At 60.5% G+C, this 57,348-nt stretch carries 49 protein-coding genes, 4 tRNA genes and 2 pseudogenes (1 of these 55 cut by a window edge); 17 read left to right on the forward strand and 38 right to left on the reverse strand.

Annotated features, from left to right (window positions below; genetic code table 11):
• Window positions 1-74 precede the first annotated feature (74 nt).
• The 3 genes from ACNAOV_RS06570 to ACNAOV_RS06580 all read left to right on the forward strand — a co-directional run bounded on the left by ACNAOV_RS06570 (window position 75) and on the right by ACNAOV_RS06580 (window position 2,907).
• On the forward strand, window positions 75-1,400 hold the full coding sequence (locus ACNAOV_RS06570; RefSeq protein WP_416517095.1) for a hypothetical protein: 1,326 nt from the start codon (window positions 75-77) through the stop codon (window positions 1,398-1,400).
• Window positions 1,401-1,426: 26 nt separating this feature from the next.
• Window positions 1,427-2,179, forward strand: a complete 753-nt coding sequence (locus tag ACNAOV_RS06575; RefSeq protein WP_416517096.1) for a hypothetical protein — start codon at window positions 1,427-1,429, stop codon at window positions 2,177-2,179.
• Between the two features lie 245 nt (window positions 2,180-2,424).
• Entirely contained in the window at window positions 2,425-2,907 is a 483-nt protein-coding gene (locus tag ACNAOV_RS06580) for a GNAT family N-acetyltransferase (RefSeq protein WP_416517097.1), read from the forward strand.
• Between the two features lie 33 nt (window positions 2,908-2,940).
• On the opposite strand, the gene ACNAOV_RS06585 is transcribed toward ACNAOV_RS06580, so the two are convergent.
• From ACNAOV_RS06585 to rpmE, 8 genes are all read right to left on the reverse strand, one after another.
• Complete coding sequence (locus ACNAOV_RS06585) at window positions 2,941-4,347, reverse strand: PIF1 family DEAD/DEAH box helicase (RefSeq protein ID WP_416517098.1); 1,407 nt, start codon at window positions 4,345-4,347, stop codon at window positions 2,941-2,943.
• Between the two features lie 40 nt (window positions 4,348-4,387).
• Window positions 4,388-5,089 carry an oligoribonuclease gene (orn, locus tag ACNAOV_RS06590; RefSeq protein WP_045935639.1) on the reverse strand — a complete coding sequence of 234 codons (702 nt, stop codon included), beginning with the start codon at window positions 5,087-5,089 and terminating at the stop codon, window positions 4,388-4,390.
• Between the two features lie 194 nt (window positions 5,090-5,283).
• Window positions 5,284-6,831 carry an IMP dehydrogenase gene (gene guaB / locus ACNAOV_RS06595; RefSeq protein ID WP_110413254.1) on the reverse strand — a complete coding sequence of 516 codons (1,548 nt, stop codon included), beginning with the start codon at window positions 6,829-6,831 and terminating at the stop codon, window positions 5,284-5,286.
• A gap of 66 nt (window positions 6,832-6,897) precedes the next feature.
• Entirely contained in the window at window positions 6,898-8,088 is a 1,191-nt protein-coding gene (locus tag ACNAOV_RS06600; RefSeq protein ID WP_416517099.1) for an MraY family glycosyltransferase, read from the reverse strand.
• A complete protein-coding gene (locus ACNAOV_RS06605) occupies window positions 8,085-8,744 on the reverse strand; it encodes an L-threonylcarbamoyladenylate synthase (protein WP_416517100.1) in 660 nt (219 codons plus the stop codon). Before ACNAOV_RS06605 ends, ACNAOV_RS06600 begins: the two co-directional genes overlap by 4 nt.
• 76 nt (window positions 8,745-8,820) lie before the next feature.
• Window positions 8,821-9,780, reverse strand: a complete 960-nt coding sequence (prmC, locus tag ACNAOV_RS06610; protein WP_416517101.1) for a peptide chain release factor N(5)-glutamine methyltransferase — start codon at window positions 9,778-9,780, stop codon at window positions 8,821-8,823.
• Window positions 9,777-10,865, reverse strand: a complete 1,089-nt coding sequence (gene prfA / locus ACNAOV_RS06615; protein WP_416517102.1) for a peptide chain release factor 1 — start codon at window positions 10,863-10,865, stop codon at window positions 9,777-9,779. Before prfA ends, prmC begins: the two co-directional genes overlap by 4 nt.
• A 103-nt stretch (window positions 10,866-10,968) precedes the next feature.
• Complete coding sequence (rpmE, locus tag ACNAOV_RS06620; protein ID WP_015022244.1) at window positions 10,969-11,181, reverse strand: 50S ribosomal protein L31; 213 nt, start codon at window positions 11,179-11,181, stop codon at window positions 10,969-10,971.
• Between the two features lie 208 nt (window positions 11,182-11,389).
• On the opposite strand from rpmE, the gene ACNAOV_RS06625 reads away from it, so the two are divergent.
• On the forward strand, window positions 11,390-12,163 hold the full coding sequence (locus ACNAOV_RS06625; RefSeq protein ID WP_416517103.1) for a (S)-acetoin forming diacetyl reductase: 774 nt from the start codon (window positions 11,390-11,392) through the stop codon (window positions 12,161-12,163).
• Window positions 12,164-12,252: 89 nt separating this feature from the next.
• Here the strand turns inward: ACNAOV_RS06625 and ACNAOV_RS06630 are convergent, their stop codons facing one another.
• Window positions 12,253-13,464 (reverse strand): MalY/PatB family protein, encoded by a 1,212-nt coding sequence (locus ACNAOV_RS06630; protein ID WP_416517104.1) that lies wholly within the window; start codon window positions 13,462-13,464, stop codon window positions 12,253-12,255.
• Between the two features lie 140 nt (window positions 13,465-13,604).
• Here ACNAOV_RS06630 and ACNAOV_RS06635 point away from each other — a divergent pair, with 140 nt between their 5' ends.
• Window positions 13,605-14,381, forward strand: a complete 777-nt coding sequence (locus ACNAOV_RS06635) for a helix-turn-helix transcriptional regulator (RefSeq protein WP_416517105.1) — start codon at window positions 13,605-13,607, stop codon at window positions 14,379-14,381.
• Window positions 14,382-14,996: 615 nt separating this feature from the next.
• On the opposite strand, the gene ACNAOV_RS06640 is transcribed toward ACNAOV_RS06635, so the two are convergent.
• From ACNAOV_RS06640 to ACNAOV_RS06650, 3 genes are all read right to left on the reverse strand, one after another.
• Window positions 14,997-15,070: transfer RNA gene (locus ACNAOV_RS06640), tRNA-Ile, on the reverse strand.
• Window positions 15,071-15,140: 70 nt separating this feature from the next.
• Complete coding sequence (locus ACNAOV_RS06645; RefSeq protein WP_416517106.1) at window positions 15,141-16,769, reverse strand: peptide ABC transporter substrate-binding protein; 1,629 nt, start codon at window positions 16,767-16,769, stop codon at window positions 15,141-15,143.
• A gap of 103 nt (window positions 16,770-16,872) precedes the next feature.
• Window positions 16,873-17,499, reverse strand: a complete 627-nt coding sequence (locus ACNAOV_RS06650) for an ECF transporter S component (protein WP_416517107.1) — start codon at window positions 17,497-17,499, stop codon at window positions 16,873-16,875.
• 304 nt (window positions 17,500-17,803) lie between these two features.
• Here ACNAOV_RS06650 and ettA point away from each other — a divergent pair, with 304 nt between their 5' ends.
• Window positions 17,804-19,480 (forward strand): energy-dependent translational throttle protein EttA, encoded by a 1,677-nt coding sequence (gene ettA, locus ACNAOV_RS06655; RefSeq protein ID WP_024626701.1) that lies wholly within the window; start codon window positions 17,804-17,806, stop codon window positions 19,478-19,480.
• Between the two features lie 40 nt (window positions 19,481-19,520).
• Window positions 19,521-20,435 carry an acyl-CoA thioesterase gene (locus tag ACNAOV_RS06660; RefSeq protein ID WP_416517108.1) on the forward strand — a complete coding sequence of 305 codons (915 nt, stop codon included), beginning with the start codon at window positions 19,521-19,523 and terminating at the stop codon, window positions 20,433-20,435.
• A 108-nt stretch (window positions 20,436-20,543) separates the two neighbouring features.
• Here ACNAOV_RS06660 and ACNAOV_RS06665 read toward each other — a convergent pair whose 3' ends face one another.
• The 10 genes from ACNAOV_RS06665 to ACNAOV_RS06710 form a co-directional block, all read right to left on the reverse strand.
• Entirely contained in the window at window positions 20,544-21,101 is a 558-nt protein-coding gene (locus tag ACNAOV_RS06665; RefSeq protein ID WP_416517109.1) for a DUF3180 domain-containing protein, read from the reverse strand.
• Window positions 21,098-22,180, reverse strand: a complete 1,083-nt coding sequence (locus ACNAOV_RS06670; protein WP_416517110.1) for a dihydroneopterin aldolase — start codon at window positions 22,178-22,180, stop codon at window positions 21,098-21,100. The genes ACNAOV_RS06665 and ACNAOV_RS06670 overlap by 4 nt, the downstream gene beginning before the upstream one ends.
• A gap of 82 nt (window positions 22,181-22,262) precedes the next feature.
• Window positions 22,263-24,377 carry an ATP-dependent zinc metalloprotease FtsH gene (gene ftsH, locus ACNAOV_RS06675; RefSeq protein WP_416517111.1) on the reverse strand — a complete coding sequence of 705 codons (2,115 nt, stop codon included), beginning with the start codon at window positions 24,375-24,377 and terminating at the stop codon, window positions 22,263-22,265.
• The gene (gene hpt, locus ACNAOV_RS06680; RefSeq protein ID WP_339346011.1) at window positions 24,374-24,976 is read right to left on the reverse strand and encodes a hypoxanthine phosphoribosyltransferase; all 603 of its coding nucleotides are present in this window, start codon (window positions 24,974-24,976) and stop codon (window positions 24,374-24,376) included. The genes ftsH and hpt overlap by 4 nt, the downstream gene beginning before the upstream one ends.
• A complete protein-coding gene (gene tilS, locus ACNAOV_RS06685) occupies window positions 24,963-26,132 on the reverse strand; it encodes a tRNA lysidine(34) synthetase TilS (RefSeq protein ID WP_416517112.1) in 1,170 nt (389 codons plus the stop codon). The genes hpt and tilS overlap by 14 nt, the downstream gene beginning before the upstream one ends.
• On the reverse strand, window positions 26,092-27,543 hold the full coding sequence (gene dacB, locus ACNAOV_RS06690; protein ID WP_416517113.1) for a D-alanyl-D-alanine carboxypeptidase/D-alanyl-D-alanine-endopeptidase: 1,452 nt from the start codon (window positions 27,541-27,543) through the stop codon (window positions 26,092-26,094). Before dacB ends, tilS begins: the two co-directional genes overlap by 41 nt.
• 86 nt (window positions 27,544-27,629) lie before the next feature.
• Complete coding sequence (locus ACNAOV_RS06695; protein ID WP_416517114.1) at window positions 27,630-29,261, reverse strand: hypothetical protein; 1,632 nt, start codon at window positions 29,259-29,261, stop codon at window positions 27,630-27,632.
• Window positions 29,258-30,103 (reverse strand): ABC transporter ATP-binding protein, encoded by an 846-nt coding sequence (locus tag ACNAOV_RS06700; RefSeq protein WP_416517115.1) that lies wholly within the window; start codon window positions 30,101-30,103, stop codon window positions 29,258-29,260. The genes ACNAOV_RS06695 and ACNAOV_RS06700 overlap by 4 nt, the downstream gene beginning before the upstream one ends.
• A gap of 52 nt (window positions 30,104-30,155) precedes the next feature.
• Complete coding sequence (locus ACNAOV_RS06705; RefSeq protein WP_416517116.1) at window positions 30,156-31,382, reverse strand: glycosyltransferase family 2 protein; 1,227 nt, start codon at window positions 31,380-31,382, stop codon at window positions 30,156-30,158.
• Window positions 31,382-32,821 (reverse strand): AI-2E family transporter, encoded by a 1,440-nt coding sequence (locus ACNAOV_RS06710; RefSeq protein ID WP_416517117.1) that lies wholly within the window; start codon window positions 32,819-32,821, stop codon window positions 31,382-31,384. The genes ACNAOV_RS06705 and ACNAOV_RS06710 overlap by 1 nt, the downstream gene beginning before the upstream one ends.
• Window positions 32,822-32,911: 90 nt before the next feature.
• Between ACNAOV_RS06710 and ACNAOV_RS06715 the strand changes: the two genes are divergently transcribed.
• Entirely contained in the window at window positions 32,912-33,805 is an 894-nt protein-coding gene (locus ACNAOV_RS06715; RefSeq protein ID WP_029678731.1) for a glycosyltransferase, read from the forward strand.
• Between the two features lie 60 nt (window positions 33,806-33,865).
• A tRNA-Glu gene (locus ACNAOV_RS06720) sits at window positions 33,866-33,937 on the forward strand.
• A 300-nt stretch (window positions 33,938-34,237) separates the two neighbouring features.
• On the opposite strand, the gene ACNAOV_RS06725 is transcribed toward ACNAOV_RS06720, so the two are convergent.
• The 4 genes from ACNAOV_RS06725 to trmB form a co-directional block, all read right to left on the reverse strand.
• Window positions 34,238-35,770: a xylulokinase gene (locus ACNAOV_RS06725; protein WP_416517118.1), complete on the reverse strand. Its 1,533-nt coding sequence runs from the start codon at window positions 35,768-35,770 to the stop codon at window positions 34,238-34,240.
• A 57-nt stretch (window positions 35,771-35,827) separates the two neighbouring features.
• Window positions 35,828-36,214, reverse strand: a complete 387-nt coding sequence (locus tag ACNAOV_RS06730) for a VOC family protein (RefSeq protein ID WP_416517119.1) — start codon at window positions 36,212-36,214, stop codon at window positions 35,828-35,830.
• Window positions 36,215-36,326: 112 nt separating this feature from the next.
• A complete protein-coding gene (locus ACNAOV_RS06735) occupies window positions 36,327-38,348 on the reverse strand; it encodes a GTP-binding protein (protein WP_416517120.1) in 2,022 nt (673 codons plus the stop codon).
• A gap of 41 nt (window positions 38,349-38,389) precedes the next feature.
• Window positions 38,390-39,202, reverse strand: coding sequence for a tRNA (guanosine(46)-N7)-methyltransferase TrmB (gene trmB, locus ACNAOV_RS06740; RefSeq protein WP_416517121.1), 813 nt, complete (start codon window positions 39,200-39,202; stop codon window positions 38,390-38,392).
• A 149-nt stretch (window positions 39,203-39,351) separates the two neighbouring features.
• Here trmB and galE point away from each other — a divergent pair, with 149 nt between their 5' ends.
• The 4 genes and pseudogenes from galE to ACNAOV_RS06760 all read left to right on the forward strand — a co-directional run bounded on the left by galE (window position 39,352) and on the right by ACNAOV_RS06760 (window position 41,981).
• Window positions 39,352-40,362, forward strand: coding sequence for a UDP-glucose 4-epimerase GalE (galE, locus tag ACNAOV_RS06745; protein WP_416517122.1), 1,011 nt, complete (start codon window positions 39,352-39,354; stop codon window positions 40,360-40,362).
• 72 nt (window positions 40,363-40,434) lie between these two features.
• Window positions 40,435-40,508: transfer RNA gene (locus tag ACNAOV_RS06750), tRNA-Asp, on the forward strand.
• A 47-nt stretch (window positions 40,509-40,555) separates the two neighbouring features.
• A tRNA-Phe gene (locus ACNAOV_RS06755) sits at window positions 40,556-40,631 on the forward strand.
• A 187-nt stretch (window positions 40,632-40,818) separates the two neighbouring features.
• Window positions 40,819-41,981: pseudogene (locus tag ACNAOV_RS06760) on the forward strand (IS1249 family transposase).
• A gap of 51 nt (window positions 41,982-42,032) precedes the next feature.
• On the opposite strand, the gene ACNAOV_RS06765 reads toward ACNAOV_RS06760, so the two are convergent.
• Genes ACNAOV_RS06765 through ACNAOV_RS06775 form a run of 3 tightly spaced genes read right to left on the reverse strand, consistent with a single transcriptional unit; the run spans window position 42,033 to window position 45,249 of the window.
• The gene (locus ACNAOV_RS06765; protein ID WP_416517123.1) at window positions 42,033-42,464 is read right to left on the reverse strand and encodes an ABC transporter transmembrane domain-containing protein; all 432 of its coding nucleotides are present in this window, start codon (window positions 42,462-42,464) and stop codon (window positions 42,033-42,035) included.
• 14 nt (window positions 42,465-42,478) lie between these two features.
• The gene (locus ACNAOV_RS06770) at window positions 42,479-44,515 is read right to left on the reverse strand and encodes an FtsX-like permease family protein (RefSeq protein ID WP_416517124.1); all 2,037 of its coding nucleotides are present in this window, start codon (window positions 44,513-44,515) and stop codon (window positions 42,479-42,481) included.
• Entirely contained in the window at window positions 44,512-45,249 is a 738-nt protein-coding gene (locus ACNAOV_RS06775) for an ABC transporter ATP-binding protein (RefSeq protein ID WP_416518174.1), read from the reverse strand. Before ACNAOV_RS06775 ends, ACNAOV_RS06770 begins: the two co-directional genes overlap by 4 nt.
• 340 nt (window positions 45,250-45,589) lie before the next feature.
• Between ACNAOV_RS06775 and ACNAOV_RS06780 the strand changes: the two are divergent.
• Window positions 45,590-46,752, forward strand: a pseudogene (locus ACNAOV_RS06780) (IS1249 family transposase).
• A 79-nt stretch (window positions 46,753-46,831) separates the two neighbouring features.
• Here ACNAOV_RS06780 and ACNAOV_RS06785 read toward each other — a convergent pair.
• The 3 genes from ACNAOV_RS06785 to ACNAOV_RS06795 all read right to left on the reverse strand — a co-directional run bounded on the left by ACNAOV_RS06785 (window position 46,832) and on the right by ACNAOV_RS06795 (window position 49,004).
• Complete coding sequence (locus tag ACNAOV_RS06785) at window positions 46,832-47,371, reverse strand: low molecular weight protein-tyrosine-phosphatase (RefSeq protein ID WP_110413324.1); 540 nt, start codon at window positions 47,369-47,371, stop codon at window positions 46,832-46,834.
• Entirely contained in the window at window positions 47,371-48,039 is a 669-nt protein-coding gene (locus tag ACNAOV_RS06790; RefSeq protein ID WP_416517125.1) for a dihydrofolate reductase, read from the reverse strand. Before ACNAOV_RS06790 ends, ACNAOV_RS06785 begins: the two co-directional genes overlap by 1 nt.
• An 89-nt stretch (window positions 48,040-48,128) precedes the next feature.
• On the reverse strand, window positions 48,129-49,004 hold the full coding sequence (locus ACNAOV_RS06795) for a thymidylate synthase (RefSeq protein ID WP_416517126.1): 876 nt from the start codon (window positions 49,002-49,004) through the stop codon (window positions 48,129-48,131).
• A 143-nt stretch (window positions 49,005-49,147) separates the two neighbouring features.
• On the opposite strand from ACNAOV_RS06795, the gene ACNAOV_RS06800 reads away from it, so the two are divergent.
• The gene (locus ACNAOV_RS06800) at window positions 49,148-49,561 is read left to right on the forward strand and encodes an OsmC family protein (protein ID WP_024626723.1); all 414 of its coding nucleotides are present in this window, start codon (window positions 49,148-49,150) and stop codon (window positions 49,559-49,561) included.
• 71 nt (window positions 49,562-49,632) lie between these two features.
• Here ACNAOV_RS06800 and ACNAOV_RS06805 read toward each other — a convergent pair whose 3' ends face one another.
• From ACNAOV_RS06805 to manA, 4 genes are all read right to left on the reverse strand, one after another.
• Complete coding sequence (locus ACNAOV_RS06805; protein ID WP_045935667.1) at window positions 49,633-50,679, reverse strand: universal stress protein; 1,047 nt, start codon at window positions 50,677-50,679, stop codon at window positions 49,633-49,635.
• A 170-nt stretch (window positions 50,680-50,849) separates the two neighbouring features.
• Window positions 50,850-51,587, reverse strand: coding sequence for a C40 family peptidase (locus tag ACNAOV_RS06810; RefSeq protein ID WP_416517127.1), 738 nt, complete (start codon window positions 51,585-51,587; stop codon window positions 50,850-50,852).
• A gap of 49 nt (window positions 51,588-51,636) precedes the next feature.
• Complete coding sequence (locus tag ACNAOV_RS06815) at window positions 51,637-52,548, reverse strand: CHAP domain-containing protein (protein WP_416517128.1); 912 nt, start codon at window positions 52,546-52,548, stop codon at window positions 51,637-51,639.
• A gap of 293 nt (window positions 52,549-52,841) precedes the next feature.
• A complete protein-coding gene (manA, locus tag ACNAOV_RS06820) occupies window positions 52,842-54,227 on the reverse strand; it encodes a mannose-6-phosphate isomerase, class I (RefSeq protein WP_416517129.1) in 1,386 nt (461 codons plus the stop codon).
• Window positions 54,228-54,366: 139 nt separating this feature from the next.
• On the opposite strand from manA, the gene ACNAOV_RS06825 reads away from it, so the two are divergent.
• Window positions 54,367-54,654 carry a hypothetical protein gene (locus ACNAOV_RS06825; RefSeq protein ID WP_045935671.1) on the forward strand — a complete coding sequence of 96 codons (288 nt, stop codon included), beginning with the start codon at window positions 54,367-54,369 and terminating at the stop codon, window positions 54,652-54,654.
• On the opposite strand, the gene ACNAOV_RS06830 is transcribed toward ACNAOV_RS06825, so the two are convergent.
• Window positions 54,587-55,837 (reverse strand): sensor histidine kinase, encoded by a 1,251-nt coding sequence (locus tag ACNAOV_RS06830; RefSeq protein ID WP_416517130.1) that lies wholly within the window; start codon window positions 55,835-55,837, stop codon window positions 54,587-54,589. The two genes, ACNAOV_RS06825 and ACNAOV_RS06830, sit on opposite strands and share 68 nt — an antisense overlap.
• A gap of 200 nt (window positions 55,838-56,037) precedes the next feature.
• Here ACNAOV_RS06830 and phoU point away from each other — a divergent pair, with 200 nt between their 5' ends.
• Entirely contained in the window at window positions 56,038-56,715 is a 678-nt protein-coding gene (phoU, locus tag ACNAOV_RS06835) for a phosphate signaling complex protein PhoU (protein WP_416517131.1), read from the forward strand.
• 93 nt (window positions 56,716-56,808) lie between these two features.
• Here the strand turns inward: phoU and ACNAOV_RS06840 are convergent, their stop codons facing one another.
• Window positions 56,809-57,348 carry the 3' portion of a carbohydrate ABC transporter permease gene (locus ACNAOV_RS06840; RefSeq protein WP_416518175.1) on the reverse strand. It continues 315 nt past the right edge of the window, so only the last 540 of its 855 coding nucleotides appear in the window; the start codon falls outside the window, past its right edge; the stop codon is at window positions 56,809-56,811.

The following is a 57,348-nucleotide window of genomic DNA, read 5'->3' on the forward strand; positions in this document are numbered from 1 at the left end:
TCGGCCGATCAGACACGTCTCCGTGGGTACTGACAGATGCGGCCTTGCAGCTTGACCTGACCTGGATGCATCTAATGACGGATGTGATTGCCTGCATGTTTGGTGCGTGGAGTGCCTGGAAGGCATGCTCACCACGATCCATGGTCGCGCCGCCCTGGATCGGAGGCTCGGCTGTCCGCAGGTACGGCGTGCCTGTCCTCAAGGGCGCTGCATTGTGCTCGCTGGCCTATGCGACAGGCTGTCTTCCCGCCATTGTCCAAACTCTGCAATCCACGGGCGGATTGGTTCCCTTGGGAGCCTTGCTCATGGGCATGGCAGTGCCGGCAGCCATGTTCGCCCTGGGTTATGCACTCGGGGCCATCATGGGCAGCCGCTGGTCCCTGGTACCGGCCACGCTTTTGCCTGCCGCCCTGTGTTGGGGCAGTGTATTTCTGCTGATGCCACGCACACCCAAGGGTGACGTGTTCCCCCGAGCGTGGGGGTCACCACTGGCTGCGGCGATGCCGGTGATGGACACGGGCATCGGTGCCGAGCCGGGACTCAGCATTAACCCTTCAGCGGTGACAGTGCGCTGGGTCCTGGTCGCTGTAGTGCTGGCCACGTCCACAGCGGCATGCATTCTGACCGCGCACTGGTGGCGGCCTGGTCTGTCATGGATAGTCGCCCCCTTGGCGGTGCTTCTGCTTGTTCCGACTGCTACCGGGGGCCTGGTCGCCATGTCCGGTCCGGCAGAATGGCACCGGTCCGCTCCGTTCACCCCTGTCTGCAAAAGCATAGACGGTGTGCCACTGTCGGTGTGCGCCCATCCGGATGATGGCGCCCAGCTGAGACGCTACACACGGTATATGCATTCGGTCGCCTCATGGTTCACCAAAGACAGTTTGGAAGGCAGCTCGGGTCTTGTGCTTTTGCTGGGCAACGCTTTTACGCCCACAACCCATGGCCAGGCATGGAATCTCACCGACCAGGGCCTGACCGAATTGCAGCACCTGGGCGGCAAGAAGATACAGGTAATGACCGACACAGTCACTGAACGCACTGGACGATACAGCGACCTAGCTGATGTCACAGATGCCATCGTGAAGGAATTCGTCCATGCCGACTGCGCGGCTACGGCACTTGAAAACGTGTATAAACAACGGACACTGGATGACGGTGCCAGCGTGTCCGCCTTCGTGCTGGAGCAGTTGCCCCAGCGCATGAGAGAGACCGCCTACGAGTCGCCGGGCGGAGGAAATGGAAGCTCCGGGATGGGAAGCGCCCGAGGACCTGCCGTCGATCTGCTCAACGAGGCCACAAATGACGAGTTCCATGCTTATGTGCATCGCAACCTCTCTGGGCTCGAACGCTGCGCCGTCACGCCGTCCGATGTCATCGATGATCTGGGGAAGAACCACTGATGGGCGGTCGGCATCGATGTGGTTCCATGAGAGGCGGAATCCCGGTCGGATGGTTGGCTGGGCGCCACCCATGGGCGGCCTTGGCATTCATCGCGCTAGCTGCGGCCGTGCCCTTCCTGCTTGCCTCCGTCTCCGCTTCCGCTACCGGCGGGGGAATCTATGCTCGACCAGCCTATTACGGGTACGTCTGCCTTCCTGATCCACATGCGGTTGTATTCAACGACGCTGTGCACACCCAATGCCCACAAGGCAAAAGCGCCGTGCCAAGTGTCGTGCCCATGGCCGAGCTGGCCTACGCGGCGTTCAGCGCATGTGCCTTGGTCATGCTCGCCCCGCTTATGCCCACTTGGGAGCGCCTGAACCTGGCGCGCGTCCGTTGGCGAGCCCTGGCTGCCGGTACAGGCGTGCTGATGCTGCCGTTTCTTTTCAGCCTCCTCCTTACCATACCTAGCTCCCACGGTGACCCGACAACCGCACAGTCGCTGTTCAGACTGGCTGCCTGCAACGGCCTGGTCGACGCATCCTTGGTCATGCTCGGCATCGCATTACTGGGTCGTTTCTACGGGCTTGGGCTGGGCGTAGGGCTGGCAGTGATCAATATTGCCAGCCAAGGTATGCAGGTAGGCATGGGGCTGACGCTTCGTCTATACCCCGAGAACATCAAACCGCCCATTCCTGGGCAGGGGACCTGGCCGGCGATTGCAGCGGTCTTGACAGTCTTCGCCGTCTTACTCTGGACGCTCACCGGAGGCCGGGGAATGATCATGGACAAGAAATAAAAGCCAGCACAGCTGCTTGTGAGAGGTGTTAGACCCTGCCGGCCTTAGCAGCGCAGGAGTTTGTCCGAGTCCACCTGGCCGTCAACCAAACCCGAAACGAAACGGCATATACAGGAAAAGGTCGGTGAATCCCCAACCTAGCATCCGGCATCTGACCAGCTCTACCCTCGGCCATAAGGATAGCCAAGATATGATGGTTGTATATCGAATTAGTTTTCTGATTTACAAGGACAAGGCGGGCACCTATGTCATCAGAGCCGGGTGTGACCATCCAGACCTTCACCGACCTCGACGCAGAGCACATGACGCTTCTCCTGGAGGCAGATCCTTCGGAACGAATAATCCATGACGTTTTCACCAATTCCCGCGCCTATGAAATCCGAGTGGAACAAGCCCTGGCCGGTGTCATGCTACTTGTCAGACGAAACACGGATACCCTGGAAATCGCCAATATCAGCGTAGACCGTGCTTTTCGCAGACAGGGAGTTGGAAGCAGTTTAATAGACCGAGCCAAGACGGAGACCATCAGGCTGGGTCTGAGAAAGCTGGAAGTAGGCACCGGATCCACCAGTTTTGGCGCCCTTTGCTTCTATCAGACATGCGGGTTTCGCATGGACCGCATTGAACGGGATTATTTCGTAAATCGTTACCCGCGTCCCATTGTCGAGAACGGAATCACGCTTAAAGACATGGTCCGTCTGTCATGGTGTCTCCAGCAGCCCAAATGACCGCACCGGACCAAGAACGATAAAGGCGACCCTTCAGAAAAGCTGGTCCTGGCTGAATTCGTCTTCCGGTTCCTGACCGACGGCGCGCTTGGTGAAGGACTCAGGACCTTCATCCTTCAGACGGGCGCAGGCCGCCTTGGATTCGGCCCTCAAGCCAGCATCCAGAACGATGGCATCAGGAGAGACCAGGAAGGCGTGCTCATTGATGCCCGTCAAGTAGAGCCCATCCAGACTTTCCACACGGGAGAGGGCCACGTATCCCATCCCCGGTGCAAAGGTCCGTCTCAGGTCCATGACCGCCCTGTCCAAGGTCATCCCTTGGGACTTGTGAATGGTGATCCCCCAGGCACAGCGAAGAGGCACCTGGTTGACGGCGGCCAAGACCGTGTCCCCGTCCATGGTCTCCCAGGCGGCCGGCTTCATGGTGACCACGTTGCCGTTCTGGAAGGAGACGATCGGCCATCCCCCCTTGGCCGAGCTGGTGAATCCGCTGACTGTACCTATAGAGCCGTTGACATATTGATGATCCTGGTCGTTGCGCAGGGCCATGACTGCGGCTCCGGTCTTCAAAGCCAGATCCTCGGGAGCCAGCATATTCTTCTTCAGCCGCTCCACAAGCCTGGCCTCGCCCCGAGATGTGGCCTGGTAATGGTGGGCCTCTTCGTCGATGGAGGCCAGGCGCTGGTCGTTGAGCGTGTCGGCCTGCTTGTTGACCGGGAAGAGGTGGACCGCCACCTGGCCGGGAGCGGGCACAGCGCCCACACGGGTGGCCAGGACATCATGGTCCTCCTGGGTGACGCCACCCTCTCTGATGTCAGTCAGGACGGTCAACAGCTGGCCATCGTCCTGGCGGTGCTGCTCGGTCAGGTAACAGATGACCGGGTCCAGGTCCTGCCAGACCAGTGATTCTGTCACGAACCCGTCCGGGTCCTTGCCGGCTTGGGCGTAACGTTCCCGGGCAGCCTGGAATTCAGGGCTGGGCAGTATTCCCGCAGCCCGGTTGGACCGAGTCACCGGCGGCAGCTGGAAGAAGTCCCCGGAAAGGACCACCTGAATCCCTCCGAAGGGTTCGGGGCTGTGACGGACAGCCCGGCATGCCTGGTCCACCATGTCGAAGAGCCAGGCATGCATCATGGAGACCTCGTCGATGACCAGGATGTCGGTGCCCTCGATCTGCCTGCGACGGCGGGTCTTGATCCGCTTCAAGAGCGATTCGGTCATGCAGGTGGCGATTCCCACCCCGCTCCAGGAGTGGATGGTCTGGCCGTTGATGTGCGTGGCGGCGATGCCGGTCGAGGCTGTCACTGCCACGACCGCCCCGGCCTGACGAGCCTGCGCGACGAACTCATTGAGCACAAAGGTCTTGCCTGACCCGGGGGCACCTGTGATGAAGGCATTGGCCCCTGCACTCAATATGGTCAAGGCTTCGGATTGCTGCATGCCTCCATGGTGCCACGTCAGAGGTACATGGCCACGCCTGTCAGTAGTCAGTCTTCTCAGGCTTGTTGGCATCCTCGACAGGATTGCCGGACTCTTCGTAATGGCGCAGAAGACTGGTCTGCTCGATCTGTTCCGCACCAGCCTTGGACTGGGCCTGGTCGGGTCCGGGAGCCGGAAGGAAGAACATGGAGCGGTAGTAGCGCAGTTCGTCCATGGACTCGATGATGTCGGCCAGAGCCCTATGGCCGCCGTGCTTGGCCGGCTTGTTCTTGTAGACATCCGGGTACCAGCGGCGGGACAGCTCCTTGAGGGTGCTCACGTCGATGACCCGGTAGTGCAGAAGAGCCATCAGGTCAGGCATATACCGGTCGAGGAACTTCTTATCGGAGCCCACGGAGTTGCCTGCCAGATGGGCCTTGCCGTTCTTGGGCAGGAAGGGCTTGACGTACTCGATTACCTGACGCTGGGCCTCCTCAAGGTCCAGGCCGGTTTTCATCTCTTCTATCAGGCCGGAGGAGGTGTGCATCTTCCTGACGAAGTCCCCCATATGGTCCAGGGCTGCCTGGGAGGGCTTGATGACCAGGTCGATGCCCTTGTCCAGAACCTTCATGTTGAAGTCGGTGGGTACCACGGAGACCTCGCACAGCTCGTCATGGAAGATATCCAGACCGGTCATCTCGCAGTCTATCCAGATCATGCGGGATTCCTCCGCCGAGAAAGTCAGATCATTCTTATCGCTCATCTGTACGCCTTTCAGATCCGGGTTGCCTCCCGGATCGCTCCTTCCGCCGCCTTGGACGGAACATTACAAGATACCGCCAGCACGTGACCGGCAGAGGATTCGTCAGCCCGGCAGACCGGACCATGACTGACATGAGATATGCAATCGGCGCAGGTCCTGATGAGATCCTGCGCCGATCACCTGCCCATATAGGCTCAGTTGTGGAAGCCTGAATAGTTGGGAGCTTCCTTGGTCATGACGATGTCATGCGGATGCGATTCACGCAGACCGGCATCGGTGATCCGAATGAACCGGCCCTTGCGCTGCAGCTCGGGAATGGTGCGGGCACCGGTGTAGAACATGGTCTGATGCAGGCCGCCAACCAGCTCGTAGAGCACGTAGTTGAGCGGACCGCGGTAGGGCACCTCGCCCTCGACGCCCTCGGGTACCACCTTGTCGGAGCTGGTGACGTCGGCCTGGAAGTAGCGGTCCTTGGAATAGCTCTTCTTGCCGCGCGGGGCCATGGCACCCAGTGAGCCCATACCCCGATAGACCTTGTACTGCTTGCCGTGCAGGAGGACCTTCTCGCCAGGAGCCTCCTCAGTACCTGCCAGCAGACCGCCCAGCATGACCGAATCAGCACCGGCCACGATGGCCTTGGCAATGTCGCCCGAGTAATGAATTCCACCGTCGGCCACCAGAGGGATCCCGGCAGGACGACAGGCCAGCGCAGCGTCGTAGACCGCGGTCAGCTGGGGCACACCCACGCCAGCCACCACACGGGTGGTGCAGATGGAGCCAGGGCCCACACCGACCTTGACCGCGTCAACACCAGCATCGATCAGCGCCTGGGCGCCCTCGCGGGTAGCCACGTTGCCGCCGATCACATCCACATGGTCGAAGGCGTGATCAGCCTTGATCCTGCGGATCATGTCCAGCATGAGCTTGGCGTGACCATGGGCGGTGTCCACGACCAGAATGTCGACCCCGGCATCGGCCAGGGCGGTGATGCGCTGCCAGGCATCGCCGAAGAAACCGACGGCAGCTGCCACACGCAGACGGCCGCGCTCATCCTTGGTGGCCTCGGGGTACTGCTCGGTCTTGACGAAGTCCTTGACGGTAATCAACCCGGTCAGCTTGCCCTCGTCATCGACCAGGGGCAGCTTTTCCACCTTGTACTTGGCCAAAAGCTGGTGGGCGTCTTCCTTGGTGATGTTGGACGGACCAGTGATCAGGTGGTCCTTGGTCATGATGTCGCTGACCTTGAGCCGGTCGAAGTCAGCTGGGTTGACGAAGCGCATGTCACGGTTGGTGATGATGCCCACCAGCCGCTGCCGACGGTCCACCACGGGCAGACCGGAGACCCTGTAGGTGGAGCAAAGCTTGTCCAGGTCGGTCAGTGTGGCATCCGGGGTGACGGTCAGAGGGTCGGAGATCATGCCGGATTCGGACCGCTTGACGATGTCGACCTGATTGGCCTGATCTTCGATGCTGAGGTTGCGGTGGAGGACGCCGATGCCGCCGTTGCGGGCCATGGCCACAGCCATGGTGGCTTCGGTGACGGTATCCATGGCGGCGGAAAGCACCGGGGACTTCATGGTGATGTTCCGCGTCAGCCGGGTGGTGGTATCTACCTCGGAGGGAATGACATCGGATTCGTTGGGCAGCAGGAGGACGTCGTCATAGGCCAGACCGATTTTCTGGAAGGCGTCAGGGAGTTGAGTGTAGGAGGAAGGTTCGCTTTGTGGGTTTTCCATAGCCATAGCACCATGCTACAAGTGCTTCTTGACCGTTCGCGGTACCGTGTCCGTACTATTTCATCCAGTGAATCAGTCATCCTCGTCTTTATTGTGGCGACTCTTACGATGCCAGGGCGGTCTGGCCGCATGCTGTGAGCCTTGAGCGGAGAGAATAGCGTTCTCCCGCCTGATTTCGGGAAGTCGACGACGGTAATAGGGGTACAGAGTGGCGAAGGTCAGCAGTACGGCGGCTAGGGCCAGACCGATCAGGACATATCTCAGACGGAAGAAGAGGATAAAGAGCGAGCCGAAGGCGATCAGGGCGGCCCAGCCCCAGAGAATAAGGACAGCGGAACGAACCGTGTGACCGATGCGCAGCATACGGTGGTGCAGGTGCATGCGGTCGGGGTGCATGGGCGATTGCCCGTGGCTGAGCCTTCGGATGATGGCCAGGCACATGTCCAGAACAGGCAGGAAAAGCACCAGAATGGGCAGAAGAATGGGCATGAAGGCCGGCAGATAGATACTGGCATGAATAGTGGCCGGATCCAATCGGCCGGTGACCACAATGGAGGCGCAGGTAATCAGGTATCCCAGCAGCATGGATCCTGAGTCGCCCATGAAGAGCTTTGCCGGATGCCAGTTGTGCAGGAGGAATCCTACGCAAATACCCACCATGGCCACGTCGATCAGGGTGGCCAGTGAGGCGTAGTCGGGTGAGATGCGGGCGATGATATAGGAGTATATGGCGAAGGCGATTCCCCCGATGGCCACGATGCCTGCAGCCAGGCCGTCCAGCCCGTCTACAAAGTTGACCGCATTGATGGAGGCCACAATCAAAAACGCTGTGATGGCCATGGACAGGCTGGGCGAGGCCGCCACCAAGGATCCCAGTGGGAGGGAGATGATCTGGATACCACCCCAGGAGACGAAGACCGAAATCAGCAGCTGGCCGGCCAGCTTGAGCATCCAATCCAGGTCCCAGAGGTCATCGGCGATGCCCAGCAGGCAGATGGCTACGGCCCCAGCCAAAATAACCCAGGCTTGATGTCCGGACTGGAAAAGACCTGTAATAAAAGGAATGCGGGAGGCGAAGCACATGGCCACGGCAAAGCCGATCAACATGCCCAGGCCGCCCATCCGAGGGGTGGGCACCTTATGTACGTCGCGAGCGCGGACCACACCTACAGCGCCAACCCGGATGGCGAGATGTCGGACCATGGGCATGACCAGCCAGGTGGCCCCGCCAGCGATGGCAGCGATGAACAGGTATACCCTCACTGACCCTCCCCTCCGCTGGGGCGGCTAGACAGAAGGGCACGGACCCGGGCCTCGCCGATTACACCCTGTCGCAGCACGTGTATCCCATCAGGATCGGTCTTGTCGGCTGCCACCACCGTGCTGGCTACTGAACCAGGGGTTGGTCCCCCGTCCAGGTAAAGGTCGACGCTATCACCCAGCTCGGCTCTGGCCTGCTGGACGGTCTCCACGCTGGGGTTACCCGATCTATTGGCACTGGAAGCGGCCAAAGGCCCGGTCACCTGCAAAAGTGCCCGACAGATGGGCGAGTCAGGCACTCTGACGGCCTGGGTAGGACCATCGGGCTCCATCCGAGGGGTGCGCAGAGGGCAGGACTGCCCTACAAGGGCAATGGGTGAAAAAGGCCCCGGCAACAGGGCGTCGGCCAGGCGATCAAGAGGAGCAGGCAAGCTAAGATCCAGCCGCTTCATGACCTCAACCCCATCCAGCAGCACCTGAATGGACTTGGTCCTGGGACGGTGCTTGGCCTGGAAGAGCCTATCGATGGCCTCGTCGTTGCATGAATCACAGACGATGCCATAGACCGTGTCGGTAGGAATGACCGCCAGCCCACCGGCGGCCACCACCTGGGCCAGCAACTGCGGCGACCGACTGTCATAGGTCATCACCTGGCTCATACCCTGCATCACGACCTTTCGGCTCGACATGTTCATGTGACCAGCTACTAATCTATCCCAGGACCACGGCAGGCCGCTAGGACGCGAAGACTGGCCGCCGGGCTGTCAGGTAACGGTCTCGACCAGTCAGGTCCTGATGGGTGCGTGCCTCAAGGTACCCCCGGGCCTGTGCAGCAGCGACCATGGCCGGTCCCTGGGAGGCGTCATGCTCCATGACCAACAGACCGCCGGGAGCCAGCAGGATTTTGGCCCTGTCCAGAATGCGGCAGGGCAAAAGGCATCCGTCAGGCGAACCGCCGTAGAGGGCCAGGCCCGGATCCCAGTCACGCACCTCTGGCTGGCTAGGAATTGCATCCATGGGGACGTAGGGAGGGTTGCTGATGACCAGATCCACCTGGGCATCCAGATCAGACAAGGTTGCGGCATCCGTGGCATCGGCCAGCAGCAGCTGATAATCGGACCCAGCCTCTCTGATGGCGGCCTCCTGGGCGGCGGCGTTCAGTGCGCCCCACCGATATGCCTCCTTGTCGACCTCCACAGCCCGGACCCGCGCTCCTGGAACCTCTGTGGCCAAGGACAGGCCGATGGCCCCACTACCGGAACACAGGTCAACTGCCAGTGGATAATCAACTCCAGTTAGGGTATCCACTCCTGCCTGGACCACCGTTTCAGTCTCAGGACGGGGAATAAAGACCCCCGGTCCCAGACGGAGATCCAAATAACGGAAGTAAGCGTGACCAAGAATGTACTGCAAGGGTTCGCGTCTAGCTCGCCTTCGCAGGTAGGACTGATAACGATCCAAGGCCGCCGACTGAAAACCGTCAGTCTGTCTGCGACCACCTTCATTCGTGAGCAGTTCCTCAGCAGTCCGATTCAAGAGCAGAGCCTGATCCAGCTGGTGCAGATCGCATCCAAGGGCATCAGCCAGCAGCAACCTGGCATCATTGAGCGGCGTAGACACACCGGCCTGGGCCAACAGGCGATGGCCCCTATCGACCAGTCCAGCCAGACTGGTCCCATGCTCCTGCTGATTCACCCCTGTGAAGCCATTCTGCGGGCCTCGTCGGCCTGAATATCGGAATCGATGACGGCCTGCAGGTCGCCATCCAGCACCTGTTCCAGGTTGTAGGCTTTATAGCCTGTGCGGTGATCCACGATCCTGCTCTCGGGGAAGTTGTAGGTCCTGATACGCTCGGACCGATCCAGGGAACGGACCTGGGAATGGCGCATGTCGGCGGCCTGGGCAGCTTCCTCCTCGTGCTTCATGGCCAGCAGACGGGACTTGAGCACCCGCAGGGCAGCTTGACGATTCTGTATCTGGGATTTCTCATCCTGCATGGAGACCACAATGCCCGTGGGAATGTGGGTCATGCGCACAGCGGAGTAGGTGGTGTTGACTGACTGCCCCCCCGGGCCGGAGCTCATGAAGATGTCAACCTTGAGGTCCTTGGGGTCGATTTCAATCTCGTCGTCATCCTCGTCGGCCTCTGGGAAGACGATGACTCCAGCGGCTGAAGTCTGAATACGGCCCTGGGATTCGGTGACGGGAATGCGCTGGACCCGATGGACACCGCCCTCATACTTGAGCGAGGCCCAGACACCGTCGGCCGGAGCCACCTGGCCGCGAGCTCGAATGGCCAGCTGGGCATCCTTGACCCCTCCCAGCTGAGTGCGGTTCTCGCTCATGATCTCGGTGGTCCAGCCTCGTTTTTCGGCATAACGCACATACATACGCATCAAATCGCCCGCGAAGAGGGCCGCCTCCTCGCCGCCGCTGCCGGCCTTGATCTCCATGATCGTGTCACGGCCGTCATCGGGGTCACGCGGAATAAGAGCGGTACGCAGATTCTGCTCCAGGTCCGGTATACGGTCGGCCATGGCCTTGGCCTCTTCGGCGAAGTCAGGATCCTCCCGTGCCATCTGTTCGGCCGCCTGACTGTCTTCCAGGGCGTTTTGATAGGCCTGATAGGCTTCGACAATGGGAGCGAGCTCAGCATGTCTGCGGCCCAACTTGCGAATCTGTGCCGGATCTGAAGCCGTTTCGGGCTGACTCATCTGCTTTTCCAGGCGACCGTACTCCTCGACGGCAGCCACCGCCGCAGGAAACTGCTCCTCACTCATCTACACCCTTCCCGTCCGCTCATCCGCATGGTTCAAGTCATAAAAAACGCCAGTCCCCACCGGGCATAGCAGAGCGACCCGGAAGGGACTGGCGTTGGAAGTGCTACTTGGTTCTCTTGCCGTAACGGGCTTCGAACCGAGCCACGCGACCACCGGTGTCCAGAATCTTCTGCTTACCGGTGTAGAAGGGGTGGCAGTGCGAGCAGACATCAACCGTCATATGATCGCCGGGAGCGGTCGAACGGGTGATGAAGGTATTGCCGCACGAGCACGTGACCTCAACGGGATGATAATCGGGATGAATTCCCTGCTTCATGGTTACTCCTAGATTCAAGGGCCCCGGGTCGACCGCCCCTGTGGCGGACGTGAACCGGCAACCGCGTAAAAGTTTAGCGCAACCCGAGGAGAATACGACCCCCTTTGCGCCACACGCCGAATCCGCCAACCGGGGTGGTTTGTTGAGCTTCCTTTAGAATCGAACAGTCGGACCAATCCGTCCGGCAAGGCAACAAAGGAGGGAAGCAATGCAGCAGGAAGTAGCGTTCGTTACAGGGGCGGCTCAGGGGATCGGCGAGGCCATTGCCCGACGGCTGGCCAAGGACGGGTTCGCCGTGGCCGTGGCGGACATGAATACAGACAAGGTCCAGGCAGTGGCCGACTCCATCAATCAATCAGACGGACGGGCCGTGGCCGTCACCCTGGACGTGACCGACCGTGTCCAGGTGCGCTCGGCCGTAGAGAAGACCGCTACCACGTTGGGCGACTTCAACGTGATCGTCAACAACGCCGGCCTGGGACCGACCACCCCCATCGAGTCCATCACCCCCGAGCTGTTCGACAAGGTCTACCACGTCAACGTGGCAGGAACCATCTGGGGGATGCAGGCCGCCGTTCAGGCCTTCCGCGACCGGGGCCACGGGGGCAAGATCATCAACGCCACCAGCCAGGCCGGCGTGGTGGGCAACCCCAACCTGATGCTCTATTCCTCCACCAAGTTCGCCGTCCGCGGTCTGACCCAGGTGGCTGCGCGCGATCTGGCCAAGGAGGGAATCACTGCCAATGCCTATGCCCCCGGCATTGTCAAGACACCCATGATGATGGACATCGCTCATCAGGTGGGGGTCAACGCCGGCAAGGATGACGAGTGGGGCATGTCCACCTTCTCGGACGGCATCGCCCTGGGGCGGCTTTCCGAGCCGGAGGACGTAGCCAATGCCGTAGCCTTCCTGGCTGGGCATGACTCTGACTACATCACCGGCCAGACCTTGATCGTGGACGGCGGCATGCAATTCCAGTGAGTCCCCCGCCAGACTTCGCTCACATATCATGGACCCTCGCCGGTCGGTTCTCTCCGGACAGCGAGGGTCCATGATCATTGAGAGATCACTCAGGCATTGAAGACGTACTGGTCCAGACGGCCCATGGCCTCCTGGACACGGCTCAAAGGCAGGGCCAGGTTCATTCGGATGGCGCAGGGAGCCTTGAACTGACGCCCGTCCTGGACGGCCACGCCCACATCCCAGGCCCGCTTCAGCAACTGGTCCAAGCTCAAGTCGTGGTCCTTGCACCACTGTGTGCAATCAAGGAAGAGCATGTAGGTGCCCTGCGGCTTGGAGAGCTCGACTCCCTCGAAATGCTGACGAATGTAATCGTAGGCATAGTCCACGTTCCCGGTCAGGACCTGCCGGAGTTCGTCCACCCACTCCTGGCCTTGGGGCTTGTAGGCCCCGATGAGAGCATGCATGGACAGCACGTTCATGTCGTTGTAGTGGGCCTTGGACCCCTTGGCCACAATCCTGTCACGCAGGTACTTGTTGTAGATGATGTGATAGGAGCCGACCAACCCGGCCAGGTTGAAGGTCTTGCTGGGCGCATAGAAGGCAGCCGTCCTGTTGCGGGCATCCTCGCTGACCGACTGGGTGGGGATGTGCTTGTGACCCGACAGGATCAGGTCTGACCAGATCTCGTCGGAGATGACCACGCAGTCGTTCTCCTTATACACTTCCATGGCCTTCTCGATCTCCCACTTCTCCCAGACACGGCCGCAGGGGTTGTGCGGACTGCAGAAGACCGCCACATGGATGTTGTTCTCCTTGAGCTTGCGGTCCATATCCTCGAAGTCCATCCGCCAGACGCCCTGATCGTCCTTCTTCAAGGGGCTGTGCACGATGTGGTAGCCATTGTTTTCGATGCAGGACGTGAAGCCAACATAGGTCGGGCTGTGGAGCAATACTGCATCACCAGGTGCGGCAAAGGCTGTCAAAGTCGAGACAACACCGCCCAGGACCCCGTTCTCATAGCCGATATCCTCGGCCGTCAGCCCTTCCACATCGTTGCGGGTGCGCTGCCAGTTGATGATGGCATCGTAGTACTCGTCAGTGGGATTGAAATAGCCGAAGGCCGGATGCTTTGCACGCTCAATGATGGCCTCGGGTATGGTCGGCACCGTAGGAAAGTTCATATCGGCCACCCACATGGGAATGACATCGAAGCCCTCCTTAGGAGGGTCAGGGGCGAATCCAGGCTCGGCGCCCAGGCCGTCAACCGCAATGGCGTCCTTACCGTGCCTATCCATGATGCTGGTGAAATCGTATGTCATAGTCAACCTCTCATCCCGTGCAGATGCGCTCGCAGCGACCTTCCGCCAGTCTACAGCCGTGGGCTCCGTCCGAGTGTCTGCGTCCAATACCAGAGCAGCGATGCTACTATCTGGCTTTAGTCAGTGGATGGGGTGACAGAATGAAAGCATCAAAGCCCGTTTCATCTTCTCTGCAGCTTTTCGTCCCGCTAGTGGATTTCCTGGGTAAAATCCTCGGACCCAAGACGGAAGTGGTGCTTCAGAACGTCAAGGATTTCTCGCATTCGGTGGTTGCCATCGCCAACGGCAATTTGAGCGGACGCACCATAGGCAGCCCCGCCACCGACCTGGTCCTGCACATCTGGCAAAACCACGAATACGACCAGCACAACTATATGACCCATTACGCTGGCTACACCATTCAGGGGCATCCCGTGGTCTCCTCTACCCTGTTCGTGCGAAATTCCAGAGGCCGGGTGATCGGCTTTCTCTGCATTAATTTTGACAATTCCGCCTTCCGACAGGCCAGCCAAGAGCTCAGGCGGGCGAGCGCTTATCTGGACGCTCTAGGACTGACCGATCCTACCGCCGAACTGAAAGACGATGAGGCCACGCCAGAAGAACCGAAGGCCGAGACCGGGACCGACCAATCGACCCGTGAAATACTCTCCGTCAACACAGACGAAGTGGTGACGCATAATATTGCCAAGTTCGCCGCAGAGCTTGGTATTCCTCCGGCAAGGATGAACCGGCAGGAGCGAATGCAGCTGATTACGCGACTGGATGGGTCAGGGGTCTTTCTGGTCAAGGGCTCAGTGGACACGGTTGCTCGAGCTCTGGGGATCTCCTCCCCCAGCGTCTACCGCTATTTGCATACGATACGCAATGCTGCTATAGGCCCTGATCAGAGCACCTCGGCTCGCCCTACTCAGCTTTGACACACCCCCTCCAGGGTGTATGATTGAGAAAAGATATACGGGGGACGTATACACGATGGACCTACAGGGGCTGAACTATTTTCAGTTCCAGAGGAGATGTACATGCGTATAGTTTCCCGGCGTATGCCGACGGCTCCGACTCGAGCTCGTCCCCCATTCTTTTCCCTGATAAATTCTCATACTTAGCGGTTCTACGGAAACGCTTCCGGATCATTGTGACGTGCGCAGATTTTATGGCTGTCTACGTATGCACGCTTAGGGCACCGAAAAGTGGATATACACCGAGGGCGTCCTATGATCCGACATAAAAAACGCGCCTAGCTCTTTTCCCCCGGCTTACATGTGAAGCCATACATATTGCATCGGTGAATCATGGATGCTAGAGCTAGGCGACGAGAGGATGGCCCCGACAATAGCCGGGGCCATCCTTCTACTAAGACTATCAAGAAAGTTTGAGGCACAAAACCCTCGCTATCCACTGGCAGCTATTGAAGACGCAAACCAGTGTCGTACCAGTTGCCCAATCGACGTTAAGATGAGAAATTTTGATCTCTCTGATTCAATCTATCAATAAAGCCCCCGGAACTTTTAGAAGGTTCCGGGGGCTTGTTTGTGTGGGGCCTCAGGGGCTTGAACCCTGGACCGAACGATTATGAGTCGTTTGCTCTAACCGACTGAGCTAAGGCCCCACGCCGATCGTATCGGCCAGAGTCATGGTATCAAAACGACTCGTCATCAGCCAGATTCGGGTTGTCGGACCTACTTGGTGATCTGGTTGTAGACAGGTAGGCCCATGTATCCGAAAGGAGCCTGGCGAACCTGCTTGCCGGCCACTGCGGAGACCTTCCTGTACCAGAGCGGCAGCACCGGAAGGTCCTTGAAGAGCACGGCCTCGGCCTGGCGGTAATCCTGCATGGCTTCATCCTGATCGGTCTTGGAGGCGGCGCGGGAAAGGATGGCATCATATTCCGCGCTCTTGTAGTCCCCATTGTTCAGACCCTTGCCATCGGCCTGGCTGGAGGCATACCCCTGAACAAGGTAACCTTCGGGGTGGGGATAGTCCGAGGTGATGCCCGAATTGAAAATACTGTTGACCTGACGGTTATGAACCGCCGTATTGAATTCCTTGCCCGTCGGGAAGATATTCGGTTCCGTCTTGATGCCCAGAACCTGGGCGTACTCATGCAGAACCGCATCAACCCAGTCCTTGTCTGCCCCGTCGGCGCTGTAAGCGATGCGAAGCTTGCCCTCCCAGGGAGAGATGGCGTCAGCCTGCTTCCAAAGTTTACGGGCCTGATCCGGATCGTGGCTCAGCACCTCCTTGCCTTTGATATCGGAGGCATTCCCTCTGATGGTTGGGGCCAGGAAATCAGTGGCCGGCGTAACTGAACCAGCAAAGACCTTGCCGGCTATTTCCTTGCGATCCAAGGCATATGACAGGGCTGCCCTGCGAAGAGCGCCTTCCTGCCCCTGGAAATGCTGCAGGCCTTGTGGGATGGTCAGGGACCGGAAGGCAGGCCCCGGCTTGATCAAGGGCTGCAGGCCCGAATCGGTATGGAAGGTTTTCAGGCGGGAGACCGGAACCGTATCGAGCACATCCAGGTGACCGGCTTGGATATCGGCATAGGCGGCATCGAGACTCTGGTAGTCCCTGAACTCCAGGCTTCCGTTGCGAGCCTTGCGTGGTCCCTTGTATGCGGGATCCTTCTCCAGCTTGATCCCCTGGTTGGGCACCCATGATTTGAAACGGTAGGGTCCGTTCCCGATCGGTTTCTTGCCGAAGGCCTTGATGTCCTTGTAGGCGGACGCCGGCAGTGGAAGGAAGGCCACGTCTCCCACCTTGTATGGGAAGGAGGAATCCGGCTTGCTCATGGTCACCTCCAGGGTCAGGTCGTCTACCACCCTGAGGCCAGACAGAAGAGCCTTGGAGTCTCCATGCTCATCCTGCACCTGATCGTACCCGGCGATGGTCGAAAAAGCCGAGGCACCCAGCTGCCCATTGGCCGCATTCGCCGCGAAGGACCAGGAATCCGCATAGGTCTTGGCAGTGATCTTCTCCCCATTGCTGAAGGTGAGTCCTGGTTTGAGGACAATCGTGTACCGGCTGGCATCCTCATTGGGAGTAATCGATTTGGCCTCGACCAGGGTCATCCCGCCTCTGGCATCGAAGGTGACCAACCCATCGAAAAGCTGGGTCACAACCTTCCAGCCCGCAGTGTCGTTGGTGCTGGAGGGAATTAGGGGGGCAGTAGGTTCGGCATTGTTGACGCTGATGGCGGCCTGAGGGTCAATCCGGTCTTCTCGGGAAGCCTGTGAGGTGCCACAGGCGCCCGCTACCAGGATGAGCGGGAGCACCGCTGCTGCGAGATAGGAACGAAGCTTGGTCATAATAGGACCCTTCCTGCCCGTTACGGGCTGTCACAGCTGTATAGGAAACACTGAGTCAATAAACATATGGTCAATACAGTCGGTTTGTCGAGGATGCCGATATTCAGACCTGCCTGACATCCTGCCCGGATGCCAGCCGATCCAGAGCACCAGTGCTGCCGATGGCCCGGAAGAGGAACCAGCTGGTCAGACCAGCCAGGACCACTCCGCTGATCAGTTCGCAGATGGTGCCGATAATCCCCCTTGGGCTGAGGAGGGAGACCCCCTGATAGTAGAAGGCCAGGAGAAAAGCGTTATAGACCAAGGCTATCAGGACGCCCCCCAGAACGGTCGTTCCCAGGGTCCAGCGGCGATAGCGGAATATTCCGAAGGCCAATTCCGCGCAAAGGGCCTCGACGATAGCCTCCACCAAAATCATCGGCACGTTATAGGCATTGCCAGGCAGAATCTCGACCAGGACGCTGATGATGCCGACATAGACGGCCGCGCCTGGCTTGCGCAATATCAACAGGGACAGGGTACAAGGAAAGTAGAAGACCCCGTGCAAAAGGGCCGCCGCCCCGGGAAGTAGGGCGGTCATAAGCGGGAATATCCACGAGGCCAGCAGGCTGGCCAACCAGTAAATCAACCCCGACACCGCGCCCAGACCAGCGCCGACCGCAATGTCAAGCGGCCTCCAGCGCAACTGATGAGCTGTGAAAATCCGACCCTGTTGCTGTTTTACCGTCATCGATACTCCCTTACGACCGTCGTAGAGCGGACGGCCCGTTCCTCATGCGCACAGCGATAGGACGGAGCCCACCCATACCAGCGAAGGCCCTTCCGGTGTTCCTTGACCTGCGCATGCCGGACGGGAACGCCGACTCAAGGCTACCCCGACTACGCCGGCAGAACCAGGGTCTGGTCATAGGTCTTCTTTATAGGCGGCCATGCGTCTGCCGCTTCTTACTTATCAGCCCGGCGCATAAGTCAGAAGTTCCCACTACCATGAATGCAGTTTGCACTGTCTTTCTATGGTTCTGTGAGGTAGCTTCTTGGCCGAATTCATTTATCAGATGATCAAGGCGCGCAAGTCCTTCGGCGACCGCGTCATCCTGGACGATGTGACCCTGAGTTTCCTGCCCGGCGCCAAGATCGGCGTGGTGGGCCCCAACGGTATGGGCAAGTCCACCCTGCTGCGGATCATGGCCGGCCTGGACACGGTCAGCAACGGCGAGGCACAGCTCACCCCCGGCTATACGGTAGGCATCCTCCAGCAGGAGCCACCGCTGGACGAGGACAAGACCGTTGGTGAAAACATTCGCATGGCCTTCGGCGACATCATGAGCAAGGTGGATCGCTTCAACCAGATCGGCGAGCAGATGGCCGATCCCAACGCTGATTACGACGCTCTCATGACCGAGATGGGCCAGCTTCAGGAGCAGATCGATGCCGCCAACGGCTGGGACCTTGACTCCCAGCTGGACCAGGCCATGGATGCCCTGCAGTGCCCCGACCCGGACACCCCGGTCTCGGTCATCTCAGGAGGCGAGCGCCGCCGGGTGGCTCTATGCCGGCTTTTGCTTGAGGCCCCCGATCTGCTGCTGCTGGACGAGCCCACCAACCACCTGGATGCCGAGTCCATCCTCTGGCTGGAGCAGTACCTGCACACCTACAAGGGCGCCGTCCTGGCCGTGACCCACGACCGGTACTTCCTGGACAACGTGGCCGAGTGGATCTGTGAGGTGGACCGTGGCCACCTCTACCCCTACCAGGGCAACTACTCCACATACTTGGAGACCAAGGCCAAGCGTCTTGAGGTCCAGGGGCAGAAGGATGCCAAGCTGGCCAAGCGTCTCAACAACGAACTTGAATGGGTCCGCTCCTCCCCCAAGGCCCGGCAAGCCAAGAACAAGGCCCGCCTGGAGCGCTACGAGCAGATGGAGAACGAGGCCCGGAACAACAAGAAGCTGGACTTCTCGGAGATTCAGATTCCGCCGGGACCCCGCCTGGGCTCCAAGGTGCTGGAGGCCGAGCACATCCACAAGGCCTTTGGCGACCGCGTCCTGATCGACGATCTGAGCTTCACCCTGCCTCGAAACGGCATTGTGGGCGTCATAGGTCCCAATGGCGTGGGCAAGTCCACGCTCTTCAAGACCATCGTGGGCCTGGAGCCACTGACATCCGGCACTCTGGAGGTCGGCGACACGGTCAAGATCTCCTACGTGGATCAGAACCGCGAGGGCATCGACCCCAACAAGAACCTCTGGGAGGTGGTCTCCGGGGGGCTGGACTTCATCGAGGTCGGCGGTGTCGAGGTGCCCACCCGCGCCTACGTAGCCTCCTTCGGCTTCAAGGGCTCGGATCAGCAGAAACCGGCCGGCGTCCTCTCCGGCGGAGAGCGCAACAGGCTGAACCTGGCACTCACCCTCAAGCAGGGCGGCAACCTGCTCCTCTTGGACGAGCCCACCAACGATCTGGACGTGGAGACACTGGAAAGTCTGGAGAATGCCCTGCTGGCCTTCCCCGGCTGCGCTGTGGTCATCTCCCACGACCGCTGGTTCCTGGACAGGATCGCCACCCACATTCTGGCCTGGGAGGGCACGGATGAGAATCCGGCATCCTGGTATTGGTTCGAGGGCAACTTCCAGGCCTACCAGGAGAACAAGGTCAAGCGTCTGGGTGAGGAAGCCTCCAGGCCCCACCGCATCCACCGCAAACTGACCCGCTGAGCGGAGCAAATCACAAGATAGTAAGGGGCCGAGGAGAAGCATGAGCACCGAGGATGAACCGCTGGCTCAAACCATCGCTGCGCTGAAGCTGCAGGAACAGCAGCACACTGATGGCCGTACCAGCTTTCTGGGCGATTCGCTGGACTTCCCCACAGGTCGCCTTTATGGAGGCCAGCTGTTGGGGCAGACCATCATGGCCGGCGGGAGGACCGTGCCCGAAGGTCGGCTGCCCCACTCGATGCATGCCTATTACCTGCGCACCGGACTCCCAAATCGGGACGTTCAAGCGGAAGTCGAGACCATTCGCGACGGGCACTCCTTCTCCTCCAGACGAGTTGATCTGCACCAGGGTGAACGGACCATCCTGAACGCCCTGCTCTCCTACCAGCAGGTCGGCCAGGAGGGCATCCGCTATGCCGACCCTATGCCGATGGGATTGCCTGATCCGGAGGATCTGCCTGGCTCCCGGGAGCTGATGGAACCCTATGCCGATCAGTCCGCTTTCGCTGACTACTACGCCCATCAGAGCCCCTTCGACATGCGCCATGTCGGCGGCACGGTACTGCTGGACGATGCTGATGATGCGGAAAATGGGGATTCCAAGAATGGCAGCAGGAGCCGCCAGGCCGTTTGGAGCCGCACCCAGGGAAGAGCCGACCTGGACCCGCTGATGCGTCGGGCCCTGCTGGCCATGGAATGCGATCAGATCATGATGGAGCCCGCCCTGCGCCGTGCCGGAGTGAGCATGACCACCCCAGGAATCTCCTTCGCTTCCATCGACCATGCCATGTGGTGGTATCAGGATCTGGACCCCTGTGACTGGCACTGCTTCATCCAGGAGTCCCCTGTAGCCGATCACGGCCGCAGCCTGTGCATGGCCAAGGTCTATAACCGCCAGGGTGACCTAGCTGCCTACATGGTTCAGGAGGCCATGATCAGGGTGCCCAAAGACTGAACTTCCACTACCTCATCGCATATTCTTCCCCAGCAAGGAATCAATAGCTTGGTCGGCAGCAGGCCGGCTATCTTCAGCAACGTCCCCAGCTAGGGCCTTGAACGCTGTTCAGTCATGTCTTTTGCCTGAATCGGCCTTTATCTCCGCCCTATCAGCGGTATTGGCCGCATCTGCCATCGGTCTTCGCGAGGACTTCTTGCGCCGGTCTGGGTTCTCGGGCCCGTCATCCGGGGGCAACTGACAGAGCCACTCCCCCACTGCCCCGGCCACCACATCGAGCAGACAGACCAGGGAGGCGACCAGGCACTCCTGCATGACCCGTGTGTAATAGGGCGCGCCTGCATGGCCCATGCTGATCAGGGCCTGACTGCCGTACCAGCCCAACAGGGCTGCACAGGCGATGCCCAAGGCCTTGCTCATGATCAGCACATTGACCGCGAAGCGCAAATCCATCTCCTTGCGGTCTCCCTTGGCGTAGCGATGCACCTGGAAGGCCATGATCAGGATGGCCACCCCCAGCAGGAAGAGCAATACGCTGACCAGCCAGGGAACCCCCATGAGGTCCGTCCTGGTGGACATGCCCAGTTTCGAGATGCCGGCGCCTCCCATCAGCCCAAGGACCAGGGCAACCAGATAGTGCACGAGCGGTGTGCGGCGGGCCCTCATGACAAACCGTCCAGAATCCAGTCCTCCGAGACCAGGCTGATGCGATCACGGTCAGGAGCACGGTTGGTCAGGCTTACCAGGCAGGACCCGTCAGCACCAGGCAGGCAGTGTTCCGGCTCCAAATAAGCCCAGGGAATCAAAATGCGCGATGGAGCATCAGCAGTCAGCAGAGGAGGACGGTCCTGTGAAGGCAGAATCGAGCCGTCCGAGGTCTCTACCTCCACCACATCGGCATCCAGCCCGCCCATCTGTCTGATAGGAGCGGCCACCATGTCCAGGGCCGACCGCAGCTCCCCCAGATTCAGAGGCGTCTGTAGGATAACCACAGCCGATAGACGCTGATCCCCCTGATCGTCCCGATAGGCATATAGAGGCGAGATGCCGACCAACTGGCTGCCAGGAATCCCGTCCAGGGCTGCAAGAGCGTGGAGCATGGTCAATCGGTCGGTTCCCGATGCCCCCTCCAGCGCAATCACATCACGCATCAAAAGACCCTGTGGTTGAGCTCCCTCAACAGTCTGCTGACTGTTCGCTTCGTTATCGTTCTCCGGACCTGAGGATGGTTTGTTCTGCGTAGAGGAAGTCACAGGGTGACGCAGCCGCGCCTGCGTTGCATGACCAGAATCGGCCTGACCAGACAGCAGGAGGGAAGGATGCCCTAGAGCTGCATTTCCGCCGCCGCTTACACGTCCAGACTCCATGCTGCCGTGGTTACCCTGCACCTGGTCGTCGGCCGCCCGCTCCAGGGTGACGCCTACCTGAAAATCGACTCCTGTTCCCTGGTCAGCCCCCAGACGGGTGACTGTAACCCTTGTGCGGCGAATCTGGTGGGAGAGCAGGATGGCATCTGCCACCTTGGCGGTCAGAGATTCCAGAATCTCATAGGCCGGCTCGTTCTGGATCAGGTTGACGATACGACGGACAATCTGCACATAGTCCACGGTCTGAGTGCCGTCGTTGAGTCTGCCTGCCTCACTCAAATCCAGGTAGAGGACGGCATCGACCTGGTAGCCGAATCCAGACTTCTGCTGGCCGTGCAGGGGTGCGACCTTGATGGAGCTCAAACGGATGGAATCCATGATGTATGCTCCTCCCTTGCCTTGGAACATTCACTGCCGCCTGGCCCGGAACCATAAGCATGGCACCGAGCCGATCCGGAATTCAGTGCTGGTCCGTTGCGGACGGCCCGTTTACGCTGCGCCTGAGCTCCTCAGGAATCTCCACCGGAGGCTGTTCGGAATCCGGTCTATCCGGAGCAGACAGCCAGAGCTGACGCTCGGGAGCCTTGCGCAGGCCAGCGAAGACCGCAGCCAACTCGTCCTTGTTCAGGGTCTCTTTGACCAGGAGCTGACGAACAAGCTCGTCCAGTACATCACGGTTCTCGGTGATGATCTGCCAGGCCTCTTGGTGTGCCGTCTCGATGAGATTGTGGACTTCCTCATCGATGGCCTCGGCGGTCTTCTCCGAATAATTGTGGGGCTTCAAAGCATCAAGCCCGGAATCCTGGTCGTTCTCGTCAGCCCACTTGATGGCACCCAGCTTGGAGGAGAAGCCATACTGCAGGACCATCTGCCGGGCGATGCTGGTGGCCTTCTCGATGTCGTTGGAGGCGCCGGTGGTCGGGTCGTGGAAGACTACTTCTTCCGCCACGCGACCGCCCATGGCGTAAGCCATCTGGTCCAGCAGTTCGTTGCGGGACTGAGAGTACCGGTCCGTGGTGGGCATGACCGCGGTGTAGCCCAGAGCCCGTCCACGAGGCAGAATGGTCACCTTGGTGACCGGGTCGGTGTGGTGCAGGGCCGCAGCAACCATGGCGTGGCCGCCCTCGTGGTAGGCGGTGTTGCGCATCTCGGCCAGAGCCATGCCCTTGGTCCGCCGCCGAGGTCCGCTCAACACACGGTCGATGGCCTCGTCGATGGCCCGGTTGTCAATCAGCTGAGCGTCGGAGCGAGCGGTCAGCAGGGCAGCCTCGTTGAGCACATTGGCCAGGTCGGCGCCAGTGAAGCCGGGTGTGCGCACGGCCACAGTGTGCAGGTCCACATCCGGCACAAAGGGCTTGCCCTTGGCATGGACTTTGAGGATGGCCTCGCGGCCCTCCAGATCTGGTGCCTCCACGGCCACCTGACGGTCGAATCGGCCGGGCCTGAGCAGGGCCGGGTCCAGGATGTCGGGACGGTTGGTGGCTGCAATGATGATCAGGTTGGTGTCGTTGTCGAAGCCGTCCATCTCGACCAGCAGCTGGTTCAGGGTCTGCTCGCGCTCATCGTGACCGCCGCTCATGCCAGATCCGCGCTTGCCGCCCACTGCATCAATCTCGTCGATGAAGATGATGGCCGGCGCATTCTTCTTGGCCTCGTCGAACAGGTCACGCACTCGGGAGGCACCCAGACCGACGAACATCTCGACGAAGTCGGAGCCTGCCATGGAGTAGAAGGGCACGCTGGCCTCTCCGGCGATGGCCCTTGCCAGCAGGGTCTTGCCGGTTCCAGGGGGACCATAGAGCAGGACACCACGGGGTATGCGGGCACCCAGGGCCTTGTACTTGGAGGGGTCCTTGAGGAACTCCTTGATCTCCTCCACCTCCTGGACAGCGGCCTCCTCGCCGGCCACGTCCGAGAACTTGGTCTTGGGGGTCTGCCCGTCGTTGAGCCGGGCGGAGTTCTTCTTACCGCCCATGCCGAACATGCCGCCTCCGGCCGCCGAGGACATGCGCGAGAGCAGGAACCAGAAGACCCCCAGGATGATCAGCATGGGCAGGATGGAGGAGATCAGATAGCTCATCATGCTGGTTTGAGGCACTACCGAGTTGTACCCCTCGGAGGGCTTGGCCTTCTCAACGGCCTTGACAACCTGCTCCCCCTGGGCCTCCACGTAGTAGAACTGCACGTCCTTGCCGAAGTTCTTGGAGGTGCGGTTGCCGCGGAAGCCGGGTACATCCTTGACGAAGTCGCTGTTGAGCTTGAGCTCGACGACCTGCATCTTCTCGGTGATCTCGGCTTTCTTGACCATGCTGCTGCGGTCGTTCAGCAGCTCCAGGCCATCCTGGGTGTCGATGGTCTGGGCGCCGTTCTGGCTGCTGAAGAAGCCGAAGATGGCCAGGATGATGACCACGGCCAGAATCCCCCAAAGCCAGGGGGAACGCCAGAATGATCGGTTGCCCCCGTTGGGGCCAGAACCGTTGTTGCCCAGGTTGAAGTTGAAGGGGTTGTTGCCCTTGTCCCCGTTGTCCCTGCCTCCATTGGGCGGACCCTGCTGCGGTCCCTGCGAGTAGCTCATGACTGCTCCCCCTGATCCTGATGATCCTGTTCCTGGGTCGGGTCCATGTATTCCTCGGACCTGAGTACGGCTATCGAGTCAAGATTACGGTACTGCTCGTCGTAATCCAGCCCGAAGCCCACAACGAATTCGTCGGGTATGGCGAACCCTGGATACTTGACATCCACCTCGACCTCGTGTCGCGAGGTCTTGTCCAGCAGGGTGAAGATCTCCACCGATGCGGCTCCCCGTTCCTTGAGATGCTCAACCAACCAGTGCAAGGTGTAGCCGGAATCGATAATATCCTCAACGATCAGAATATGCCGTCCGCGCACATCGCAGTCCAAATCCATCCTGATGTCCAGGTCCCCTTTGGAAACGCTGGTCTTGCCTGCCGGATAGCTGGAAATGCTCATGAACTCGATCTGAACCGGTATGGTGACGGCCTGTGAGAGGGCGGCGAGCGTGTTGAAAGCCCCCTTGAGCACGGCCAGCATAATCGGGTTCTTACCCTGATAATCCCGGCTAACCTGCTCGGCCGTCCGGTTGATCAGCTCCTCTATCCGTTCCTTGGACACCAGTTCATGGTCGATATGGGATTGAATATCAGCGATGCGCATGGTCTCCATCATTGCATATGAGAATGACTTGACCCTTACGGATTGCTGTATGGGAGCTGGGAAAGCGAGGGCCCTGCTGGCCGTGCCACCGGCAGACCAAATCATCCAGGGCACGGACCTGCACGGCCGTGAACCGTATGCCCAGCCTGGTCAGCACCTGGGCCAGCAGACGGGTGCGCAGAGCTGGATGACAGTCGGCCAATCCGCGAGCATCCAAGCAGGCCAGAACACCTTCGGTCTTTTGGCCCGAGTCGGGACTCGCAACCAGCCGCCGGTAAAGTCCATCCACCTGGGAGTCCAAGTAATCCTGATCCAGACGGGCCATATCCGCGCCCAGGGCCAGTCGGCGGACCATGTCCCGGCCAGCGAAGCGATTCAAGGCGGGCAACAGGTCATGACGGATGCGCGACCGCAGTGGCATCGTCTCGGGAAGCACGGAACCAGCCGGCTGATCATCGCCGTTGGTGGGGTCGTCCCACCAGTGGATCCCCTGCTGGCGGCAAATGGCCGTGGTATCCTTCCTGTCCAGGTCCAGGAATGGGCGCAGGTAGCGCATTCCTCCACGCTCCATACCCCGAGCCATGCCGGTGATGGCATCCAGGCCCTGGGAGCGAATCAGACCGATCAGTACCGTCTCGGCCTGATCGTCACGGGTGTGCGCCAGGAGAACGGCCCTGGCGCCCAACTCAAGGCCCTGTTCGGAGAGGGCTCGGTAACGGGCTACACGGGCATCGGCCTCAGGACCAGCCGAAGTGACGGGTACATCCACTCTGGTAACGCGGACCGGATCCAAGCCCAGCTCCCGGCAGGTTCCAGCCGCGCGCTTGGCGATCCGATCTGAATCCGGCACCAGACCGTGGTCGACCAGCAGGGCACCACACCGTAGGCCAGTCATATCTGCCACAAGGTGGGCCACGCAGGCCAGGGCCAGCGAATCCCGGCCTCCCGAGCAGGCCACCAGAATCAATGGGGCATCCGGATCGGGCTGGTGCACCCCGTGATGAGCGAACCGCCTATCCTGCAGGCCCAGGCCCTCCTGGTCCAGGGTTGAACGCAGGAGCCCCACCGCCTTTTTCATCTCTGCTGAATAGACCATGATCCAGGCCGCTTCCTGCTCAGAGCCGATCCAGGGATCCGACCAGGGTGTCCACAGCATGCCGGGCAGCAGCCACATCCTCAGGATCGTTGACGACCACGGCAAAGACCAGAACACCGCCGGAACGTCGAATCACATTGCCTGCCAGTGAAGTCACGTGGTCCAGGGTACCGGTCTTGACCCTGATCAGCCCGTCGGCCTGATTGTCTATTTTCCGCCTCGCTGCCGTGCCGGTCAGCCCCACCACCGACAAACCCTTGACCAGGGGGGTAAGCCCCTTCTCGGACAGGGCCAGCTGCTGGACATCCGCCAAGGTACCCACCTTGAGACTGGAGCCAGGGGTCAGCCCCGAGCAATCAGCCATGTTGAGGCCTGTGGTGTCTACGCCCAGCTTGTTCAGCGTGCTGGTCACGGCTTTCACAGCCCCGGCCGGACTGTTGGGCATATCCAGGGCCAAGGCGGTCAGACGACCGAAAAGCTCGGCCAGGCTGTTGTCGGAGTTGCGTAGCATCAGCGACATAATCTCGCTGAGCCGTGCCGAGTGAATACGGGCCAGAACCTTGCCCTGAGCATGGTCGCTCTGGTTTGGCGCCTGGGCATTGTCCACCTGGATCCCGGACTCCGTCAGGCGGCTGGCAAAGACTGCTGCAGCAGCTCCTGCCGGGTTTTGAACCCTGGGCAGGTAGACCCCGCCTGCGTCCGGATAGGCGACAGGCTCAGTCCGTCCCTGCCTGGCCTCATCCACGGCCATAGCGACAGGCTCCTGGAAGTAGATTCCATCAGCATTGTTTGCTTCGATTCCCTTCGGCGCCCGATCGTTGCCGAAAAGCGTGTCCTGGTAGGCCAGAGTCACCCGACCAATTCCCTGCTGGTGTAGAGCCTGAGCCGTCTTCTCGGCCAGAGTCCCAAGGCCGGCCCGGCCATTGACGTGCAGGGGATCGTCCTTGCCTACCCCCAGCAGCATATCGCCGTGACCGCGCAGGGTCAGCGTCGCCTGCGAAGAGGTGGAGGAATTGAGAACCACCTCAGTATCCAGTTGGGAGGACATATCCAGAACCGAGGCGGCCGCGGCTGCAGTCAAGGTCTTCATGGTAGAGGCCGGCTGGCGTGCCTGATCGGCGTTCTTCTGAGCCAGGACCCGTCCATCAGCCTGTCGAACAACCAGCGAGTACGCATTGCCCAGGCCCGGCGTGCTGGCGAAAGCGTTGACCAGCTGCTGTACCTGTCCGGCATCCACTGCGGACCCGGGCTTGTCCGCGACGAAAGTCGGCGGCTCGCCCATCATGACCGCAGGGGGGACCGAAGAATGACTGGTCTTGGCCAAGGTCAGCGGTCCGGGCACCAGATCGGCCAGGTCCATGCATGCATAGCCGACGACAAGCACGATAGCCACAAGCATGGCCAGGGCCACCCGCCAGCGTCGTTTGGTCCGACGACGGCGTGTCATGCGCAGCTGATGTCTGTCACCCAATTGCTCACTCCCGGACTTGTGTTCGCCAACCGAGTTCGGCCCGGTCGACATCATCCAACTAGCCTAGTACTGGTCCTGTCACTGTCTCAGGACTGCAGAGAGGCATAGCGATCCAGAGTCAGCAGGATGGCCGACTGACGACGATCGAAGATCCGAGACCCTATAACGACACCTACGGCAAGCACTATCAGACCGTTCGCCAGCGCGACGGGCACAGGCAGCCAGAGCGGAAGAATCCCGCCTGTGGTCATGGCCAGCAGTGCCACCAAGAAGGTGGGCAGCATGATCACCAGGCTAGTCAGCAACTGCAGCATTGGCAGGAAGCCTTGGGCAACGGCGCGTCCCTGCGGTGAGGTGAAGGGCTGGTCCATGGAGGGCACCGGGTAGATGAGTAGAGCCGAGAAGACCTGGGCAACCCCCAGCCCAGACAGGAGCAATCCTATGGTCGCAGCCAGCATATCCAGGGAGATGACCAGATCTCGTCCCCCCTTCATCGCCCCGGAAAGCACTAAAGTCACCAGCCCAAGCAGGAGTATACAGGGCATGGCCACGCTCAGATGGCTTCGGACACGGGAGAGCCGGTCCTCACGACCCTTCACTCCCGCCGCTATCTCCATGCGCAGGGCAAGCCCATCGTAGGCCAATGCGTTGCCCTCGGGAATCTCCAGCACCCAGGCGCCCACAACCGGCCCCAACCATAGCATCATGGGCATCTGGCGGAAGATTACCGCGTACAGAATCACCACAACAAGTAGAAGCGGATAGCTGACAAGTCTGCGGGGGTCCTGACGAAGGTAGATCAGCAATCGCGCGGTCATGGCATCCACAGCGTCCCGGGACCGGCCCAGCATCCCCAGCCCCTTGGGGGCAGACGACCTTTCAGCACTGGCCCCCGCGTATAAACGGTCATGACGCAGACACAGCATGCCGATCATGAAACAGAGAGCCAGGGCGGCCAGCTCCACACACAGACGTCCGACCAGAGCCCACCATGATCCCGACAGAAAATCCTCCGGCAGACGGACGGCGGCGCCCAGTGGCGTCCAGGCCAGTATATCGGCCAAGTGCTTGAGGGAATAAGTGTCGACTGCCATGCCATCCATAATCCCGCTGTCCAGCAGAGAGGGAAGCATACACAAAAGCATGATCACCATGGTGACCAGTAAGTAGAGCCCGGATCGAGTGCGCTTGGAAACCACCAGGGTACCGACCAGGTCCAAAACAGCCCGGGACAAGGCCAGCATTACCATGATCGCCAGCAAGGATGCAATCAAAGCCACGATCACAGCTCCGACACCTATGCGCGCATAGATGGCCGTCAGGGCCAGGAAGCAGACAAGACCCGTCAATCCCGTAGGTCCGATCAGCCCAGCCAGGTAGAGCCCCACCTGCAGCTGGCTGTCAGGAATCCCGTACAGAACGAATCGCGAGGGGCTCAGAATCGACCCCTGGCCAAGAAAAGCCAGTTGAATCAGGACCACTCCCAGAGTCAGCCCGACCAGGAAGAGGACCAATATGGTTCCCATGCGCTGCCGGTCGCCCGGAGTAGCACTGGGCAGCCAGCCCCCGAGTGTCAGCGCGACCTGCCACGAGGCCAAGCAGATGCCTATGGCCATGAGCAAGCTGATGATGGCGCCAACCATCTGCCAGGAGGAGTGCTTGATGGTTCCCCAGGTAATGGACCAACGCATGGCGATGATGGTGGATGCCGTTCTCATTGCGTCTCCTGGTCTTCCTCGGACCCGGAGCCGTTCAGCCAGGCGATTCGCTTAGCCTGGTGACGGCCTCCGACAAGCTCCAGGAAGCGATCCTCCAGATCCTCGCCGGCAGCAACCTGGGCCACCGTGCCATCTGCCCGCACCAGGCCATGATTGATGATGGCCACATGGGTGCACATCCGCTCCACCAGGGCCATGACATGCGAGGAGATGACCACTGTTCCTCCGGTATCGACATATTCGGCCAGAATGTCCTTGAGATTGGCGCTGGAGACTGGGTCGACCGATTCGAAGGGCTCATCCAGCACCAGAAGTCTGGGGGAATGAATCATGGCTGTAGCCAGGCAGATCTTCTTGGTCATGCCCGATGAATAATCACAGACCCTCTTGCCGCCGGCATCAGTCAGGTCGAAGGCCTCAAGCAGGTCCCTGGCCCGGCCCAGGGCCTCACTGCGCGGCATCCGTCGAAGCATGCCCGAGTAAACCAGCAGTTGCAGACCAGTCAGCCTGTCGAAGATCTGATCGGCTTGGGGCATGACGCCGATGATCCGCTTAGCCGTATCCACATCCGACCACACGTCCCTGCCCAGGATCATGACATTGCCGGAGTCTGGCACCAGGAGTCCGGTCATCATGTTCAGCGTGGTGGTCTTCCCTGCGCCATTGGGGCCGACTATCCCGTAAAAGGACCCCCTGGGAATGTCCAGAGAGAGGGCGTTGACAGCAGGCCGTCCCTGGTAGCACTTGACCAGGGCGCGAATAGAAACCGCTGCCTGCGGATCTGGCGGAGGAGCCACTGCCATCTGGGCGGTCATGCTGGCTGCTTGCGCTTCATCGGACATGGCCTTAAGTCTACCGTATGCCCTCTAGCTGCCGATTGAGGGACAACTGACCTTAATGCCCTGAGTGCTCGATGGGCTTCCATCCCGGATTGGCGAAAATGGCTTGGAAGGAGATGGGCACGTAGCTGAGCATGAAAATGGGGAAGCTCAGGCAATATGCGAAAAGCTCCTTGTTGGATGCGCCGATCTTGTCCCGCTCGGCCAGCACGGTCAGGGCAGCCAGACCCATCATGGCCAGGAGGCCCAGAATCCCAGCTGCAATGCCATCGATCAGGGTGGTTATCTGGCTGGTCCAGGTCACGAAACCCAATGCTGGAAAGAGCAGACCGAAGAAGCAACGGACCAGGCCCAAGACGGTCAAGGGACAGATCAGGATGGTCAGGTCAACGGCCGAGAAGTCGCGCTCACGGAAGGCCCGGGAGATCAGGGCAGGCCCATAGTAGCGGAAGACCTGAAGGAAGCCCTTGCTCCAGCGCAGCCGCTGCCGCCAGCTCTGCTTGAAGGTGACCGGCTGCTCGTCATAGAGGATGGCAGTGCCGCAATAGCCGATGCGCTCGCCATGCAGAACCGAGTCCATGGTGAACTCCAGGTCTTCGGTCAGCAGGTGGAACTTCCAGCCGTTGTTGCGCTCCATAACCTCCCTGGAGAACATGAATCCGGTGCCGCCCACGTGGCAGCTGGAGCCAATGACCATCCTTGAGGTATTGAGGAACCGGGATTCTCGGATGAACCATAGGGCCGAGCCGGAGGAAACCCAGTTGTCCGAGAAGTTGACCGAGTTCCGGTAACTGGTCAGTATGCGGAAGCCGGACTGGAAGGCCTTGTTCATCTCTTCTATGTAATGGCGGTCCAGGATATTGTCCGCGTCAAAGACGAAGTAGGCATCGTAACGGGAGTCAAGTCCCCGATCGATTATCTGCTCCAGCAGGAAGGTCAGAGCGTAACCCTTGCCCACCCGGTTTGGGTCCTGCCGCTCAACCACATGGCAGCCAAGAGATCTGGCCAGCCCGGCGGTATCGTCAGTGCAGTTGTCGGCCACCAGCCATATGTCGACCATGGAGAATGGATAGGTCTGCTCCTTGATGGAGTTGATCAGATGACCAACCACCTGCTCCTCGTTGCGGGCGGAAATAAGGACGGCGAACCGCTTGTCGAAGGGGGCATCGGGAAAGACCACCGGTTTGGAGACAAAGGAGATGACGATGCAGATGGCTTGGTAGACGATGCCAACTCCACCCAACAGCAGCATCAGAACGTCCAACACCTTAAGCAGGGCCATCAGCGCCACTCCTTGCGGGGGTTGTCCTCCCCATCGGAGGCCTCGTCCCCGGTCTCGGCACCCTTGAGCGGCCTGTGCTTTACCGGCGCCGAGGCGGACTTGGGTATGGGCACCGTGGCCGACTCGTCCAGGTCCTTGGCCGTCGGTGAGGATGTCGGGTAGAGCTGGCTGGCAATGGTCATGACAGGGTCTTCCACTCGGACCCTGGCACTGGTCCCCTTGGCGGACCGGCTGCCCACGTGGCTGGCCATCGGCTGGACCACGTGCTCGTTGAAGGCCTCGACACCTTCGACCACCTTGGACTTGCCGACCGGCTTGGGATCCTGCATGAGCGGTGAGTCAATCAGCTCGTAATGCTTGACCGAAGCCGAGAAGATGGCCTGGAAGCTGGCCGCCAGAGGCAGGGCCAGGAAGGCTCCCAGGGCGCCGAAGACCGCCCCTAGTGCCAGTACGGAGAGGAAGGCGATGGCCGGGTTGAGGTCCATGGTCCGCTGGGAGATCTTGGGGGCCAGGATCATGTTTTCGATCTGCTGGTAGATGATGATGTAGACCAGCACAATAACAGCCATCAGCAGTCCACGGCTCCCCCAGGCCACCACTATGGGAACGGCCCCGCCTATGTAGGTGCCGATGGTGGGCACGAACTGGGACACCAGCCCGCAGAATAGGGCCAACGGCAGCCAGTAGGGCACCTTGAGGATGACCAGGAAAACCGACATGCAGGCCGCGGAGATGAGCGCCAGGATGGTCCTGCTGAACAGGAAGCTGGAGATCTGGTCCTGGGCGATGGTCCAGACGAAGAGGAAGCGGCGCTGGCTCCTGGGGGCCAACCACTGACAGAGGCTGCGGCGCAGCTTGGGACCTGCGGCCGAGATGTAATAGATGACCAGCAGGACGGTCATGATATTGATGAAGGACCCTGCCAGCCCCACGGTGGTAGTAAAGGCCTGCCCGGCGAAGTCCGTCACCCAGGATGTCTGGATGTTCTTGACAATCTCCCCACCCAGATCCTGCATGGCCGGCAGATGCCAGGGGGTGCGGTTGGCGATGAATTCCGCCACCTGCTCATAGAGGGCCGGCAAGCCGTTGGTCATGCCGATGACCTGCTGGACCAGCAGATTGCCGAACATGCCCAGGAGGACGATCACAATGATGATCAGGCCTATCAGAGTGACCGCTGAGGCCGCTCCCCGCCGCCAACCATGTTTGACCAGCCTGAGCACCAGGGGCTCCATTGCCAGGGAGACGAAGATGGCAATCACCACGTCCAGCACCAGGAATTCGATCTTCCACCAAGAGGAGTAGGCGAACCAGGCCAGGAAGACGGCTATGACCACGTAGAGGAGGGCGCGGCCGAACCATTCCGGAGGTCGGCGCGGATCCCCCTTGGGCGGGAAGACCGTCGCGAAATCGAAGCGCTGCTTTTGCTCGTTGGCCATATGTTCCATTATCCCAAGATGGCTGACATGGCGGGCTATGGGACGCAGGTTGAGCCGACAGTGTATCCGGGCACACGTATCCTGAAGGGTATGTTGACCGTTTCCATAGTCATACCCGCCTGGAATGAGGAAGAACGCATTGAAGACTGCCTCCTGAATGCCACCAGGCAGAGCCAGGCACCTAAAGAGGTGCTGGTAGTCGACAACCACTCCACGGACGCAACGGCCTCCATCGTCCAACAATTCATCGACCAGCACCCTGACCAGCATGTCAAGCTCCTCCATCAGGACAGCGAACAAGGGCTGATTCCCACCCGCAATTACGGACTTGACCGGGCCACCGGCGACGTGCTGGGCCGGATTGACGCCGACTGCATGCTCCGTCCCAACTGGGTCGAGGTGGTCTCCGGCATCTTCACCCGGGACCCCAAGGCCATGGGCGCCACCGGGCCAGTGGCTTATTACGACATGCCGGGCAAGCGGATCGGACTCAAGGGCGACAACACCATCCGCCGGGCCATCTACCGGGCGGACGACGGGCAATACCTGCTCTACGGATCCAATATGGCCCTGCGCGCAACAGCCTGGCGGGCCATACGCAACCAGGTCTGCAGGGACAAGGAGGACATCATGCACGAGGATGTCGATATCTCCCTGCACCTGATCGACCAGGGATTCAAGACGGTCTACTGCAAGGACATGAACGTGGGCATCAGCGCCCGCCGGATGGACACCTCCTTCACATCCTTCCGCCACTACATGCAGCGCTTCAAGAACACCTTCGATGCCCACCCGCAGCACACCCGGGAGCAGAAGCCCGAGCACACCCTCTACGCCATCTACCCCATCCTGCGAGCCTTCTACCCCGTTTACCAGAAGTACCTGGAATCCGCAGACATCAACCCTGCGGAACGTGTCTGGATCCGCGAACAGATGGAGCTCTTCCACCGGCGCGACCAGGAGCTGGATCAGGAGGACCACTGACCAGCGGACGGCACACCAGGCTTGCCTGGTCCATAGGGGGCGGGTATCATGGGCACGTTCGCCCCCGTCGTCTAACGGTTAGGACACCAGACTTTCAATCTGACAGCGAGAGTTCGACTCTCTCCGGGGGTACAAGGCAAAGGGCTAAAAAGGCGGAATATCGCCGCAGCAGGCTCGGACAAAATTCAGTGCAAAACCAGAATCGGGCCGTTTAGAGCTCTATCAAGCTAAGATAGTGCACACCTTAGTACACACGTATAACTCGCCTTCGAGGGAAATTCCCTAGCAAAATGACAACTTCCTTGTTTGAATTTCTGTAGCTTTGCATAGTGCAGTCTGCGAGCATGCGAAAGCAATCAAACCTGTTGCCATCCGTAGGCCAGCTTTAATCGTCCTCGCCAGCCATTAGCAACGCCCGCATCTGATGGGCGCTTACCGGAGGGAACCCAAAGCCGGATATAACCGCCGGAACCGGTTGTAACCAGCATCATACACATGGCGGTTTGCGTCGTCGGGTAAATAGACCCGTCCAACAAGGTTCGCTTCCACCAACTTTTCCAAGGCCTGCAGATCGGGCCGGGAAGACGAGCCGGTCTGTTTGCCAACAGAGACCAGCTCGGCCAAGGCCACTGCAGGCATGAGATGGGCATCGTCAAGCACCTGAACGGGCGCGTCAAGGATATCCGCCAGCATCTGGCACCATTGGGGCTCACGGGTGCCACCGCCAATCAGGGTGACGCGTTCGATAGGCGTGCCCATCAGGTCAAGCCCCTGGCGAATCGAATAGGACACACCCTCCAGCGCCGCTCGGGCAAGGTCGCAGGCCTCGGTCTTGGAAGAAATGCCGATATAGGCTCCGCGGATCGAAGGGTTCATCATCGGGAAGCGCTCCCCCACCAGATAGGGCAGGCAAATCACACCACGCGCTCCTGCCGGGCTGGATTCCAACAAGTGCCCCATGCGTCGATACGGGTCGCCGTCGCCCTCGGTTCGACTGCCCCCTGCGAAGACTCCGGTAGCCCAAGCATGCACATTGCCGGCATTGAGGAAAGGTACCGTGTTGATGATGCTGTCTGTGCCCAGATAGGCCAGATTGACCATTCCAGGGCGGTCGGTTACAGCTCGGTCTGTCACCGTGGCAATCCACCCGGATGTGCCCAGGTTGATATTGAACTGACCAGGATGGAATACTCCGCCAGCCAAGGTGGATGCCCCAGCATCCCCCATTCCCGCATAGACTGTGGTTCCCGGAGCAAGCCCCGTGGCAGCGGATGCGCCCGGCGTGCTGGCGCCGACGCTCTCCCAAGGCCAGTAAAGTTCCGGGAAGATCGCAGCATCCACGCCTGCCGCCTCCAAAATGTCCCTTCTCCACTTACGCGTGCACAGATCCATGGCGCCTGCCGTCGAACAGGCCGTCACATCGCCGCAGTAGACACCGGTCAGCCACCAAATCAGATAATCCTTGGCATCGATGAGCACATGGCGAACCTGCGCATACCGGTCGGGCTGATGCCTGGACATCCACATCAGCTTGGCTACGGGCAGGGACCCATCGCACGGGTTCCCCACTTGGGCGCGGAAGGACTCAGCCCCATAGGCTTCAACCAGCTCAGCAGACTCCTCTTCGGCCCTGCCATCCGCGTACAGGATCGCCGGTCCGACGGGCTGCCCCTGCGCATCCAGGGCAATCAGGTCCTGCATCTGCCCACTCATGATGATGCCGGTGACCTGGCCGCTCTTGAAGTGCTCGATGCTCCGCCCGGCTCTGGCCAAAAGGTCACGGGACACCTCGATGAAGGCCTGTAGCCAATCCTCAGGATTCTGCTCAATACGCCCGTCACCCGTGTCAATCGGCAGAAGACCGCTGGACGCGCACTCTCTGGCAGAGCCCTGGCCATCCACAAGAACAGCCTTGACCTGCGTGGTCCCCACGTCGAATGCGGCTGTATAGGTCATACCGGTCATCCTAGGCTTTCCCAGCCGCCCGGATACTTACATGATCCCATATGTGGACTGACGCAGTTATCCCTGGGACCCTGACCAGTCCACCACTGCTTCGACATTGTTCCCGTCCGGATCCAAGACGAAAGCCGAGTAGTACTTGGGATGATAATCTCGCAACCCTGGAGCACCATTGTCACGGCCACCGGCAGCGAGCGCCTCCCTGTAGAAGGCATCCACCGTTGCAGCATCGGCGGCCCTGAAGGCTATGTGAGTCACCGGCGAGCCAGCCCCTTCCTCATACGGCGTCAGATAAAAGTCCGAGTGGACCCCGTCATCCTCTGCACCGAACCCAATGGTGGGCTCGTGGTGAGCCTTGGCCACGTACCCCAATGGCGCCAGGGCCTTGCTATAGAAATCGATGGAAGCCTGGATGTCACGGACCTTCAGCGTCAGATGATCAATCATGCCCGTAATTCTAGGTGAATCATCAAGCAACAATGGCAAACCGCCCAGAATGATCCTTCCCTCGTACCGCTCGATACTGAGGATAACCAAGCGCAGACCTCAAGGTTGTGCTTCAGATGTACCGGCCGCCGGGCAGGTGCATGAAGTCCTCCACCTTGTTCCATTTGACCGGGTACCCTGCTCCGTGGGCGCAGAAGACCGAGTCAGGGGTGTTCTCTAGGTCGGACTCGGGGTCATAACCGATGGAATCCACAAGAGCATCCTGGTCCTGGCAGGGACGATACCCGTTGAAGAAACAGGTCAGATGTCCACGGCCGTGAGTGTAGGCGCTGACCTCTATGGCATAATCACGCATCTGTGATACCGGCGCATCCCCTTCCAGTTCGACAGTATCCCCGTCTGTCTGCGGCTCCGAGAAACCGCCCTTCATCCGGTAGATGTCCGACATGGCCCTGCCCAAATTCCCCTGGGGAACGGTGAGTCTGAAATGGTACCAGGGCTCCAGCAGTATATTGCGGGCCTTCATCAGCCCTTGCCGGACGGCCCGGTATGTGGCCTGGCGAAAGTCCCCGCCTTCGGTGTGCTTGACGTGCCCGCGGCCGTCCAGCAGGGTGATGCGCATATCGGTGATGGGTGACCCCGTCAGAACGCCCAGATGCTCCTTCTCCGCCAGATGGGTCATGATGAGCCGCTGCCAGTTCCCCTCCAGGCGATCCAGACTGCATGTCGATGCGAAACCGAGACCGCTGCCCGGCTCCGTGGGTTCCAGGAGCAGGTGGACTTCGGCGTAGTGGCGGAGGGGCTCAAAATGTCCAACTCCTTCGACGGGGGCCGCGATGGTCTCCCTGTATAGGATCCCGCCCTGGCTGAAGGAGACCTGCATGCCGAACCGTCGATCCAGCTCCTCCTGAATCACCTCCAACTGAACCTGGCCCATGATACGCAAGTGGATCTCCTGGAGCCGTTCCTGCCAGACCACATGCAGGAGGGGATCCTCATCCTCCAGGATGCGCAAGGCGCTCAACAAGTGGTGCGGGTCCACCCCCTCGGCTGACACTGCATAGGACAGCACCGGCTCCAGCACAGGAGTCAGATCCTTCCGCTCGCACCCAAGCCCCTGCCCCGGACGTGTCAGGTCAAGGCCGGTTGCCGCCACGATGCTTCCGGCCTGGGCGCAGTCCGTCAACGTATAGGAAGCCCCCGAATAGACACGAAGCTGATCAACCGTCTCCCTGGTCTCAACGTGTCCGTTCCTCCCCATATCTCCGGCTGTCCCGTACGCCTGCGCGACAGAACCCGATGCTTGGCTGGCTTCATCCCCATGACGGAGCTCGGTGGTCAAAGAGGATTTGACCGGCAGGTCGCCACCGATCACCTTGAGCCAGGTCAACCTGGCACTCTTGTCATCATGCGATACCTTGAACACCCTTGCACCGAACTGTTTGCCGTACACAGGCGAAAGGGTGTACCGCTCCAACCCCTCCAGGAGGGCGTCGACCCCGTCCAGGCGCAGGGCAGACCCAAGGAAACATGGGAAGAGACGGCGGCCGGCAACCAGCCTTGCCAGACTCTCATCCGATATACCATCGGTCTTGAGGTACTCATCCATGACACCGTCGTCAAGCAGGGCCACATCCTCCATATCACCGTGCCCAAGTCCACGGCTCAAATCGAAGCAGCCCGGAGACCAGCGCTGCTTGCAGCTTTCCAGTATGCGGGCGGCGTCAGATCCAGGGGCATCCAACTTGTTGACGAAAATGAAGGTGGGCACACCGTAGCGCGTCAGAAGTCGCCAGAGCGTGTCGACATACCCTTCCAATCCAGCGGTTGCGTCGACGACCAGAAGGGCATAATCCAAGACAGACAGGACCCGCTCCATCTCGGCCGAAAAATCCACATGGCCAGGTGTGTCGATGAGGGTCAGATCGACATCACGATAGGTCAGCCGGGCTGGTTTGGAGAAGATGGTGATGCCCCGCTGCCGCTCCAGATCGTCGGTGTCCAGATAGGCATCGCCATGGTCCACCCTGCCCAGACGGTGAATTCTCCCGCCCCGGTAGAGCATGGCTTCCGAGAGGGTGGTCTTGCCGGCATCCACATGTGCCAGCATCCCTACCACTATCCTCTTGACCATCGGGGCCTCCCTCGCTCTTCATGTTTATGCGCACTCTATGGTCAGTCTGCCGAAACCTGATAGGTCAGGTCGTGGATGACCCGGCCGGCCTGGATCCCCTTACGCTCGAAATTGGTCACGATCCTGCCGCCGAACCGCTCCGACTCCATGAACATGGCATGAGGCAGGGATTCGGCCTGATCAGCCGTCCCCTTGCCGACATGCCGGGTAGGTAGGCTGACTGGCAGATCGCCCAGGTTCCTGAATTTCGGATTGCCATCCATCACCTCATGCACATGCAGGGCGTAATCCTCGATGTCGGTTGCGATTCGCCAGATGCCGCCTGGTACCAGGCGCTTCGCCAGCTCTTCAGCCAGAGCCGGCTGGACCAGACGACGCTTGTGGTGCTTCATCTTGGGCCAGGGGTCGGGGAAGAAGGTCCAGACTTCATTTATCAGTCCAGGATCCATACGGGCCAGAAGGTCCGGGGCGTTGACCTGGGCCAGCCGCAGATTATCCAGGTCGGATTTACCGGCCATCAGCATGGTATGAGCCAACCCTGGCTGATAGACCTCCAGGGCCAGATAGTTCAGATCGGGGTGCTCCCGGGCGCTGGCCACGACGTTCTCCCCCTGGCCCGATCCGATCTCGACGATCAGCGGCGCATCCCGTCCCCAGACCGACCTGATCATTGCTGCATCACAACGCAGATTCTCCGCAACCGTCAACGAACCCTCAGCCTGGCCCAAATCGAGCAGGTATTTGGAAGAATACCGAGCCCAAGCCCTCGCCAGCCGGTCGTTCAGCTTCTCGGACCGCCTCACATAGGAGACGATGGACCTCATGGGGGCCTTGCTCTGTCTTTCTGCACTCATCACAGCTCATATATATCCTAGAAAGCGGATACAAGCGGGCACAGGAGTCACATGTGCCCGTGATATACTCAATCTAGAACAAAAAACAACAAAAGATTGCAAAACCGAACAAGCCCTTTCGTCCGGTTTTCGACAGGAAAGGCATACAGATGTCAGTTTTGGTTACAGGCGGCTGCGGATACATCGGCGCCCATGTGGTCCACGCCCTGCAGGAGGCCGGCAAGGAGGTCGTCGTGGTCGATGACCTGAGTTATGGCAAGCCCAGCCGGATCGGCGATGCCCGTCTCTACGGCGCCGACGTGGCCGCACCGGGGGCCGACCAGCGTCTGGCTGAGATCATCAAGGAGAACAAGGTCGACTCGGTCATCCACTTCGCAGCCCGCAAGCAGGTGGGCGAATCGGTGGAGAAGCCCATCTGGTACTACCGGCAGAACCTGAACGGCATGATCAACGTCCTGTCGGCCATGGCAAAGACCGATGCCAAGAAGCTGGTCTTCTCCAGCTCGGCAGCAACCTACGGCGAGCCTCCGGTCGACGTGGTCCCCGAGGATGTGCAGCCCATGGTCCCCATCAACCCCTACGGCCAGACCAAGCTGGTCGGCGAGTGGATGGCCCGGGCCTGCGAGCAGCCTTACAGCATCCGCTTCTGCGCCCTGCGCTACTTCAATGTGGCCGGCTGCGGACCGGTCAGCCTGGAGGACCCGGCTGTCCTCAACCTGATTCCCATGCTCTTCGACAGGCTGCGGCAGGGCAAGGCACCCGCCATCTTCGGCGACGACTACCCCACCCCCGACGGCACCTGCGTGCGCGACTACATCCACGTCTCCGATCTGGCCGACGCCCACATCGCCGCCCTGGACTACCTGGACCGCGACCAGCGCCGCTACGACGCCTTCAACGTGGGCACCGGCCAGGGCACATCCGTTCGCCAAATCGTGGACGAGGTCAGGAAAGTGACGGGTCTGCCCTTCACCGAGGCCATCAAGCCCCGCCGTGCCGGCGACCCGCCGCACCTGATCGGCGACCCCACCCGGATCAACACCGAGATGGGCTGGCATGCCAAGTACGGCGTCGAAGAGATCGTCGAATCGGCCTGGAAGGCCTGGCAGGCCAACCCCGCCCACCACATCGACACCGATGGCTGGCAGCAACAGGACTAGGCAGCGACGCGCCGGGGCTTGCATTCCTCCGGCGCTCATGTAAACTTTCCTCTTGGCTGTTCGAGCAGCCTCGGCTCCGTAGCTCAGTTGGTTAGAGCGCCGCCCTGTCACGGCGGAGGTCACCGGTTCAAGTCCGGCCGGAGTCGCTGGGAATGGTCTGGCCCGGTTTGTCCGGGTCTTTTCGACTGTTCATGGCTCTGTAGCTCAGTTGGTAGAGCGAGCGACTGAAAATCGCTAGGTCAACGGTTCGATCCCGCTCGGAGCCACCAGCCATTAAGCCCCTGAGATTCTTAAGGAATCTAGGGGCTTAATTGATATTTCATGGGCTATAGGAACTAAACGCGTTGTTTATGTTGGGGGTTTGGCCTTGTGGCTGTAAGCGTGTTGGGTGGTTGTTAATAGGTCGGGTTGTTAATAGGGGTCTTGCAGGGGTGCCCGTTCCTGTTCGATTGGGGAATGAGAACCAGATCGAAGAGGGCCAGGCATTGCCCCATATGCCATGGACGGATGCGCAAGCATGGGCGCAACAGATCAGGCACGCAGCGCTGGATGTGTCCGTCCTGCTCGATCACGTCCACCGCGCGCAGGCAGGACCGGGCCCGCGCCGCGCAGTTGAGGGAGTTCCTGGACTGGCCGCTGACGGGCAGGACCCGGGAACAGATGGGGCCATGGGCGCCAGGGCCTGGCGTAAACGGGTCGGCTGGTGCTGGAACATCAAGCCGGCAATCACACCGGACGGGGTGGTCCATCACACGCTCATGGCCGACGGCACGTATATGGCACACGGCTGGTGCCTCCTGATAGCGATCGACGGGCAGACGGGCCAGGTCATCGACTGGCAGTGGTGCCATCAGGAGAACACGGCGGCCTACACGGCCCTGTCCTCCCGCATCCCCGGGCCCGACGTGCTCATCACCGACGGCCTTCGCGGCGTGCAGAAAGCCTGCCATGCCTGCTGGCCGGGCACGCGCATCCGACGCTGCCTGGTGCACGTGCAACGCAACACCAAAACCGACCTGACACTCAAACCACGACTTCAGGCCGGCAAGGAACTCAAGCGACTCTCCGACCAGCCCACCCGGGTCCATACCATCGAGGAAGCGGTGCGTCGGGGTGAGGCCTTGAACGCCTGGCACGAAAGATGGAAAACCCTCATCGACGAACGCACCATGGCCAAGGACGACCCAGCCAACCCCAAAGCCAGCCACCAATCCTGGTGGTGGACCCACCAGGAACTCCGCCGCTGCTACCGCAGGCCCGAACACCTCTTCCAAGACAGGCAGCTCTTCGCCTTCCTGGAACCCGAACCCACCGCCGGCGGGCCAGTGGAACGCACCACCAACCGGCTGGAAGGAGGAGTCGACTCACCCATCAAACGCACCCTCCTGCAACACCACGGCCCACCCGAGAGCCACATGAGACGCGCCTGCGAACGGCACTGCTACATGAAAACCGACAACCCCGACCCCGCCAGCCTGATCAGGGACGAACACCACCAGCCACAACCAGCACCCAAACGGGAAACCAGACAGGAACAGGACGAGCCCGAACACTACGGCACCGCCATCAACTGGAACGAGTTCCACACACCAGTCAGATACCCCAACACCACACTCTGACCAACACACAACCAAACCCACACACAGAACCTAAAACAACGCGTTTAGTTCCTATAGGCCTACAATCAGGATTATTCCTTGCACCAGTGAGAGGAATTGCGATGGAACCGACTTTATCAAAGCGGCATCATTGGAAACTCTTTGCGAATACCAGGCCGGAGGTTTCTGTTCCCTATCAAGCAAACTCATCCGGAAAAACTTGTCGACCATGCTGTTGCGAATGGAATATAATGATTTCTCCCCTATTGTGCCTAGTATGGCTTGCTGGATTGCTGTCAATACAGCGCCAAGAATGAACAGTATTCCCAATTGCACCGCGATTAATACGATTGCTTTGTGTTGTTGCACGCCGTCTATGAGGGCTCCGCTGAGCTGTGGTTGCAGCAGGACGACCGCTTGTGCGAGGATTCCCAGCAGAAGGCTTGCCGTGTATGCAAGAATGTGCCCCGGCATGTATTTCCTGACGACGTGGATAAAGTTCATGGTTGGCCTGGCCTCTAGTGTTTTGTGGGTTGGTTCTTGTGGGTGAGGCGTGTGCAGAGGATGGTGGTGGCTATGGCGACGGCCAGGAGCAGGAGGGACATGGGTAGGAAGATGTCTGCGATGATGGGTGTGTGTTGTATGCCGACCCCGTCCCGGACGAAGCTTATCGCCACGGATGCCTCGGTGATGGCCACGGCGACGAGGGAGAGGATGATGCCGGCGGTGACGTCGAGTGTGGTCTCGATGGCCGCTGACCAGGCGAGGGCGCCGCGGGTGACGCCCATCTGGTTGAGGCGCCGGTTCTGCATGCGTCGTTCGCTGATTCCTATGGCTATAGATTGGACGAGGAATATCAGGGCCAGGATGGTGCCGCCGGCTATCATGAGCGGTGTTCCCTGCTGCTCCTTGATGCTGGTCTTGATGTAGTCGTCGATGAAGTCCTGCCTGTTCAAGGCGGTGATCTTGTGGGTGGTGTCCCTTATCTGTTGGGCTATGTCGTCGGCCTGGGTGTGGTCGCGGGCGGTGATGAAGGCGTACAGTCGGCCGTTCTCGCCCTCCCTGGGCAGGCCATCCTCGGTCGTGAGCATGTCCATGTTCACGTGGGGGGTGGTCTTGGGCGGCTCGATGACGGCCACGACCTGGACCTGGTGTCTTTTGTCGTGGCGGTCGATGAGGGTGATCGTGTCGCCCGGCTTGCGCTGGTTGTCGTATGCTCTGCTTATGGCCACCTTGCCGGCGCCCAGGTCGGCCAGGCTGCCCTGGAGCACCTTGGGGGCGGTGTCCTTGTGGCTGGGGTCGGCCAGGTCACGGGCCTGGGCCCAGGTGACCTGGGGGAAGGTGTCCATCTGGATGTTTCCGTGCTTGTCGGTCAGGACCCATTGCTGGGTCTGGTAGATGTCGGCTGTGCCGACCTCCCGTCCGAGCCCCTGCAGCGTGCGCGAGATCCTGCCGGCCTGGGACAGGTCGTCCGAGGAGGCCACCACGTCGGCCTTCATGGGCTCGATGCTGAGCACCACCGAGCTCATGCGGCCCGCCTGCATGATGAGGATGAAGGAGACCAGAATGGTCAGCGCCATCATGGCCGGCAACGCTATGGCCGTGGCGCCTACCCTGCCCCTGCGGACCCGTTGCCGGGCCAGCAGGCCCGGTCCGGCCGCGGTTTTTTCGGCCAGCAGGCCCAGCAGGGATGCTACCGGGGGGACCAGCAGGGGGGCGGCCACGTACACGGTGATTATCAGTAGGACGATCAAGCCCAGCAGCCGGTCGTAGAACTCCGAGCGGTCGACCGGCATGAAGGCGACCGTGATAGAGGCTAGGAACAGGGCCAGGGAGCATACGATCCGCAACCGGCTGGCCTTTTTGTCCTTGACGGCCGGTTGTGTCATCAGCTTCAGGGGGGTCTCGGCCCCGAACCTGCGCGTGGCCAGCCACACGCCCAGCAGGCAGACCGCCATCATCAGGGCGAAGGCCACGGCCGCCACCCACAGGCGGGCCCTGGGGTGGAAGAGCAGGTCGATGTCCGTGGTGCCCATGGCCCTTATGAAGGCCATGCCCACAGGAACGGTCAGCAGGGATCCGGCCAGGCATCCCGCGGCGTCGGCCAGGGCCAGGGGCAGGGAGAACTCTCGCAGGGCCATGGCCACGACCTGTTTGCCCGAGGCGCCGTTGAGCCGCATCAGGCCGTATTCCCGGCGCCTTTCCTGGACCAGGAAGGACACCGATGACAGGACCAGGAACACCGTCACCAGCAGGCAGAACACCAGCGCGATCAGCGACACAGTGTTCAATGCCAGGTCGTAGTAGGCCTTGGTCAGAATGCGGTGGTAGGCGTTCAGGCCCTCCAGGCCGTGCAGGCCGTCGTAGGCCAGGCCCGCCTGACGTGCCTGCAGGGTCGCGCAGGACAGGGTCGTGGCGGCGAACACGGCCAGGCACATGATCCAGTAGGAGGAGCGGTGGGCCCTGACCAGGGAGAAGGACAGGCTGGCCCTTGTTGGCCGCTTGCGCCAGGGTCGGCTCGCCTGCTGGGCCGGGGAGGCCATGCCCGCGCTCACCGGTCGGCCCCGCTCAACGTGGTCTCGGCCAGGTGCATGGCCAGCTGCTCGGCCGTGCAGCCCGACCACACCGAGTGGATGCGGCCGTCGACCAGCAACACGGTGCTGCCAGCACGGGCCGCCACATCCGGGTCGTGGGTCACCATCAGCACCGTGGACCCCCGCGCCGCCACCTGGCCGAAGGCGTCCAGCACCAGCTGGGAGCCGGCGGTGTCCAGGGCGCCCGTCGGCTCGTCGGCAAAGACGACCGAGGGCCTCGAGGCCAAAGCCCTGGCCACCGCCACACGCTGCCGCTGCCCGCCCGACATGTCCGAGGGATAGACGTCGGCGAAACCATCCAGACCCACCGCCTGCAGGGCCCGCACGGCGTCGTCGACCTCGATGCGCGGCCCGCCGAAGAGGAAGGACAGCATCACGTTCTGCAGGCATGTGAACGCTTCGACGAGGTTGTAGTCCTGAAACACGAACCCGATCAGGTCACGCCTGACACGTGTCAGGTCGGCCTCTCCCATCCGGGCCAGGTCATGCTGCCCGATGTGCACCAAGCCCTGGTCGACCGGCAGCAGGCCCGAGGCGCAATTCAGCAGGGTCGACTTGCCCGCGCCCGAGGGCCCCATGATCGCCGTCCACGACCCAGGCGGGCATTGCAGGGACACGTCGGTGATGCCGGCCCCGCCCGAACCGTAATGATAGGAGACACCCTCAAGGGACAGAAACTCACCAGCCATAGCCATACCCAACCCCAATCCACAGCCCGACGAAACCCCGAGCACCATACGAATCCACAACGCGAAAAGCTACAGCGAACTTTACACTGAGACGCAATACAAGTATTGCTTGCGTGACGGTTAAAAGTCTTCCATAAATTATTGACAAAAGATGCAATAAGTCAAAAGTTATTGTAAAGTACGATTCGTATGCGCTAAGGGCATACCTAATTTGGGCTATAGGAACTAAACGCGTTGTTTATGTTGGGGGTTTGGCCTTGTGGCTGTAAGCGTGTTGGGTGGTTGTTAATAGGTCGGGTTGTTAATAGGGGTCTTGCAGGGGTGCCCGTTCCTGTTCGATTGGGGAATGAGAACCAGATCGAAGAGGGCCAGGCATTGCCCCATATGCCATGGACGGATGCGCAAGCATGGGCGCAACAGATCAGGCACGCAGCGCTGGATGTGTCCGTCCTGCTCGATCACGTCCACCGCGCGCAGGCAGGACCGGGCCCGCGCCGCGCAGTTGAGGGAGTTCCTGGACTGGCCGCTGACGGGCAGGACCCGGGAACAGATGGGGCCATGGGCGCCAGGGCCTGGCGTAAACGGGTCGGCTGGTGCTGGAACATCAAGCCGGCAATCACACCGGACGGGGTGGTCCATCACACGCTCATGGCCGACGGCACGTATATGGCACACGGCTGGTGCCTCCTGATAGCGATCGACGGGCAGACGGGCCAGGTCATCGACTGGCAGTGGTGCCATCAGGAGAACACGGCGGCCTACACGGCCCTGTCCTCCCGCATCCCCGGGCCCGACGTGCTCATCACCGACGGCCTTCGCGGCGTGCAGAAAGCCTGCCATGCCTGCTGGCCGGGCACGCGCATCCGACGCTGCCTGGTGCACGTGCAACGCACCACCAAAACCGACCTGACACTCAAACCACGACTTCAGGCCGGCAAGGAACTCAAGCGACTCTCCGACCAGCCCACCCGGGTCCATACCATCGAGGAAGCGGTGCGTCGGGGTGAGGCCTTGAACGCCTGGCACGAAAGATGGAAAACCCTCATCGACGAACGCACCATGGCCAAGGACGACCCAGCCAACCCCAAAGCCAGCCACCAATCCTGGTGGTGGACCCACCAGGAACTCCGCCGCTGCTACCGCAGGCCCGAACACCTCTTCCAAGACAGGCAGCTCTTCGCCTTCCTGGAACCCGAACCCACCGCCGGCGGGCCAGTGGAACGCACCACCAACCGGCTGGAAGGAGGAGTCGACTCACCCATCAAACGCACCCTCCTGCAACACCACGGCCCACCCGAGAGCCACATGAGACGCGCCTGCGAACGGCACTGCTACATGAAAACCGACAACCCCGACCCCGCCAGCCTGATCAGGGACGAACACCACCAGCCACAACCAGCACCCAAACGGGAAACCAGACAGGAACAGGACGAGCCCGAACACTACGGCACCGCCATCAACTGGAACGAGTTCCACACACCAGTCAGATACCCCAACACCACACTCTGACCAACACACAACCAAACCCACACACAGAACCTAAAACAACGCGTTTAGTTCCTATAGGCCTATTTCATGCATCTATCGTTCAGGACAACTGTCTGGCCACCCAGTCGACGATGTAGGGCGCAGTGTGCTCGATCTGATCGATGGCCACCTCGAACTCATGGGGGCCGCCATACCAAGGGTCAACCAGGTCGATTTGGCTCTCCCGTCCCGGTGCCGGCTTGGGCAGGTCCGGGTCGAAGCTGCGGTACAGGTGAACAGCGGATCGCTTGCCGGAGGGCAGCAGACGGAGAAGGGCTCGCATATGGTCGGCCGTCATGGGCAGCAGCAGGTCGGCATCTTCGGCCTCCTCCCGGGTGATCCGGTGGGCGAAGTGGTCAGCCGGCACCTCATAGCCCCGCTCGCGCAGAACTTTCTGAGCACGTCGATCTATGGGGTTGCCGAACTCCTCGTCACTGACTCCGCTGGATTCCACCCTGACCTGATCCTCATCCAGTCCGCGATCTTGGAAGAACTTGCGCAGGATGACCTCAGCCATGGGCGACCGGCAGATGTTGCCGGTGCAGACGGTTATGACGTTGTAGGGACCCCGTGAGGCCTTTCCTTCAGAATCCTGGCCCATCAACGCACCTTCCCATAGGTGATGTACCGGAACCGCGGGATGGCAGCCGCCTGGTCTGGTTTGGCAGGGTTCATCCACTGGCTCTCGTCGCGCACCTGCCAGAACCGCTTGCTGACCAGCTCCTCCATATCGGGCACAAAGACATCAGCTGGAGTCCGCAGATCCAGGTCGGTCACATAGGCGGCATCAGCCAGCGGAAAGAAGGTGCTGAAGACCCCTGCGCCGCCGATGACCCAGATTTCGCTGCGATCCATCCCATCGTCGGGAATGGCTTCCTGCCTGGCCAGCTCCAGAGCATCGTCAGCCGCAGATACCACCGTGGCGCCTGGTGCCCGAAACCCTGGATCACTGGACAGAACGATGTTGTCCCTCTTGGGCAGGGGCCGCTCCCCCATGGACACCCAGGTCCGCCGCCCCATGATGACAGGATGGGATACGGTCAGCTCCTTAAAGTGCCGCATGTCCTCGCTCAAATGCCAAGGCAGGGCATTGTGGTAACCGATGGCGCCGCGCCGACCGTCAGTGGCCCGCGCCTGCGCCCAGATCATATTGACCGATGAGCGACGGCCTATCTCTTCTTCCTGATGCCGCCATTCCTCATCGCCTAGAAGCCCGGCCTGACCGGGCTCGGGTTCGTGATAGCCGCTGCGACTATTGTCATGCTCCATCTGTTGTGTTCACTCCTCATGGTGAGTAGATATACGAGTACATTCTAATCTTCGGATTCGACGGTGCCCGTATTCGGCCCAGCGCACCATCAGACCGCCACCGGGGCCTTGATGGCGGGATGGCACTGATAGTCCACAACCTCGAAGTCTTCGTACTGGTAGGAGAAGATGGAGTCGGCCTTGCGGATGCGCATGGTCGGGTAAGGATAAGGTTTGCGCGACAGCTGCTCCAGAACCTGCTCCACATGGTTGTCGTAGATGTGGCAGTCGCCGCCGGTCCAGACGAACTCCCCAGGCTCAAGATCGGCCTGCTGGGCCATCATCAGGGTCAGCAGGGCGTAGGAGGCGATGTTGAAAGGCACCCCCAGGAACATGTCGCAGGAGCGCTGATAGAGCTGGCAACTCAGCCTGCCGTCGGCCACATAGAACTGGAAGAGCGCATGGCAGGGCGGCAGGGCCATGCTGTCAATCTGGGCCGGATTCCAAGCGGTGACGATCATTCGACGGGAGTCCGGGTGGGTGCGGATCAAATCCAGCACCTTGGCGATCTGATCGATGGTGTGATGGGGGTCCTCAGGGGTCGGAGCGGGCCAGCTGCGCCACTGGACCCCATAGACCGGACCCAGATCCCCGGTTTCCGGGTCCGCCCACTCGTCCCAGATATGCACACGGTTCTCCTGCAGCCAGCGCACGTTCTGCGACCCTTTCAGGAACCAAAGCAGCTCATAGGCGATGCCACGGAAGTAGACCTTCTTGGTGGTGATCAGCGGAAAGGAACGCGACAGATCGAAGCGCATCTGCTTCCCGAACAGGGATATGGTCCCGGTGCCCGTCCTGTCGGACTTCAGGGTGCCCTCGCGCAGAATGGTGCGCACCAAGTCCTCATAGGGGGTGGGAATGTCCGAGTCGGGACGCTCGGGGATACGTGTGCGAATACGCTGCAGTTCTTCGGAAGTCAAGGCCATGCGGCCATACTATCAAGTCCTCGGTCAGCTGAGCGCGCCCCGGTGACGAATTGCACAGTCCGGGTTAGATTGGAGGAGCAGGTCCGGCCACAGGGTCGGATCCGGATGGCGCACCCGGGCGTGTGCCGGACAAGGAGGAACAGATGGGCAAGAGACTTTGGGTCGAACGCGACAAGGACGGCACCTGGAACGCCTATGGCGACAATGGGGCCCATATCACTTTCGGCAAAGGCGAGGATCAGTTCAACCCCGGTGACCTGATGAAGATCGCCCTGGCCGCCTGCGGAGCCCTATCCAGCCAGTTCGCCGTGGAGAGCGCCCTAGGCAAGGGCAAGGGAGCGAAAATCGTGGTGGACGGCACCTATGACGCCGACGACGACGCCTACCTGAGCTTCGACGAGCAGGTGGACGTCGATGCCACTTCGGCCAGGCTGGCCCAGGATGATGCAGACAAGCTGGAGGAGCGGGTCCGCCGCCATATCGCCAAGTCCTGCACCGTGGCACACACCTATCAGCGGGAGACCCCGGTAAGGATCTCCGTCAAGGTTCGCCACTGATCCGACAGGACAAGAAGAGAGGAGCGGGGACCCCAGGTTCATGGAACTTCCGGGGTCTCCGCTCCTTGCTCTTACTCCTCGTGCTCGGGGTCGATGGTCGACTCCAGGTCGGCCAACTGCTCGGGCTTGGCCGAATCCACAGAGACCTGCTCCACACCGGTGATCTCAGCCACATCGGTAGTTTCGGCAGCTTCGGCTGCAGCCTTGAGCCCGGACTCCTCGGCCTCCACGTACTTGCGCGGCACCACGTAGACGGGGCTGACGGCATGCTGCAGGAGCCCCTGGCTGGTCGATCCCAGCAGGAGCCCGGTGAAGCCGCCGCGACCACGCGAACCGACCACGACCACGTCATGGGTCTTGCTGGCCTGGGTCAGGGCCTCCACAGCCGACCCCGGCACCACGGTCTTGTTGATGCGCAGATCGGGATAGGTCTTCATGAGTGGTTCGATTCGGGTATTGAGGTCGTCCAGGTAGGAATCCATGACGCTGCGCTCCTCGGCCGAACCCGTGCCGGTCAGTCCGGAGATATTGGGCACTGCCGACATGACATCCAGCTCGGCGTTCCAACTGTCGGCGAAGGCCGCAGCGATCTGCAGGGCCTTAAGCCCCCACTTGGACTCGTCTGAACCCACGGCGACCCGCTTGATGTCGTTGCTCAGATGCATCAGGTTGCCATCGTCGTCGGTGTAAGGAACGACCACGATAGGGCAGTAAGCATAGGCGGGCAGGCTGGAGCTGGTGGTGCCCAGCAGACGCTCAGCCAGGCCGCCCTTGCCCCGGTTCCCGATGACAATCAGCCGGTAGTTGCGACTCAACTCCACGAAGACCGATGAAGGATCCCCCGTCACAATCAGCGTGGCTGCCCCTACACCTTGCTCATCGGCGATGGCCTTGGCCTTGGAGAGGATCTCCTGGGCGTCGTTGTGAGCGGCCACGTCGTCACCCATGGTGGTGTAGGTCGCATCGAAGGAGACTGCGGCATACGAGGGAAGGGAATAGGCGCAGACGATTTGCAGGGTCAACCCTGCATGCTTAGCGTAGTTGGCGGCCCACCACGCCGCCTTGTAGCTGGCGTCCGAGCCATCGACGCCTACCAGAACAGCCTTGTCGTTGCTCATCCGACGACCTCCTTTAAACTTGGCGATGACAAACCGACATCGCTCCTTCTGTCAGAATATCGCATGCGGGTCTGATCAATAAGTTGGCAGGGACCAACACGCGAGGAACCTCGACTCCGAATATGCAAAACGCCCCCGTAGGGGCGTTGAGCCTGCGCAAAAACTATGCCTTAGACCAGACGACGATACTCGAAATCCCGATAAAGCTTCTGAACTGTTACGGTCCGACCGGGACGCGGGGCATGAATCATGCGACCACCGCCGACATAAATGCCCACATGGCTACCATCAGAGGTCACCAGCAGGTCGCCAGGAGCAGGATCCGTGACCGGTACACCCACTGAACGTTGCGCATCGGCCGTGCGGGGCAGGCTGACGCCGAAGTGGGCGAACACATACTGGGTGAATCCAGAGCAGTCGAAGCCCGTGGCTGGATCGGTCCCGCCATACACATAAGGAATCCCCTGGAACTGAAGGGCGTAGTTGACCACATCTGCACCCGTGCCGGAGACCGGTGCATCAACGACTGTGCTGGTGGTGCTGGCACGAGCGGCACGAGCAGCCGAACGACTGACCTGCTGCGCGGACTGACGCCGACTGGCTGCAGCCTGGGCCTGCTCTTGAGCCTGCTGGGCCCTGGCTTCAGCATCCTTCTCGGCCTGGGACTTGGTGGCAGGAACGTTCAAAGACTCAATGCCACCCCAGCTGCTGTCCTTTTCGACGGTGGTAGCCGTCGACTCGGTCAACAGGTCGGCACGCACCTTGCTGCCGGGAGTGAATGAACGCGACGAAGTAACTACGGCTTCACTGCCGTCACTGGCCTGGGCCACGGCGGGTATACCGATGGAGAGCATGCCACAGATTGTGGCTGCCGCCATCATGCTCACATACTTGCGTGTTTTTTTCATCGGGCACAATTCTATCACGTATTGGGAACAAAGATTAACCAGCCAGAAATCAGTAGTGGATGTAGCTGAAGGCGTGCACATCGGACAAGGTGCGAGAGTAGGTCTTTCCGTTCATGATGGCACCACACTCCGAGGTGACGATGGAGCCGTCGGGATTGATCTTCTCGACGATGGCCACATGGCCATAGGTGGAATCCGAACCCTCCTGGCCGGCCTGGAAGACCACGATGTCGCCGACATTGCGCGGCGTGTTGTCCACCCAATAGCCCAGGGAGCGCGCAGAGCCGGACCAATCCTTGGCATTGCCCATGTGTGAACCCACCGGCAGACCCAGCTGGTGACGTCGGACGTAGGCCCACCAGGTGCACTGGCTGAACTCGTAGACATTGCCTGCATCCCCAGTGGCATGGTTGGGATTGAACCCTGAAGGCAGAACTGATCGGTTGGCATCCATCAACACAGCCACGACCGGATTGTCGGCCAGGGATTTGGACATCTGCCCGGCATCGAGTTCGGATTCGCCCAGCTCCCAGCTGCCCTCGTTGCGCTGAGAAGCCGTCGGCAGGGGCTGACGGTAATCAGAGCGGGAGACCCTTGCACCACCGTTCGCGCTGGAGGAACCGGCAGAGGATGAGGGGGTGACCAAATTGATTGCGACACTGTCGGCCAGGGGCAGGGACCAGTCACCGCGAGCCTGACTGACCGCCATGGAGGAGGCGGCGGCACCGACCAGGACGGTCAGGGCCGAACCGGTCATGATGTGGGAGCGACGGGCTGAGGCCTTGGCCGCCAGACGAATGGAGCGACGGGTTCGAGGGGCCACCTGGTTGAGCTTGGCCGCCAGGGCATCATCAAGACCCTCAATGCCCGCTGCCTGGGTTACGCCTGAAGATCGGCCGGTCGACCAACTGCCGACACCTGCGCCTCGCCTGGCCGAAGCCCTGTGCGCAGCATGCTTCATCTAGAATCACTCCCGTTTATGTTCCGACGCGACTTTCGTGCCGTATCACGAACCATCACAAGGGAACACCATAACGCAAGCGAGAACCCAGGCCAAATGACCTGAATTGTCCATACTGGTGTACTCAAGCATGGCTTCGGTGGTCGCTCATCTTCGACAACCACGGAATACGCTAGGATTATACGGACATGAGGCGAACATGAGCAAACCGGCATGCGTGCCGTCCGCCACGGCGTGTCCCTCGGTTCTGAAGCCTGCCTGGTCCACCCTGAGCGAACCTGGCTCAAAAAAAGTCAGACCGGGGTCGAGGCCAGGAGGAAGGACCCGCCGGCATCGTCGGAATCCTGAGGCATGGTGATGTCGACACGGCCATCCTCCGAGGGGACGAAGAGGGCCTGTCCCTGGTCCAGTACACAGGACTGGTCGGCGGCTGCGCAACGGATCCGCCCATCAGTGCAGACGATGATGCGGGGTCCCCTGCGAGGAATCATCAGGTGGCGAGGCCCCAGACGCTCTATCAGATCCCCGTAACGCTGCTGAAGCCTGTTGAGCAGGGGCCAGGTGGCGCCACCCTCCTGTACATGCCCATAGACCAGCATGTACTCGTTGATTTTGGGCCGGTAGGTCACCATATTGTGCATGATCAGGGTGGCGATCATGGAGCTGGATGGATCGATGGGGGCTGAAGGCTGGCAGTCCAGGCTGCGCAGGAGGTTGGGAATGTCACGATGCTTGGGGGTCATACCGGCCCTGAGTACATTGTCGGAGTTGGTCATGATCTCTGCTGCAGTGCCATGGATGTATGCGTGAGGGGTCCCGGCGGGGATATAGACCGAATCGCCCTCCTCCAGGTCCACGGGGTTGAGCATAAGCAAGCAGAGCACGGCGGGGTCATTCGGAAAGGACCGGACTGCACACAGGGCATGGTCCAGCACGGCCCCTGCCCGCCTGGACCGCAGCCGCCCGGCAGCTGCCTCCAAGGCTTCCTCCAGGCCTTGGGCGGCCTCCGGCTCGGCAGTCACGGCAGCGTGGAAGGCCCGGAAGATACGTCGGCGGGAGTCCGGCCAGATCAGGGAGGAGACCGGCATCATGGCATCGGCCGAAGCGAAACGGGCCGGAGGGACCCCCAGATGGAAGGTGCGGGCGGTCAGAGCCTCGGTCATCAGCTCGGCCAGGGGGTGATCCACGGCGCGCAGGAGGGTCAGCTGCGTGGAGATGGTTGCGAAGCCTACACAGGCCTGGAAGGGCTCCAGGGCCACCACCATCTCGTTCTTGGCCAGACTGTCATGAAAGGAGCGGCTGGGATCGTCGTCAGCCACCCCCAGGGCATTCTCACGGTTGAAGCCGGCGCGAGCCTCAAAATCCAGCGGATGCACCTGCAGGGACAGAGGGATGCGGGCCGAGATGATCTTGAACAGGTAGGGCAGGGTGGGGCCGAAGAGGCGGGAGTCGCGCTCACCCAGCATTGCCATGGGATTGCGACGAATGGCCTCGGTCAGCGGTATGAGCGACCCGTCGGGCAGGGTCAGGGGCGAGGGGGATTCGGTGTGCCCACTGAACCACATCTCCGCCAAGGTATCCCCCTGGCATCCCTCCGGCTCATGCAAATGGAACATGCGCTGCAGTCGGTCATGTGAGCCCCAGGCGTAGTGCTTCTCCACAGCTTGGATCGGATACACGCACTCCCCTTTCCACGGGAAATCCCTCCATGGGCCGGTGCATACGAACCCACCAATCTCCGTCATAATATGACACGGGCCGAAGCCTGGGCAAGGCGTGGGGGTCACCGCATGTCATTGCAAACGGTACAGTGGGGGTATGAAGCTGGCTCCCATTTTCGACCCGGATGCCCGAAGACCATCGCCTCGGCCCGTGCAGGTGGACCTGCGACGCATTTTCCTGTTCGGTACCGGTGCCTGGATTCTGGCTCTGGTCGTGGTGGGCATCCTGGCCCTGACCGGGATGACGGTCACCAAGCCCCTGATTGTCTGCCTGTCCGGGGTTGGCGTGGGCATTCTGCTGATGATCTGGGAGCACTTCAATCGTTGGGATTATCGCCGTCTTGCCCAGCAACCGGACCCTGAGCCAGAGGAAGCATCAGTGTGAAGGTGCTCCCCTCTCCCGGCGCGCTCCAGACAGTGACCGAGCCATGGTGGGTCAGAGCGACATGCTTGACGATGGCCAGCCCCAGACCGATGCCTACGGCAGTCTCTTCATTCTGGTTGTCGGCCCGGTAGAAGCGCTCGAAGATCCTGCCCTGGTCGGCCTTGGATATGCCTCTGCCGTGGTCGACCACCCTGATTTTTGCGTAATGCCCGTCATTCGAGGCCTGCGCCACCAGGGAAACTGTGGAGCCTGAAGGCGAATAGGAGATGGCGTTCTCCACCAGCTTGGCCATAGCCACCTTGATCTGCTGCCCGTCACCATGAATCGTCAGTGGTTGGTCACATCGCCATCGCAGGGTCACATGGGCCTGGTCGGCTCTATCCTGCTCATCTTGCACCACCGCCCTTATCTGCTCAGCCACATCAAGCACGTTCTCCCTGCTGGGCTTGATCCGCTCCTGAGCCCGGATCAGCAGAAGAAGATCCTTGAGCACATGCCCCAGATAGGCGCTGTAGCGCTGGACCGAAGAGGCATCCTCGGAGACGCTGCGCAGATGGCTGCGAAGCAGTTCAGGATCATCCCCCTCCAGGTGGGAGGTGGTTTTGAGCTGCGCCGCCAGCTCCTCCAGGGCCTGGACCGGCTTGAGCATCTGCTCGGATACATTGGTTATGAAGGCATCTCTGGTCCGAACGAACCTGACCGAATCGCTCACATCATCGATAAGCACCACCACCAGGGACTCATCGATACGCCCAAGGGTGACCTTAAGCCAGTTCCTTCTGGATACCGCCTGGGTCTGAACATGGGTCGTATCCACAGGATCCTCGGCCTCGTCAATATCCCAATCATCGGATTCCGGGCTCTCGGTTGCGGCATCCAGAGCGAATTCAGTAGGTGTGTGCGTAATCAGATTAAAGCTACGTCGACCGCCTGAGCGGCGCACCTGCGCAATGGCTTCAATGATCTTCGAATCAGCAATCTCGTCGTTGCTCACGATTCCCAATCTGTAGGCATCCGGGCTGGAGCGGACAACCTCGTCATCGCCGTCGACCACAACCGTAGCGGCGGGAATGAGCGCCAGCAGGGCCTGGGTCGAGCCCTCCAAAACCTCGCCATCAGCCTGTTCGCCATCCTTGCTTCGATTGCCCATAAGGCTACGTAGGCGGTCCATGAACCGTCTCATAAGGACTTCCCTCCAGTCCGGCGCCGACCCGGACATTGCTGCATCAACCAAGTCTCATCGGCAGTTCCGGCTTTATTCTTGCATATCCGACAGTGATTGCCGCTCCAAAGGCCCAACATTCTTTGCGTCTGACTTTTTCTTGCCACCTTGGTCACATAGACTATAGGCATATCGTTGACCGAGGCCGAAAGGGAAGAACAATGCGCGTGATTTTCAACGAGGAGCTGGGGTTGGTGGCCGACGATCTCGATCGAATGGCCGCCAAGGTTCGCGATGCCATCAAAAAAGCCGGGCGATCCCTGATGAACGGCGACGTGGAAACGGCCCAGGAGGTCATCGATGGGGATGCCGATATAGACAACCTCCAGGCCAGCATCATCGATCAATGCATCAGGCTCCTGGCCAAGCAGAGCCCCGTGGCCACTGATCTGCGGGTGGTGGTTTCAACGCTGAGCCTGTCAGCCACTTTTGAACGCATGGGAGACCTGGCCAGGCACATCGCCGAGACCGCAAGGCGCTCCTACCCTGAACCGACCCTACCCGACGAGGTTATCCCCCTGTTCAAACAGATGCAGGACTTTCTGGATGTCATGGCCGACCGCTTGGTCGAGATGCTCTCCGACAGGGACACGACCATAGCCGAGCAGATCATCGTCAGCGATGATCAGATGGACAAGCTCCACCAGCAGACATTCGGCTATGCTCTCTCAGACGACTGGAAGGGAACCAGGCAGCAGCTGATCGACCTGGTCCTGGTGGCACGGTTCATGGAGCGACTGGGAGACCATGGCGTCTCGGCGGCCCGGCGCGTGGTATATATCGTCTCGGGCTTCGACCCCTCCAAGGATCCCAAGGATCTCGACCTCGATCTGGACTGAACGGACGGCAGAGAGGCGGCCCGCCACCTGACAGTTGGTCGGGTGGCGGGCCGTTCCTCTTCCATGTTCGAACAGTGCTGAACTCAGATTTGCCTACTTTACAGAGCCGCGCACTACGCCGGAGATGACCCACCGCTGAGAGAATATATAGACAATCAGTAAGGGAGCCATAGCCATCAAATAGGAGGCAAAAGCCACGGTGTAATTTGTGTTGTACTGACCTTGGAATACATATTGGGCCAATGGCAGGGTCCTGGCACCAGGATCCGTAAGTACCACCAGAGGCATGATGAAGTCGTTCCATGCCCATACGCAGGTAAGAATTCCCACGGTTGCATTCATCGGCATCAAAAGCGGGAAAATAATTTGCCAGAACACCCTCCAGGTCGATGCCCCATCAACCCGAGCGGCCTCTTCCAGCTCCATGGGAATGGAATGCAGGTAAGTCGTATACAGGAAGATATTCATCGAGAACCCGTATAGCGTATACAGCACAATCAGTCCTGCTTGATTATCAAGACCAAGCAATCCCGTTTCCTTGACGACCGGGAGCATCACGATAGGAAACGGGATGAACATGGCTGCCAAGAAGTAGTAGTAAGCAATCTTAAAGAAGGGCCTATGCATGTTCCG

Origin of the sequence: Bifidobacterium asteroides (assembly GCF_048001765.1) — a bacterium.
In the GTDB taxonomy this organism is placed as follows: domain Bacteria; phylum Actinomycetota; class Actinomycetes; order Actinomycetales; family Bifidobacteriaceae; genus Bombiscardovia; species Bombiscardovia asteroides_K.

Bases quoted from the DNA above. Each gene is read 5' to 3' on its own strand.
- ACNAOV_RS06570 (WP_416517095.1), top strand. From the start codon at position 75: ATGACGGATGTGATTGCCTGCATGTTTGGTGCGTGGAGTGCCTGGAAG.
- ACNAOV_RS06575 (WP_416517096.1), top strand. From the start codon at position 1,427: ATGAGAGGCGGAATCCCGGTCGGATGGTTGGCTGGGCGCCACCCATGG.
- ACNAOV_RS06580 (WP_416517097.1), top strand. From the start codon at position 2,425: ATGTCATCAGAGCCGGGTGTGACCATCCAGACCTTCACCGACCTCGAC.
- ACNAOV_RS06585 (WP_416517098.1), bottom strand. From the start codon at position 4,347: ATGCAGCAATCCGAAGCCTTGACCATATTGAGTGCAGGGGCCAATGCC.
- orn (WP_045935639.1), bottom strand. From the start codon at position 5,089: ATGAGCGATAAGAATGATCTGACTTTCTCGGCGGAGGAATCCCGCATG.
- guaB (WP_110413254.1), bottom strand. From the start codon at position 6,831: ATGGCTATGGAAAACCCACAAAGCGAACCTTCCTCCTACACTCAACTC.
- ACNAOV_RS06605 (WP_416517100.1), bottom strand. From the start codon at position 8,744: ATGAGCCAGGTGATGACCTATGACAGTCGGTCGCCGCAGTTGCTGGCC.
- prfA (WP_416517102.1), bottom strand. From the start codon at position 10,865: ATGAGTGAGGAGCAGTTTCCTGCGGCGGTGGCTGCCGTCGAGGAGTAC.
- rpmE (WP_015022244.1), bottom strand. From the start codon at position 11,181: ATGAAGCAGGGAATTCATCCCGATTATCATCCCGTTGAGGTCACGTGC.
- ACNAOV_RS06625 (WP_416517103.1), top strand. From the start codon at position 11,390: ATGCAGCAGGAAGTAGCGTTCGTTACAGGGGCGGCTCAGGGGATCGGC.
- ACNAOV_RS06630 (WP_416517104.1), bottom strand. From the start codon at position 13,464: ATGACATACGATTTCACCAGCATCATGGATAGGCACGGTAAGGACGCC.
- ACNAOV_RS06635 (WP_416517105.1), top strand. From the start codon at position 13,605: ATGAAAGCATCAAAGCCCGTTTCATCTTCTCTGCAGCTTTTCGTCCCG.
- ACNAOV_RS06645 (WP_416517106.1), bottom strand. From the start codon at position 16,769: ATGACCAAGCTTCGTTCCTATCTCGCAGCAGCGGTGCTCCCGCTCATC.
- ACNAOV_RS06650 (WP_416517107.1), bottom strand. From the start codon at position 17,499: ATGACGGTAAAACAGCAACAGGGTCGGATTTTCACAGCTCATCAGTTG.
- ACNAOV_RS06660 (WP_416517108.1), top strand. From the start codon at position 19,521: ATGAGCACCGAGGATGAACCGCTGGCTCAAACCATCGCTGCGCTGAAG.
- ACNAOV_RS06665 (WP_416517109.1), bottom strand. From the start codon at position 21,101: ATGAGGGCCCGCCGCACACCGCTCGTGCACTATCTGGTTGCCCTGGTC.
- ACNAOV_RS06670 (WP_416517110.1), bottom strand. From the start codon at position 22,180: ATGGATTCCATCCGTTTGAGCTCCATCAAGGTCGCACCCCTGCACGGC.
- ftsH (WP_416517111.1), bottom strand. From the start codon at position 24,377: ATGAGCTACTCGCAGGGACCGCAGCAGGGTCCGCCCAATGGAGGCAGG.
- hpt (WP_339346011.1), bottom strand. From the start codon at position 24,976: ATGCGCATCGCTGATATTCAATCCCATATCGACCATGAACTGGTGTCC.
- tilS (WP_416517112.1), bottom strand. From the start codon at position 26,132: ATGCTGTGGACACCCTGGTCGGATCCCTGGATCGGCTCTGAGCAGGAA.
- ACNAOV_RS06695 (WP_416517114.1), bottom strand. From the start codon at position 29,261: ATGAGAACGGCATCCACCATCATCGCCATGCGTTGGTCCATTACCTGG.
- ACNAOV_RS06700 (WP_416517115.1), bottom strand. From the start codon at position 30,103: ATGTCCGATGAAGCGCAAGCAGCCAGCATGACCGCCCAGATGGCAGTG.
- ACNAOV_RS06705 (WP_416517116.1), bottom strand. From the start codon at position 31,382: ATGGCCCTGCTTAAGGTGTTGGACGTTCTGATGCTGCTGTTGGGTGGA.
- ACNAOV_RS06710 (WP_416517117.1), bottom strand. From the start codon at position 32,821: ATGGCCAACGAGCAAAAGCAGCGCTTCGATTTCGCGACGGTCTTCCCG.
- ACNAOV_RS06715 (WP_029678731.1), top strand. From the start codon at position 32,912: ATGTTGACCGTTTCCATAGTCATACCCGCCTGGAATGAGGAAGAACGC.
- ACNAOV_RS06725 (WP_416517118.1), bottom strand. From the start codon at position 35,770: ATGACCGGTATGACCTATACAGCCGCATTCGACGTGGGGACCACGCAG.
- ACNAOV_RS06730 (WP_416517119.1), bottom strand. From the start codon at position 36,214: ATGATTGATCATCTGACGCTGAAGGTCCGTGACATCCAGGCTTCCATC.
- ACNAOV_RS06735 (WP_416517120.1), bottom strand. From the start codon at position 38,348: ATGGTCAAGAGGATAGTGGTAGGGATGCTGGCACATGTGGATGCCGGC.
- trmB (WP_416517121.1), bottom strand. From the start codon at position 39,202: ATGAGTGCAGAAAGACAGAGCAAGGCCCCCATGAGGTCCATCGTCTCC.
- galE (WP_416517122.1), top strand. From the start codon at position 39,352: ATGTCAGTTTTGGTTACAGGCGGCTGCGGATACATCGGCGCCCATGTG.
- ACNAOV_RS06765 (WP_416517123.1), bottom strand. From the start codon at position 42,464: ATGAACTTTATCCACGTCGTCAGGAAATACATGCCGGGGCACATTCTT.
- ACNAOV_RS06775 (WP_416518174.1), bottom strand. From the start codon at position 45,249: ATGGCTATGGCTGGTGAGTTTCTGTCCCTTGAGGGTGTCTCCTATCAT.
- ACNAOV_RS06785 (WP_110413324.1), bottom strand. From the start codon at position 47,371: ATGGGCCAGGATTCTGAAGGAAAGGCCTCACGGGGTCCCTACAACGTC.
- ACNAOV_RS06790 (WP_416517125.1), bottom strand. From the start codon at position 48,039: ATGGAGCATGACAATAGTCGCAGCGGCTATCACGAACCCGAGCCCGGT.
- ACNAOV_RS06795 (WP_416517126.1), bottom strand. From the start codon at position 49,004: ATGGCCTTGACTTCCGAAGAACTGCAGCGTATTCGCACACGTATCCCC.
- ACNAOV_RS06800 (WP_024626723.1), top strand. From the start codon at position 49,148: ATGGGCAAGAGACTTTGGGTCGAACGCGACAAGGACGGCACCTGGAAC.
- ACNAOV_RS06805 (WP_045935667.1), bottom strand. From the start codon at position 50,679: ATGAGCAACGACAAGGCTGTTCTGGTAGGCGTCGATGGCTCGGACGCC.
- ACNAOV_RS06810 (WP_416517127.1), bottom strand. From the start codon at position 51,587: ATGAAAAAAACACGCAAGTATGTGAGCATGATGGCGGCAGCCACAATC.
- ACNAOV_RS06815 (WP_416517128.1), bottom strand. From the start codon at position 52,548: ATGAAGCATGCTGCGCACAGGGCTTCGGCCAGGCGAGGCGCAGGTGTC.
- ACNAOV_RS06825 (WP_045935671.1), top strand. From the start codon at position 54,367: ATGAAGCTGGCTCCCATTTTCGACCCGGATGCCCGAAGACCATCGCCT.
- ACNAOV_RS06830 (WP_416517130.1), bottom strand. From the start codon at position 55,837: ATGAGACGGTTCATGGACCGCCTACGTAGCCTTATGGGCAATCGAAGC.
- phoU (WP_416517131.1), top strand. From the start codon at position 56,038: ATGCGCGTGATTTTCAACGAGGAGCTGGGGTTGGTGGCCGACGATCTC.